Here is a 57,671-nt window from a genome sequence, read left to right as displayed (position 1 = left end):
AGGCGCTGCTACGTTCCCTTCGAAAGCCCGACACTGGCGGCCGGACTGAGGCGGGGAGGGGCTCGTGAGACGTATGACGGCACGACCCGCGAACGCCCACCAGGCCCGGCTGCTCAAGCTGTTGCGGGACGGCGGCCCCAACTCCCGTGCCCAACTGGGTGATCAGATCGACCTGTCGCGATCCAAGCTGGCCGTGGAGGTGGACCGACTCCTGGAGACGGGGCTGGTCGTGGCCGACGGACTCGCCGCCTCGCGCGGCGGCCGCCGCTCCCACAACGTCCGGCTCAACCCGGGGCTGCGCTTCCTCGGCGTCGACATCGGCGCGACCTCCGTCGACGTCGCCGTCACCAACGCCGAACTGGAGATCCTCGGGCATCTCAACCAGCCCCTCGACGTACGTGAGGGGCCGGTGGCGGTCTTCGAGCAAGTCCTGGCCATGGCAGCGAAGTTGAGAGCGACGGGACTGGCCGAGGGCTTCGACGGCGCCGGCATCGGCGTACCCGGACCGGTTCGTTTCCCCGAAGGCGTGCCGGTGGCACCGCCGATCATGCCCGGCTGGGACGGTTTCCCCGTACGGGAGGCGCTCAGCCAGGAACTGGGCTGCCCGGTGATGGTCGACAACGATGTGAATCTCATGGCGATGGGGGAGCAGCACGCGGGCGTCGCCCGCACCGTCGCCGACTACCTCTGCGTCAAGATCGGCACCGGGATCGGCTGCGGCATCGTCGTCGGCGGCCATGTGTACCGCGGTACGACCGGCAGCGCGGGCGACATCGGGCACATCCAGGCCGTGCCCGACGGCCGTCCGTGCGCCTGTGGCAACCGGGGTTGCCTGGAGGCCTACTTCAGTGGAGCGGCCCTGGCCCGAGACGCGCTGGAGGCGGCCCAGCAGGGCCGCTCGGCCGAACTCGCGGCACGGCTGGCGACGAACGGCGGCCTCACCGCCGTCGACGTCGCCGCCGCGGCGGCCGCGGGAGACGCCACCTCACTGGAGATGATCCGCGAGGGCGGCGACCGGGTCGGCCAGGTCATCGCCGGACTCGTCTCGTTCTTCAACCCCGGCCTGGTGGTGATCGGCGGCGGGGTCACCGGCCTCGGTCACACCCTGCTCGCCGCGATCCGCACCCAGGTGTACCGCCAGTCGCTGCCCCTGGCGACCGGCAACCTGCCCATCGTCCTGGGGGAGTTGGGCCCCACCGCCGGAGTCATCGGCGCGGCCCGGCTGATCAGCGACCACCTGTTCTCACCCGCGTAACCCGCTACCGACACGGCCCACCAGCACAGCGTGTGGCTCCGCCCTGCCCTGTTCCTTCCCGTTCCGCTCGGTCCTGCCCGTCCTGCTCTGCGCTGCCTCGTCCTGCTGTCCCGTCCTGCTGTCCCGTACTGCTCTGCCCTGAGAACAACGACTTGTTCTGCCCTGACTCCGGCCCGCACGTCCGCCGAGGGGAATCCACATGGCAACAGAACCACCCCTGCTCAGCATGTCCGGCATCACCAAGTCCTTCCCCGGAGTACGGGCGTTGGACGGAGTCGACCTCGCCGTCCAAGCGGGTGAGGTGCACTGCCTGCTCGGCCAGAACGGTGCCGGGAAGTCCACCCTGATCAAGGTCCTGGCCGGCGCCCAGGAGCCCGACGACGGTGTCATCCGCTGGCAGGGCGACCCCGTCACCCTGCGCTCCCCGATCGCCGCCATGCGCCTCGGCATCGCCACCATCTACCAGGAACTCGACCTCGTGGAGCACCTGTCGGTGGCCGAGAACGTCCACTTGGGGCATGAACCCACGGCCGCCGGATTCGTCGTACGGGGGAAAGCGGCGCGCGCGGCAACCAGTGCGCTGATGCGCCGACTTGGGCACCCGGAAATCGAACCTGCGCGCCTGGTCGGAGAGTTGTCGGCAGCGCAACAGCAGATCGTCTCCATGGCGCGGGCGCTCTCCCACGACGTGCGGCTCATCGTGATGGACGAACCGTCCGCCGCGCTCGACCCCGACGAGGTCGACAACCTCTTCCGGATCGTCGGCGATCTGACCGCAGACGGCGTGGCCGTCGTCTACATCTCGCACCGGCTGGAGGAGATCCGTCGCATCGGCGACCGTGTGACCGTACTGAAGGACGGCCGTGCGGTGGCGGGCGGACTCCCCGCGAAGTCGACGCCGACCCGCGAGATCGTCGCGTTGATGACGGGACGCAACGTCGAATACGTCTTCCCCCGGCGGCCGTCCCCCGATGCGCCCGGCGTCGACGCCGGGTCCGCGGACGGGACGCCGGTGCTGGAAGTGCGAGGGCTCGCCAGAGAGGGTGAGTTCGCGTCGCTCGACCTGGCCGTGCGGCCCGGAGAGATCGTCGGTATCGCCGGACTGGTCGGCTCGGGGCGATCGGAGATTTTGGAGACGATCTACGGAGCGCGGAAGCCGAGCTCCGGTCAAGTCCTGGTCGACGGACGGCCGTTGCGCCCCGGGAGCGTACGCGCCGCCGTCCGGGCAGGGCTCGGACTCGCCCCCGAGGAACGCAAGGCGCAGGCCCTGCTGATGCTGGAGTCCGTCACCCGCAACGTCTCCGTCTCCTCCATGTCCCGCTTCTCGCGCGGCGGTTGGATCGACCGGCGTGCCGAACGCGGCGCCGCACGGGCCGCGACGCGTGAGCTGTCACTGCGCCCCGACAATCCGGCCGTCCCTGTGCGCACGCTTTCCGGCGGCAACCAGCAGAAGGCGGTCCTGGCCCGCTGGCTGCTGCGCGGCTGCCGGGTCCTCCTCCTCGACGAGCCGACGCGCGGAGTCGACGTCGGTGCCCGCGCCGAACTGTATGCAGTCGTCCGTCGACTGGCTGACGAAGGCCTCGCCGTGCTCCTGGTCTCCAGCGAAGTGCCCGAGGTGCTCGGCCTCGCCGACCGCGTGCTGGTGCTCCGCGAAGGTCGCGTCGTCCACACGGCGCCGGCCCTGGAACTGGACGAACACCGCGTTCTCGATCTCGTCATGGAAGGAAGCCCGGCGTCATGACGCAGCCTGTCTCCCCACCGAGGGACACCACCGACAAGGTGCCGCAGGTCCCACTCCCCGCCTGGCGCACCGTGATGGCCCGCACCGACGTCCGCACCCTGTCCCTGCTCGGCGTGCTCGCCGCGCTCATCGTGATCGGCGGCATCACCAAACCGGACGAGTTCCTCGACACTCGCAACCTCCAGCTCGTCCTCACCCAGGGGTCCGTGATCGGCGTCGTCACCGTCGGTATGACCTTCGTCATCACCTCCGGGGGCATCGACCTCTCGGTCGGTGCGATCGTCGCGCTGGCCTCGGTGTGGGCGACCACGGTCGCCACCCAGGAATACGGTTTCGCGGGCATTCTCTTCACGGCCATGATCGTCGGAGTGGGCTGCGGCCTGGTCAACGGACTGCTCATCGCGTACGGCGGGATGGTGCCGTTCATCGCGACGCTGGCCATGCTGGCCTCCGCCCGCGGACTGGCCCTCCAGATCACGGACGGCCGGACGCAGATCGTGACCGTGGACGGCGTTCTCGACCTGGGGGAGCGCGACGCGTATGTGCTCGGTGTCCCGCCGCTCGTGATCGTCTTCGCGATCGTGACGGTCATCGGCTGGCTGGTGCTGAACCGCACCACGTTCGGTCGCCGCACGGTGGCCGTGGGCGGGAACGCGGAGGCCGCCCGGCTCGCCGGCATCGACGTGCGCCGCCAGCGGCTGTACCTCTACCTGCTGTCCGGACTGTGCTGCGGCATCGCCGCCTTCCTGTTGATCATCCTGTCCGGCTCGGGCCAGAACACCAACGGCAACCTCTACGAGCTCGACGCCATCGCGGCCGCGATCATCGGCGGCACGCTGCTCACCGGGGGCCGCGGCACCATTACCGGCTCCGTGCTCGGCGTACTGATCTTCACCACGATCACCAACATCTTCGCCCTGAACAACCTGCAGAGCGACGTCCAGCAGATCGCCAAGGGCGCGATCATCGTCGCCGCCGTACTGGTCCAGCGCCGTACCGCGAGCACGACCTGAGGAAAGGTTCACCGTCATGCCAGAGCCGACGCCGTTCACGAACCGCTTCACCAGTCGCAGAGGAATGCTCTTCGGGGCCGCCGCCGTCTCGGCCGGGACCCTCCTCATGGGTTGCACCAGCAACGACTCCAAGGACGAGGAACCGGCCGCGAACGACCAGCCGGCCGCAGACGACAAGCCCGGCAAGCAGGTCACCATAGGCTTCGCCGGGCCGCAGGCCGACCACGGCTGGCTCAATGCCATCAACGACAACGCGGAGAGCCGCGCGAAGAAGTACTCCGACGTGGCGCTGGAGATGACCGAGGGCTCGAACGACACCGCCCAGCAGATCGGCCAGATCGAGACCCTGATCAACAAGAAGGTCGACGTCCTGGTCGTGCTGCCCGCAGACGGCAAGGCCCTCACCCAGGTCGGCCTGAAGGCGATGCGCGCGGGCATCCCCGTCGTCAACCTCGACCGGATCTTCAACACGCCTCAGGCTTACCGGTGTTGGGTTGGGGGCGACAACTACGGGATGGGTCTCAACGCCGGGCACTACATCGGCGAGAAACTCAAGGGCAAGTCCGGTGCCCGCGTGATCGAGCTGGCCGGCCTGGACAACCTGGAACTCACCAAACAGCGCAGCCAGGGCTTCGACGACGCCCTCAAGAACTACCCCAACATCAAGAAGGTCGCCCGGCAGGCCGCCGAGTTCACGGTCGAGTCGGGGCAGGCCAAGATGGCCCAACTGCTCCAGGCGCAGCCCAAGTTCGACGCACTGTGGAACCACGACGACGACCAGGGTGTGGGTGCGCTGCGCGCCATCGAGCAGGCCGGCCGGGACGACTTCCTGATGGTCGGCGGCGCGGGTGCCCTTGCCGCCTTCCAGGCGATCAAGCAGGACAACGGTGTCCTGAAGGCAACCGTTCTCTACCCGCCGACCATGGCCGCCTCCGCCATCGATCTCGCCCGCGCGCTCGGCCAGGGCAAGGGTGTCGGCGGTCTCGCCGAGTTCGAGATCCCCGCCTCGATCACCCTCTACTCGGCAGTCGTCGACAAGACCAACGTCGACCAGTACATGTCCACCGGCTTCAAGTAGGGCGCGCTCGGTCTCCGCCGGGGACGGTCGCACGCCACCGCCGGGGAGGGCGGCAGGCCACCGGGTGGATATACCGCGGCTACGGGCTACGGGCTACGGGCTACGGGCTACGGGCTACGGGCTACGGGCTGTCGGCCATCGGCTACTGGATACGAAGTACGGGATACGAAGTGCGACATGCGGGATGCGCGGTGCGGGACACAGGCCCCGAGAACCGTAGGCGTGGTGCAGGAGCTACCGGCTTCCGTCCCCCTCGCCCCGGCCCGCATGGAGCTGTCGTACTCGTCGGCCTTCGCTTCAGGGGCCGCCGGTCCGGCCCCGGTGCCCTGCCTGACGGGTCGTATCCACTCCGGAGAACAGCGTCCCTCCGGCGACAGCGGCGACACCGGCGCCCTGAGCCTCCGCCGGACGACGAGGCCCTCGCACCCGAGAGCGTCCGCCCCCACCGTGCCACGACGACGAGGAGGACCACCGTATGGAACAGCCGCAGCAGTCAGCAGGACCGGAGGCGGGCAAGCAGCCGCTCCGTGTGGGGATGGTCGGTTACGCGTTCATGGGCGCCGCCCACTCCCAGGGCTGGCGCACCGCGGGCCGCGTCTTCGATCTTCCCCTCCGTCCGGTCCTCGCCGTGATCTGCGGCCGTGACCCCTCCGCGGTGCGGGCGGCGGCGGACCGGCACGGCTGGGCGGCGGCCGAGACCGACTGGCGTGCGCTGATCGCCCGGGACGACGTCGACCTCGTCGACATCTGCACTCCCGGCGATTCCCACGCGGAGATCGCCCTGGCGGCGCTGGCCGCCGGCAAACACGTCCTGTGTGAGAAGCCCCTCGCGAACACCGTCGAGGAGGCCGAGGCCATGGCGCGGGCGGCAGAGATCGCCCACGCGCGGGGTCAGTTGGCGATGGTCGGCTTCAACTACCGTCGTGTCCCGGCCACGGCACTGGCCCGGCGGATGGTCGCCGAGGGCCGGCTGGGCGCGCTGCGACACGTCCGCGTGACCTATCTTCAGGACTGGCTGGTGGACCGCGAGTTCCCGCTGACGTGGCGACTGCGCAGGGAGCTGGCCGGTTCGGGTTCGCTCGGTGACCTGGGCGCGCACATCGTCGACCTCGCACAACACCTGGCGGGGGAGCGGCTCGCAGGAGTTTCCGCGATCACCGAGACCTTCGTACGGGAACGGCCGCTGCCCGGTGGTCCGACGAGTGGCCTGAGCGCGGCCCCCGCCGGCGGCACCGGAACGGTCACCGTGGACGACGCCGCCCTGTTCACCGGGCGCTTCACCTCCGGCGCGCTCGCCTCCTTCGAAGCGACCCGGTTCGCCACCGGCCGCAAGAACGCCCTGCGCCTCGAACTCAACGGCGAGCGCGGTTCGTTGGCCTTCGACCTGGAGCGCCTCAACGAACTCTGGTTCCACGACGCCACCGAGCCCGGCACGCACGCGGGCTTCCGTCGCATCCTCGTCACCGAACCCGATCATCCCTACCTGAACGCGTGGTGGCCGCCGGGCCACGGGCTGGGCTACGAGCACACCTTCGTCCACCAGGTCCGCGACCTGGTGCACGCCGTCGCCGAGGGCCACGGACCCGAGCCCTCCTTCGCCGACGGGCTGCAGGTTCAGCGTGTCCTGGCGGCGGTCGAGGAGAGCGCAGAGAAGAACTCCGTCTACACCCCGATAGCGGACTGAGGACCAAGAAGGGCTGGAGCATGCCGCGTACGTTCACACTCTTCACCGGCCAGTGGGCCGACCTGCCCCTGGAGGAGGTCTGCCGCCTCGCCCGCGACTTCGGCTACGACGGACTGGAACTCGCCTGCTGGGGCGATCACTTCGAAGTCGACAAGGCGCTTGCGGACCCCGGGTACGTGAAGTCCCGTCACCAACTCCTCGACAGATACGGGCTGAAGTGCTGGGCCATCTCCAACCACCTGGTGGGGCAGGCGGTATGTGACGCGCTTATCGACGAGCGCCACCGGGCCATCCTGCCCGCCCGTATCTGGGGCGACGGCGAACCGGAGGGCGTCCGGCGGCGGGCCGCGGCCGAGATCGCCGACACCGCCAGGGCCGCGGCGGCCTTCGGCGTCGACACGGTGATCGGCTTCACCGGCTCCGCCATCTGGCATCTGGTCGCGATGTTCCCGCCCGCGCCGGAGTCGATGATCGAGCGGGGTTACGAGGACTTCGCCGAGCGCTGGAACCCCATCCTGGACGTCTTCGACGCGCAGGGCGTGCGGTTCGCGCACGAGGTCCACCCCAGCGAGATCGCCTACGACTACTGGACGACCGTACGCACGTTGGAGGCGGTCGACCGTCGACCGGCTTTCGGCCTCAACTTCGACCCGAGCCACTTCGTGTGGCAGGACCTCGACCCGGTCGGCTTCCTGTGGGACTTCCGCGACCGTATCTACCACGTGGACTGCAAGGAGGCCCGTAAGCGTCTGGACGGCCGTAACGGACGCCTCGGCTCCCATCTGCCGTGGGGCGACCCGCGACGCGGCTGGGACTTCGTCTCCGCCGGCCACGGCGACGTCCCCTGGGAGGACGTCTTCCGCATGCTGCGCTCCATCGACTACCAGGGCCCGATCTCCGTGGAGTGGGAGGACGCGGGAATGGACCGGCTCCAGGGCGCCCCCGAGGCCCTCATCCGCCTCCGGGCCTACGACTTCAAGCCCCCGTCCGCATCCTTCGACGCGGCGTTCGGCAACTGAACTCACCGCACTCGCCCGGCCTACGACCCCCGACCCGCTGATCGAGTGATCAGTGACCACTCACCACTGATCGCCGGTCCATTGATCACCGGCAACTGAGCGGACAAGGTGACCGGCTCCCCACAGCCGCACCGGGCCGCTCGTCCGTCGCCGGGATGACGGCGCATCCCGGCATTCGCGCCCGCCCGTACAACCAGCCCCACACTGGAGGCATCCGTGCACGGGAACGACCCCACCACCGGCACCCGCGAAACCGAGACGCACAGACGACGTCCGTCGTTGCGCAGAGCCATCGCCCTTCTGAGCGGCGCTCTGCTGGCCGGCGCGTCGCTCACCCTCACCGCGCCCCGGGTCGACGCAGCCGTCGCCGACCCGGCGGCAGCGGTGGCCGAGGACTTCCAGCAGGTCACCCTCGCCAAGGGCGAGGCCGAGGTCGGCGAGCCCATGTCGCTCGCCGTGCTGCCGGACCGCTCCGTCCTGCACACCTCACGCGACGGCGAACTCCGCCTCACCGATGCCGCCGGCAACACACGGCTGGCCGGCAAGCTCGACGTCTACTCCCAGGACGAAGAGGGTCTGCAAGGCATCGGAGTGGACCCGCAGTTCACGGCCAACCGCTTCATCTACCTCTACTACGCACCGCCGTTGAACACCCCGTCGGGTGACGCCCCCGAGACCGGAACGGCGGCCGACTTCGCCCCCTTCGACGGGGTCAACCGGCTTTCCCGCTTCGTGCTCGGGACGGACGGGACGCTCGACGTCTCGAGCGAGACGAAGATCCTCGACGTACCCGCGTCGCGCGGCCTGTGCTGCCATGTCGGCGGGGACATCGACTTCGACGCGGCAGGGAACCTCTACCTGTCCACCGGCGACGACAGCAACCCCTTCCAGTCGGACGGCTTCACGCCCATCGACGGGCGCGACAACCGCAACCCCGCCTTCGACGCCCGCCGTTCCGCCGGCAACACCAATGACCTGCGCGGCAAGATCCTGCGCGTCAAGGTGAACGCCGACGGCTCGTACGCCATCCCGGAGGGCAACCTCTTCGCGCCCGGTACGGACAGGACGCGGCCCGAGATCTACGCGATGGGTTTCCGCAACCCGTTCCGGTTCAGCGTCGACAAGGCCACCGGAATCCTCTACGTCGGCGACTACGGACCCGATGCCGGAGCTGCCGACCCGGCTCGCGGACCGGCCGGCCAGGTCGAGTTCGCCCGTGTCACCGGCCCGGGCAACTTCGGGTGGCCGTTCTGCACGGGCGACAATGATCCGTATATCGCATACGATTTTTCGACGGGTGTATCCGGTGCGCCCTTCGACTGCGCGGCCCCGAAGAACACCTCACCGCATAACACCGGCCTCATCGACCTGCCCCCGGCACAGCCTGCCTGGATCCCGTACGACGGCCCGTCGGTGCCCGAGTTCGGTGACGGCTCCGAATCCCCGATGGGCGGCCCCGTCTACCACTACGACGCCTCGCTCGACTCGCCGGTGAAGTTCCCGGAGGCGTATGACGGGAGCTTCTTCGCCGGAGAGTTCGGCCGGCGTTGGATCAAGCGCATCGCCGGAGACGCGAACGGCACCGTTCAGTCGATCAACGACGTCCCGTGGACCGGCACGCAGGTGATGGACATGGCGTTCGGGCCCGACGGGGCGCTGTACGTCCTCGACTACGGCACCGCCTGGTTCGGCGGTGACGAGCACTCCGCTCTGTACCGCATCGAGAACGCCACCGACGGCCACTCCCCGGTCGCCCAGGCCGCAGCCGACCGCACCTCGGGCCAGGCGCCTCTGAAGGTACGTTTCTCCTCCGCCGGAACGACCGACCAGGACGGCGACGCGCTCACCTACGACTGGGACTTCGGCGACGGCGGCACCTCGACGGGCGCCGACCCTGTTCACAAGTACCGGAAGAACGGCACGTACACCGCGACCCTGACCGCCAAGGACGGCTCCGGCCGTACCGGCAGTTCGAGCGTGCGGGTCGTGGTGGGGAACACAGCTCCGAAGGTGGTGCTGGAAACGCCGAAGGACGGTCAGCTGTTCAGTTTCGGTGACGCGATCCCGTTCCAGGTGAAGGTCACCGACCCGGAGGACGGGAGGGCGATCGACTGCTCCAAGGTCGAGGTCACATTCGTCCTCGGCCACGACAGCCACGGTCACCCCGTCACCTCGGCAACCGGTTGCACCGGCATCCTTCAGACGAGCGCCGACGGCGGCCACGACGAGGACGCCAACATCTTCGGAGTCCTCGACGCCGAATACACCGACGGCGGAGGCGGCGGCCAGGCCCCGCTCACCTCGCACGACCAGAACGTCCTCCAGCCCCGCCACCGGCAGGCCGAGCACTTCGGGAACTCGTCAGGCATCACGGTGATCGCCAAGGACGTCGCCCACGGCGGCAGGACGGTCGGCGACATCGACAACGGCGACTGGATCTCCTTCACGCCGTACGTCCTCGGCAACGCCAAGAAGATCACGGCACGGGTCTCCTCGGGCGGAGCGGGCGGAACGCTGGAGATCCGGGCCGGCTCACCGACCGGCACGCTGATCGGCAAGGCCACCGTCCCGGTGACCGGCGGTTGGGAAAGCTTCCAGGACGTCAGTGCCGACCTGTCCCGCGCCCCGCGTGGCACCACCACGCTCCACCTCGTTTTCAAGGGCGGCTCCGGCGCTCTCTTCGACGTGGACGACTTCACCTTCACGACCGGCTGAGCGGAGGAGACATGATGCACGCAACCCGCAGACTGGCCACCGTCGTCGTGGGCGCGGCGCTGCTCCTCGGCAGCGTCTCGGGCCCGGCCGCCGCGGACTCCGGGAACAGCGGCGGAGAGGGCGGCGGGAAGGGAAACAACGGGAAGGGAAACAGCGGGAAACAGATGCTGGTCTTCTCCAAGACGGCCGGCTTCCGGCACGACTCGATCCCGGACGGCGTCGCCGCGGTGCGCGAGCTCGGTGCGACGGCCGGCTTCGGGGTCGACGCCACCGAGGACGCGGGCGCGTTCACCGCGGGCAACCTTCGGCGCTATGACGCCGTCGTCTTCCTGTCGACGACCGGTGATGTCCTGGACGCCGCCCAACAGGTCGCCTTCGAGGGCTATATCCGGCACGGCGGCGGTTATGTGGGGGTCCACGCGGCTGCCGACACCGAGTACGACTGGGAGTTCTACGGCGGTCTCGCCGGCGCCTGGTTCCGGTCGCACCCGGCGATCCAGCCGGCGACGGTCGACGTCGAGGACCGGGCCCACCCGGCGACGTCGGGACTCGCCCGCACCTGGAACCGCACCGACGAGTGGTACGACTACCGTTCCAACCCGCGCGAGCGCGCCCACGTCCTGGCCTCGCTCGACGAGCGGTCCTACACGGGCGGCACCATGAACGGCGACCATCCGATCGCCTGGTGTCAGGAGTATCAGGGCGGCCGCGCCTTCTACACCGGGGGCGGCCACACGAAGGAGTCCTACGGGGATCCTGCATTCCGTAGACACCTCCTGGGCGGGATCCTGTATGCAGTCGCCGACCTGCAGGCCGACTGTCGACCGGAGAACGGATACCGTCCTCTCTTCGACGGCACCTCCCTGGACGGCTGGCAGCAGGCGGGTCCCGGCTCCTTCTCCCTCTCCGACGACGGCACCCTGACGTCGACGGGCGGGATGGGCCTGCTCTGGTACGCCGGTCGGAGCTTCGGGGCGTACTCCGTGAAACTCGACTGGAGGACCACGGCCGCCGGTCCGAACGACCCCGGCGACGACAACTCCGGTGTCTTCGTGGGCTTCCCGCCTTCGGACGACCCGTGGTCCGCCGTGAACAACGGCTACGAGATCCAGATCGACGCGACCGACGTCCCCGAACGGACCACCGGGTCGGTCTACGGCTTCCGGTCCGCCGACCTCCACAAGCGGGACCGCGCGCTGAACCCGCCGGGGGAGTGGAACACGTACGAGATCCGGGTGCAGGGCGAACGCCTGCGCGTCTGGCTCAACGGCGTGAAGATCAACGACTTCACCAACACCGACCCGGCGCGGAGTCTGCGCGACGGACACCTCGGCGTGCAGAACCACGGCACCGACGACCAGGTGTCCTTCCGCGACATCCGGATCAGGGAACTGCCCGGCCGGGGCGACTGAACGGCGGCGGGCGGGGGACGCCGGACCCCCGCCCCCCGTCCCCACCCCCTCCCCGCCGGCGGTCTCCATCCCCTCCCCCGCCCAGACCGGGCCGCGTTGCCACCTCGATCTCACGCCGCTCCGAACTCCTCTGCGACAGCGGCCCGTTCGTCCTCTTCTTCCCGCCCCTCGTTCTCCGGGGTTCGCGCACGACAAGGAGGCTGTCCATGCCCGCGTCCTCTTCCCGTCCCCCGCGCGTCGGCGTCTGGCTGATCGGGGCCCGCGGTTCCGTGGCCACCACCGTGGTGGCGGGGTGTGCCGCCCTCACGGCCGGCCTGCACCCGCCGACGGGTCTGGTCACCGAGACGCCCGCCTTCGCCGACAGCGGCCTGCCCCCTTTGTCCTCCCTCGTCTTCGGCGGACACGACACCACCGACTGCCCTCTGCCCAAACGCGCGGAGCAACTCGCCGCCGGAGGAGTCCTTCAGGCCGGTCTCCCCGCCGCGGTCGAGGCCGAAGTGGACGCCGCCGACCGGGAGATCAGACCCGGAGGCCCTGTTCCGGGCGACACCCGCAGCGACGAGCGGTTGATCGACGGGTTCGCCGCCGACATCCGCGACTTCATACGCCGACGCGGACTCGCGGGTGCGGTGGTGGTGAACGTGGCCTCGACCGAACCGGCGGCGACCGGAGCCGGCCTGCCACCGAGCTCGCTCTACGCCGCAGCCGCCCTGCGCGCCGGCTGCCCGTACGTCAATTTCACCCCGTCCACCGGATTGCACCACCCGACGCTGGCGTCCATGGCGGAGTCGAGCGGGCTGCCGTACGCCGGACGTGACGGCAAGACCGGGCAGACGCTGCTGCGTTCCGTACTGGGGCCGATGTTCGCCCAGCGCGCGCTGGCCGTCCGCGCCTGGTCCGGCACCAACCTGCTGGGCGGCGGTGACGGCGCCGCCCTCGCCGACCCGGCCGCCGCCGAGGCGAAGAACGCGGGCAAGGAACGCGTCCTCGCCGACACCCTCGGCACCACCCCGGAGGGCCAGGTCCATATCGACGACGTCCCGGTACTGGGTGACTGGAAGACCGCCTGGGATCACGTCGCCTTCGAGGGATTCCTGGGCACCCGCATGATCCTCCAGACCATCTGGCAGGGCTGCGACTCCGCGCTCGCCGCCCCCCTCGTCCTCGACCTGGCGCGCCTTACCGCCCGGGCCCACGAAGCCGGCCTGTCCGGCCCGCTCACCGAACTCGCCTTCTTCTTCAAGGACCCCGTGGGCGACGCACCGTCGGCCTTGGCGGAGCAGCACGCGCAACTCGAACGGTTCGCCGAACGGCTGAGGGGCGGCGTGGGCGTGGGTCTGGGTGCGGGGGTCGGCAGTGTCGAGACCACCGAACGGGAGACGCCCGGGGCACGGCACGATCGCGCGCCGAGGTCGGGCGAGGAGACGGGATGAGCGAGGGCGGGGTGGTGCGTGGGGTGGACCGTCATGCGGCTGGGGCGACCGGACCGGCCGGCGCGGCCACCATGCGCGACGAGTGGACGGCTACGGAAACCGGTTCGCCGGACGGTGGGGCGGCAGCGGAGCCTGGTACGTCGGCCGGGACGGTGGCGGGGGAGGCCGGTGTCTCGGACGGGCTGGTGGCCATGGTGGCCGGTATCCCGGGGAGGAACGGCGCTCGCGGGCCGGCCTGGGCCGAACTGCTGCGGCTGCCGGCCCTGTTCACGGTTCCCGGTGACGCGCTGGCGGGCGCGGCCGCACTCGGCGCCCCCGGCCGTCGGACTCTGCTCGCCATCGGCTCGTCCCTCTGCCTGTACGAGGCCGGCATGGTGCTCAACGACTGGGCGGACCGTGCGGAGGACGCCGCCGAACGCCCTCACCGCCCTCTCCCCTCCGGCCGGGTGAGCCCGACCGCCGCCTTCACGGCGGCCTGTGCCTTCACCGCCGCCGGTCTCGCCCTGGCCACCCGGGCAGGCCGCCCGGCGCTGACGATCGCGGTCCCGCTCGCGGCCGTCGTGTGGTCCTACGACCTTGCCTTGAAGCACACGCCCGCGGGCCCGTTCGCCATGGCCGCCGCTCGTGGCCTGGACCTTCTCCTCGGGGCCGCCACCGCAGGACGCGCCGGTCCGGCCCTTCCCTCCGCCGCACTCCTGGCCACGCACACGCTCGCGGTCACCACCCTGTCCCGCCAGGAGACGCGTGACGGCACGCCGACGGCAGCCCTGGCAGCCCTGGCCTCGACAGGTGCACTGACCTGGCTGTTGCAGCGCAGGCCGTCACCCGGCCGGCCATCCGAGCGACGGTCGTCCGACGGGTGGCGATCACACGGTCATGGGCGTGCGAGGCCGGGACCGGAGTCGAGGCCGGAGAGGCCAGGGCCGAGGCCAGGGCAGGCCTGTCGCCTGCCCGCGCCGCTGACCGCGGCGCTCGCCGCCCTCTACGCCGCCACCACGGCCCGCCCCTACCTGCACGCCTCCCTGAACCCGTCACCCCCTCTCACGCAGCAGGCCGTCGGCGCCGGCATCCGCGCCACCATTCCCCTCCAGGCCGCTCTCATCGCCCGCTCCGGAGCGACCGCCATCTCCGCCGGCACGGTGACCACCGCCACCACAGCCATCACCGCGCTGCTCACAGCCGCTCTGGCTCCGGCCGCCCGGAGGTTCGGGAAGCGGGTGAGCATCACGTGAGCCTCGGACGTACGAGCCGCGAGAGCGGTCCCGGGGAGGAGATCCCGAAGGCGATCACCCAGCCGCCCCCACCCCGGCCGTCGTCTCCACCGGCGCCCTCGGCTGTGCCCCCGACTCCGCCCCCGTCTTCGTCGCGGCTCCGCTTCGGATACGGCACCAACGGCCTCGCCGATCTCCGCCTCGACGACGCCCTCGCCGTCCTCGCCGACCTCGGTTACGACGGTGTCGGACTGACGCTCGACCACATGCACCTCGACCCGTTCGCGCCGGACCTCGTCGCCCGCTCCCGGCACCTCGCGCGCCGACTGGACGCTCTCGGGCTGGAGGTCACCATCGAGACCGGCGCCCGCTACGTCCTGGACGCGCGCCGCAAGCACGGCCCCTCGCTCCTGGACCCGGAGCCGGGCGATCGTGCCCGCCGCGTCGACCTGCTGCTCCGCGCCGTCCGGATCGCCGGCGACCTCGGTGCGCCCGCCGTCCACTGCTTCAGCGGAACCCTCCCGCCGGGCACGGCACCGGAGACCGCGTGGCAGCGCCTCGCCGAGACGCTCACCCCCGTCCTGGACGCCGCCGCGTCCGCCGGCGTCCCTCTCGCCATCGAACCCGAACCCGGTCACCTTCTGGCGACCCTCGCCGACTTCCACCGGCTCCGCCGAGCCCTGGACGACCCGGCGTTCCTCGGCCTCACGCTCGACATCGGCCACTGCCAGTGCCTCGAGCCACTCCCGCCCGCCGACTGCGTACGCGCCGCCGCCCCCTGGCTGCGCCACGTCCAGATCGAGGACATGCGCCGCGATGTCCACGAACACCTTCCCTTCGGGGACGGGGAGATCGACTTCCCGCCCGTCCTCACCGCTCTCGCGGACATCGGTTACGGCGGGCTGACGGTGGTCGAACTGCCCCGCCACTCCCACGCGGGCCCCCACTACGCCGAAGCCTCCCTTCCGTTCCTCCGCCGCGCGGCGGCATCCGCTCAAGTCCCCGGCACCGGCACCGGCACCGGCACCGACCACCACGATCCGCGTCCGCGGACACCCGTCGCTCCGGCCCCCAGCCGCCCGTCCCGGGCCGCGAACCCGCCCGCCGCGCCACCCGGCGAGCCCTCCGCCACCCCAGAAGGGAGCACTCCATGACCCATCTCCCTGACGCCCCGGCGACCCCGGAGGCAACCCCGGAAGCGGAACACGCGGACACCACCACGGCCGGTACTTCCCTCGACGCCCTGCACCGCCACCTGGACACCCACCTCGAGGCGGCCGCCCGCGTCTGGTTCCGCCGGGCTCTCGACGAGGCCGCCGCCCATCCGGGCACCCATGGGCCCATCTCGGTATGGGAGTTGCGCCTGGCCGAGGCCGGACGCCGTTGCGGCAGCCGTCACGCCGACGCCGCCCGCGTGCTCATCCTCCGTGCCGCCCGCGCCGACCAGGCGTCCCTGGCCCGCGTGTATTTCCAGGGCACCGCCGACGAGCGGCGCGCGGTCCTGCACGCGCTGCCCCATCTCGTGTCCGGGTCCGGCGCCCTCCCGCTGGTCGAGGACGCACTGCGCACCCATGACACCCGGCTCCTCGCGGCGGCCGTCGGCCCCTACGCCGCCCGTCACCTCGACGCGCACGCATGGCGTCACGCCATCCTGAAGTGCCTCTTCGCCGGGGTGCCCATCGACGAGGTGGCGGGCCTGGAACGGCGTGCGCGCGGCGACGCCGAACTCGCCCGCATGCTCGCCGACTACGCCACCGAACGTACCGCCGCGGGCCGGCCCGTCCCCCGCGATCTCCGACGCCTCCTCACTCTGACCCATCCGGCAGATCTGACCGGTCGAGCCGATCGAGCCGCTTCAATCGATCCGGCCGCTTCAACCGCTCCGGCCGATCCGACGGCTCCGGCCTCGACGGAATCGGGCCGAGCCGCTCCAGACCCCCATCGCACGGATCTTCCCGGCCCGGGCAGTCCCCGTCGCCCGGCCCACCTCCACGGCAAGGATTCCTGATGCGTATCTTCGACCCCCACATCCACATGACCTCGCGCACCACCGACGACTACGAGGCGATGCACGCGGCCGGTGTCCGTGCCGTCGTCGAGCCGTCCTTCTGGCTGGGGCAGCCACGTACCTCGGCCGTGTCGTTCCTCGACTACTTCGACTCCCTCCTCGGCTGGGAACCCTTCCGGGCCGCCCAGTACGGGATCGCCCATCACTGCGCGCTCGCGCTGAACCCCAAGGAGGCCAACGACCCGCGCTGCGCCCCCGTCCTGGAGGAGCTGCCGCGCTATCTCGTCAAGGACCACGTCGTGGCCGTCGGGGAGATCGGCTACGACTCGATGACCCCCGCCGAGGACGACGCCCTGGCCGCCCAGCTCCAGCTGGCCGCCGACCACGCCCTGCCGGTCCTCGTGCACACCCCGCACCGCGACAAGCTCGCCGGACTGCGCCGCACCCTCGACGTCGTCCGTGAATCCGCCGTGCCGCCTGACCGGGTCCTGCTCGACCACCTCAACGAGACCACCGTGAAGGAGGCGAAGGACGCCGACTGCTGGCTCGGTTTCTCCGTCTACCCCGACACCAAGATGGACGAGGCCCGCATGATCGGGATCCTCCGCCTGTACGGGCCGGAGAAGGTTCTGGTCAACTCCGCCGCGGACTGGGGCAGGAGCGACCCGCTCAAGACCCGAAGGGTCGCCGACCTCATGCTCGCGGAGGGCTTCACCGAGGACGACGTCGACCTCGTCCTGTGGCGCAATCCCGTCGCCTTCTACGGCCTCAGCGGTCGGCTCGCCCGCGAGGTGACCACCTCCGACCCCACCCACGAGGGCAATTCCATCCTGCGCGGCGGGGAGTGAGCGATGCGCTTCCGTCATCCCGACGGCACCACCGTTCACCTCGCCTATTGCACCAACGTCCACCCCGCCGAGACCCTCGACGGCGTCCTCACACAACTGCGCGACCACTGCGAGCCCGTCCGGCGCCGCCTCGGCCGCGATCGGCTCGGTGTCGGGCTGTGGCTCGCCAGGGATGCCGCCCGCGCCCTCGACACCGACCCCTCTGCCCTGCGGGAACTGCGCACCGCACTCGACCGGCGTGGCCTGGAAGTCGTCACCCTCAACGGCTTCCCCTACGAGGGCTTCGGCGCCGAAGAGGTCAAGTACCGGGTGTACAAACCTGATTGGGCCGACGCCGAGCGCCTCGAACACACCGTGGCGCTGGCTCGTGTCCTCGCCCAGCTCCTCCCCGACGACGTCACCGAGGGCACCATCTCCACCCTTCCGCTCGGCTGGCGCACCGCCTGGGACGAGGCTCGCGCCAGCACGGCCCACTCCGCGCTGCGCACTCTCGCCGAGCGTCTGGACGCACTGGAGGAGCTGACCGGCCGCTCCATCCGGGTCGGTCTGGAACCGGAACCCGGCTGCATCGTCGAGACCACCGCGGACGCCCTCGCCCCGCTCGCGGCCGTCGGTCACCCCCGTGTCGGCGTCTGTGTCGACACCTGTCATCTCGCCACCTCCTTCGAAGACCCGGACGCCGCCCTGGACGCACTCGCCGAAGCCCGCGTCCCCGTCGTCAAATCCCAGCTGTCGGCCGCCCTGCACGCCGAGCACCCGCGCCGGACCGCCGTACGCGAAGCCCTCGCCGCGTTCGACGAACCCCGCTTCCTGCACCAGACCCGCACCCTCAGCGCCGCCGGCCTGCACGGCACCGACGACCTCGGCGAGGCCCTCCGCGGCACCGTTCTGCCCGACACCGGACCCTGGCGCGCCCACTTCCACGTCCCGCTGCACGCGGCTCCCGCCGCGCCCCTCACCTCGACCGTCTCCGTGCTGAAGGCCACGCTGACCCGCCTGGTCGGGGGCCCGCACCCGCTGACCCGGCACCTCGAAGTCGAGACCTACACCTGGCAGGCCCTCCCACCCGAGCTGCGGCCCCGCGCCCGAGCCCAGCTCGCCGACGGCATCGCCGCCGAACTCGCCCTGGCGCGCGATCTCCTGACCGACCTCGGCCTCAAGGAGCTCCCATGAGCAGCCCGGCATCCGCCGCCCCAGGACCCCAGGACCGGCGGCCGGGGTTCGAGGACCGGCCGGCGTCGCAGGACCGGCCCGGCCCCCACCACTACGTCCCCGCCCCCGACACCGACCCCGAAGTTCCAGTACCGGCACCTACACCCGCGCATGCACCTGCACCTGCACCTGTATCCGCACCCGTACCCCTCCTCGTCCTCGACGTCGTCGGTCTCACCCCCCGTCTGCTCGATCACATGCCCCACCTCAAGACACTCGCCCGAACGGGCTCCCTCGCACCGCTCGGGACCGTCCTGCCGGCCGTCACCTGCGCGGCGCAGTCCACCTTCCTCACCGGCACACTCCCCGCGGAGCACGGCATCGTCGGCAACGGCTGGTACTTCCGCGAGCTCGGCGACGTACTGCTGTGGCGTCAGCACAACGCTCTCGTCGCCGGCGACAAGCTGTGGGACGCCGCCCGGCGGGCGTACCCCGGCTACACGGTCGCCAACATCTGCTGGTGGTACGCCATGGGCGCCGACACCGACTACATCGTCACCCCCCGTCCGGTCTACTACTCCGACGGCCGCAAGGAACCCGACTGCTACACCCGGCCCCCGGCCCTGCACGACGAACTCACCGAGGAACTCGGCACCTTCCCCCTCTTCCACTTCTGGGGGCCGGGCGCGGACCTGGTCTCCAGCCGCTGGATCATCGACGCGACCCGCCACCTCCTGCGCACCCGCGACCCCGACCTCGCCCTGTGCTACCTCCCTCACCTCGACTACGACCTCCAGCGTTTCGGCCCCGACGACCCGCGCTCCCTTCAGGCGGCCACCGCCCTGGACGCGGCCATGGCCCCGCTCCTGGCCGACGCCCGGGCCCAGGGCCGTACCGTCGTCGCGCTGTCCGAGTACGGCATCACCCGGGTGAGCAGGCCCGTCGACATCAACCGTGCCCTGCGTCGCGCGGGTCTGCTCGAGGTGCACACCCAGGACGGCATGGAGTACCTCGACCCGATGGCGTCCCGTGCCTTCGCGGTCGCCGATCACCAGCTCGCCCACGTCTATGTACGCCGCCCCGAGGACCTGGAGGCCGCGCGGGACGCACTCACCGGACTGCCCGGCGTCGAGCTGCTTCTCGACGACGAGGGCAAGAAGGCGCACCACCTCGACCACCCACGCTCCGGCGAACTGGTCGCCGTGGCGGAGCCGGACGCCTGGTTCACGTACTACTACTGGCTCGACGACGCCCGCGCGCCCGACTTCGCACGGCTCGTCGAGATCCACCGCAAACCCGGCTACGACCCGGTCGAGCTGTTCATGGATCCGCTCGACCCCTATGTGAAGGCCAAGGCGGCCGCCGCGCTGGCCCGCAAGAAGCTCGGCCTGCGCTACCGCATGGCGGTGGTGCCCCTCGATCCGTCACCTGTCCGCGGCAGCCACGGGCGTCTTCCCGCGTGCGACGACGACGGTCCGCTCCTCATCTGCTCCACCCCCCGTTCGCTCGGCGACCGCGTCGCGGCCACCGACGTGAAAGCGCTGCTGCTCCACCTGGCCGGTCTGTCCTGACCGGTTGCCGACTGGTCACCAGTGAAGCACTCACCACTGACAACGCCCGCCGATATCAAGGAGTTCCAGATATGAGCCGCATGTCCGACATCGACCCCGAACTCACCTGCCGTCTGACCAGACGCGGCATGCTCGGCGTCGCCGCGGGAGCCACCGCGGCCGCGCTGCTGGGGGCCGCCGCCCCGACCGCCGGCGCGGCGACCGCCACCGGCACCGATGCCGCCGCCGGTGGCCGCGGCCGTCCCGTCCTGCCCCCCGGCCGCCTCGGCATCCAGCTCTACAGCCTGCGCGACAAGGTCTCCACGCTGGGTTTCGCTCCCGTCTTCGCCGAATTGAGGAAGTACGGGTACGACGAGGTCGAGTTCGCCGGCTACACCCAGGGCTCCGCGGGCCCCATCACCCTCGCCCAGCTCAGGCGGCTGGCCCGCGACCACGGACTGACGCCGATCGGGAGCCACGTCGGCTACTACGCCGACGACCCGAACGCCTACACCTTCGCCGACAACCTCACCAAGGTCCTCGACGACGCCCAGGCCCTCGGTCTCAAGCACATCGGCACCGCCTCCGGGCCGTTCCGCTACGGCTCCACCGTCGACGCGTGGAAGCGCGCGGCCGAGGAATTCAACACCTACGGTGCGGCGGCGAAGGCCCGCGGCATGAAGTTCTACCAGCACAACCACTCCGACGAGTTCGGCTTCGCGTCCGACGATCCCCGCGTCCGTCTGTATGACGTCCTGCTCGCCGAGACCGACCCGGACCTGGTGTTCCTGGAGATGGACATCTTCTGGGCGTACGCGGGCCAGTTCCGTTTCTCGAAGCGGCCCGACGGATCGGCCGCGCCCTTCGAGCCGCTGGACTACGTATTGAGGCAGCCGCACCGCTATCCGCTGTTCCACGTGAAGGACGGCGTCAGCGATCCCTCGAACGAGTTCGGGTACCGGATGACCGACGTCGGGGACGGCGACATCGACTACCAGCGGTTCATCTCGGCCGTCACCCGGCTGCGCGGCGAGCGGCTGGCCCACCACTGGCAGGCCGAACACGACAACCCGGTCGAGTCGTTCGCCTTCGCCCGTAAGTCGAGCGCGCACCTGCACTCGTTGCGCGAGAAGTGCTGAGCGTGCCGCACACCCGGCGCCCCTTGCGCTGAGCGGGCGCACACGCGCGTGGAGGCCCACCCCCTCATCCGGCGGGGTGGGCCTCCACGCGCGCGTGCGTCGTCAGCCCGCGGGCCGGGGCCGAGCGCCCGACGCGAGCTCCCGGCTCCCTCCGGGCTGTCGCAGCAGCAGCGCGATGCCCGCCGCCACCATCGACACGCCGCCCGCCAGCGCGTACGCGCCGTCGTATCCCCAGGCGGCGACCACCAGGGAACCGAGGCCGCCGCCGAACAGGCCGCTGACCAGCTTGCCGCTGTACACCAGCCCGTAGTTGGTGGCGTTGTAGTTCTCGCCGAAGTAGTCCGGCGTCAGCGCCGCGAACAGAGGGTAGAACGCGCCGCCGCCGAAGCCGGACAGGAAGGCGAAGAACAGGAACAGCCCCTCGCTCCCGACGTCGCCCGCCCAGATCACGCCGAACTGCGCCAGCCCCAGGACGACGATGACGAACACGAGCGTGGGCTTGCGGCCCCAGCGGTCGGACAGGCAGCCCACGACGCCACGGCCGACACCGTTGACGACCGCCATGACCCCCATCGACGAGGCGGCCACCAGCGGGCCGAAGCCGACCTCCTTGGCGAAGTCGACCTGGAAGCTGATCCCGAAGATCGACACGCCGGCCGTCATCACGATCGAGAGCCACATCAGGGGCAGCATGCCGGTCCTGATGGCCTCCCTCGGGGTGTACTGCCGCGCGGCCGGAGGGTTCTTCGCCGTACCGGCCGCGTAGGCACGCCCGTCGGAGAGAGCCGGCGGATCGAGGTCGGCGGGCCACCAGTTCTTCGGCGGATCCTTGAAGAAGAACGCGCAGCCGAACACCACGATCATGATGTAGCAGCCGATCAGGTCGAGCACGCGGTGGTAGTTCGCGGTGTCGAAGCCGTAGTTGAAGATGAAGATGAACGGCAGCGACCCGTACGCGAACCCGCCGTTGACGAAGCCGGTCCTGGCGCCCCGCCGCTCGGGGAACCACTTGCCGACCATGTTGATGCAGGTCGCGTAGACCAGGCCGGCCCCGATGCCGCCGACCACCCCGAACCCCAGGATCGCCGCCCGGACGTCGTCCAGGTGCGACAGGGCGAGGAAGCCGACCAGACACATGCCGGAGCCGACGTACATGGCCGTACGGGCCGTCAGGACGCCCTTCTCGCGCAGCCAGCCCGCCGGGAAGGCGATGCCGGCCTGGAAGAACACCCAGACGCTGAGGATCCAGAAGGTGTTGCTCTGCGTCCAGCCGTGGGCGTGGGACAGGGTGTCCTCCGCCGAGCCGTACGCGTACTCGAAGACGCTGATCGCCATCATGGCGATCCACGGCAGGTAGATCATGAGCTTGCGCGAGTGGCCGAGGAGGTCGCGGTCGGTCTCGCCGATGCGGTAGACGCGACCCAGGGAGTCGGTCACCTCGCGGTAGGGACGGTCTGCGGCGTCGGTCGAAGAGTTGTCGGTCGCGAGGGGATCTGCCGTCATGTCAGGCCGTTTCCTCACCGAGCGGTTGGGGGTTGGGGACGATGCGACGACTGGCCGTCGGCCTGCCGGGTGCCTTGAGGAAGAGCGCCAGTACCGCGGAGGCGAGACCGATGCCGCCCGCCAGGACGAAGGCCCCCTCGTAGTCCCACGCGCCGACCACGATCGAGCCGACTCCGGAGCCCACGAGGCCCGAGATGAGCTTGGAGCTGTAGACCATGCCGTAGTTGCTGGCGTTGTTGTTCTCACCGAAGTAGTCCGCGGTCATCGCGGCGAACAGCGGGAAGATCGCTCCGCCGCCGAAGCCGGAGACCATGGAGCAGAACAGGAAGAACGGCATGCTGCCCATCTGGCCGGAGACCAGCACACCGAACTGCGCGGTGCCGAGGACGAGGCAGACGATGATCAGGGTGTGGCGTCGTCCGCACCGGTCGGAGATCCAGCCGATGATGCCGCGCCCGGTGCCGTTGACGATCGCCTTCAGGGACATGGCCGTGGCCACGATCCCGCCGGCGAAGCCCATGTCCTTCCCGAACGGCACCTGGAAGGCGATGCCGAAGATGTTGATCCCGGCCGTGCACAGCAGACAGAACCACATCATCCACAGGACGGGGGTACGCGCGGCCTCCCTGGGGGTGTACTGCTTCACCGCCGGCGGGTTCTTCTGCAGTGCGCGGCGGATCTTCGGGTCGTCGGTGAGCCGGAGCGGGTCGACGTGCGCGGGCCACCAGTTCTTCGGCGGATCCTTGAAGAACCAGCCCGCGAACGCCACGACGGTGCAGCAGACGAGCCCCACCGTCACCAGGACGGTCTCGTAGTTGCTCAGGTCCATGTACGAGGTGAACAGGAACACGAAGGGCACCGAGCCGTAGGCGAAACCGCCGTTGACCATGCCGGTCTTGCCGCCCTTGCGCTCCGGGTACCACTTGCCGACCATGTTCACGCAGGTCGCGTAGACGAGGCCGGCGCCGATACCGCTGCACATGCCGAAGCCGAGATAGGCGACGACGACGTGCGGCGCGTACGCGAGGGACAGATACCCGAGGACCGTGCCCAGCGCGCCGATCATCATCGCGTACCGCGCGGGCAGCCTGCCGCTCTCCCGCAGCCGGCCGGCCGGGAAGGCCACGGCCGCCTGGAAGAACACCCAGACGCCCATCAGCCAGAAGATGTGCCCACTGCTCCACAGGTGGGCGTCGTGCAGTGTGTCCTCGGCCGACGTGAACGCGTACTCCGAGGAGCTGATGCCCAGCATGCCCATCCAGGGGAAGAGCACCATGGTCCAGCGTGGTCGCCCCATGATGTCCCGGTCGCTCTCGCCGATCCGGTACACACGGCCGTTGTGGTCGGTCACCTCCCGGTAGGGGAGGGACGTCGAGTAGTCGGTGGTTGTCATGTCGCTCAGCACCCCTTGCGTCGAAAGTTCTGGCCAGCGCCCCCTGTCCAATGCCTTTCGTGTGCGCTCGGGTCCCGGGGCCGGCCGACGCGCACCGTCGGCCGGCCCCGCGCCGGGGTCACGTCATGAACCGCCCCCCAACAGCCCCGCCGCACGCGCCCACCGGTACTTGGCGCCGAGCACCGCCACCGGCTTCTCGGTCGTGTACGGGTAGGCCACGACGCCCCGTTCGTAGAGGTACTGGCAGGCCTCCTCGACCTCCACGTCACCGGCGAGCGACGCCACGACGGGTTTCTCGATGCCGCGTTCACGGAATTCGCCCACCACGCGCGCGGTGAGTTCCGCGAAGACCATCGGGGGAGTGACGATCGTGTGCCAGTAGCCGAGCACCAGCGCGTGGATGCGCGGGTCCTCGAGCCCCAGCCGGATCGTCGCCTCGTACGTCGACGGCGGCTCGCCCCCGGTGATGTCGACGGGGTTCCCGGCCGCCCCGAAGGGCGGGATGAACGCGCGGAACGCCGTGTCCAGGTCCGGCGGGATGTCCATCAGGGTGAGGCCGTTGTCGGTCACGGCGTCCGACAGCAGCACCCCGCTGCCGCCCGCGCCCGTGATGATGACGATGTTGTCGCCCTGGGGGGTGGGCAGCACCGGCAAGCCGCGCGCGTACTCCAGCATGTCGTTCAGCCCCGGCGCCCTGATGACGCCCGCCTGCCGCAGGATGTCGTCGTAGACGGCGTCGTCGCCCGCCAGCGCCCCGGTGTGCGAACCGGCCGCCTTCGCGCCCGCGGCCGTACGGCCCGCCTTCAGGACGACGACCGGCTTCTTCGGCACGGTCGCCCGCGCGGCCTCCACGAAGGCGCGGCCGTCCTTGAGGTCCTCCAGGTGCATAGCGATGCAGTCGGTGTGCGGGTCCTCGCCGAACCAGGTCAGCAGGTCGTCCTCGTCCAGGTCCGACTTGTTGCCGAGCCCCACGATCGCCGACACGCCCGTCTTCGTGGTGCGCGCGAAGCCCAGGATGGCCATCCCGATGCCCCCGGACTGCGAGGTCAGCGCGACCCCGCCCTTGACGTCGTACGGCGTGCAGAACGTGGCGCACAGGTCCTGCCAGGTCGAGTAGTAGCCGTAGATGTTCGGCCCGAGCAGCCGGACGCCGTACCGCTCCGCGATCGCCACGATCTCGTCCTGGAGCGCGTGTTCCCCGGTCTCCGCGAACCCGGAGGGGATCAGCACGGCGTTCGGGATGTTCTTGCGTCCCACCTCCTCCAGGGCCGAGGCCACGAACCTGGCGGGTATCGCGAAGACCGCCACATCCACCTCTCCGGGAACGTCGGTGACACTCTTGTACGCCTTGCGGCCCAAGATGTCATCGGCCCGGGGGTTCACCGGATGGATCTCCCCGGCGAAGCCCCCGTCGACGAGGTTGCGCATCACCGAGTTGCCGATCTTGCCCTGCTCGTTGGAGGCGCCGATCACGGCGACGGATGCCGGCTGCATCAGACGGCGCATCGAGGTGAGGATCTCCGCGCGCGTGTAGCGTCGACGCTCCTTCACCGGTGTGTCGGACAGCAGCACGCGGATGTCCGCGGCGATGGCGCCCTCGGCCGTGGCGATCACCGGGTTGAGGTCCACCTCGGCGATCTCCGGGAAGTCCGCGACCAGTCGGGACACCCGGCGGATCTGCTCGGCGACCGCCCACCGGTCCACCGCCGCCTGTCCGCGCACGCCGCGCAGGATCTCCGCCGACCGGATCGAGTCCAGCATGGACAGCGCCTCGTCGGCGTCCACCGGAGCCAGCCGGAAGGTGACGTCCTTGAGCACCTCGACGAGCACGCCGCCGAGCCCGAACGCCACGACCTTGCCGAACGTCGGATCGGTGACCGCCCCGACGATGACCTCCTGGCCCTTCGGGACCAGTTCCTGGATCTGCACGCCCTCGACCCGGGCGCCGGCGTCGTAGGCGCGCGCGTTCTCGACGATCCGGTGGAACGCGGCCCGTACGTCCGACGCCCCCTCCACTGCGACGATCACTCCGCCGGCGTCCGTCTTGTGCAGGATGTCCGGCGAGACGATCTTCATCACGACGGGGCCCCCGAAGCGCGCCGCGTACGCGACGGCCTCCTCGACGTCCCTCGCCAGCTCCTCGCGGGGTACGGCGATCCCGTACGCGTCGGCGATCACCTTGCCCTCGGGCGCGGTCAGCGCGGTCCGCCCGTCGGCCCGCACCGCGTCGAGCAGCGCACGCACCCTGAGCATCCGGTCCTCGGCCATCACGTCAGATCACCCCGTTCGACTTGAGCAGGCGCAGTTCCTCGTCCCCGAGGCCGAGTTCGCCGACGTACACCTCTTCGTTGTGCTCGCCGAGCAGGGGTGAGCCGGTCACCTCGACGGGGGAGTCGGACAGCTTGAGGGGGCTGCCCACGGTCACGAACTCGCCGCGCCGCGGGTGCGGCACGCGGACCACCATCTCGTTGGCGACCAGCGACTCGTCCTCGATGATCTCCTTGGTGGACAGGATCGGCCCGCAGGGGATGTTGTGGGCGTTGAGCCGCTCCAGCACCTCCCACTTGGGCAGCGTCGAGGACCACTCCTCGATCAGCTGGAACATCTTGCCGAGCTTGGGCAGCCGGGCCTCGGGTGTCGCCCATTCGGAGTCGCCGGCCAGCTCGGGGCGGCCGATCAGCTCACTGAGCGGCTGCCAGCCGACCGGCTGCACGATGACGTACACGTAGTCGTTGGGTCCGCCCGGCGCGCACTTGACCGCCCAGCCGGGCTGGCCGCCGCCGGACGCGTTTCCGGACCGGGGAACCTCGTCGCCGAAGTCGTCGTTGGGATATTCGGCGAGCGGTCCGTGTGCCAGGCGTTGCTGGTCCCGCAGTTTCACCCGGCACAGGTTGAGTACGGCGTGCTGCATGGCCACGTTGACCCGTTGCCCGCGCCCGGTGTTCTCCCGCTGGTACAGCGCCGCGAGAATCCCCGCCACGGCGTGCACACCCGTACCCGAGTCCCCGATCTGGGCTCCCGTCGCCAGCGGCGGCCCGTCCTCGAAACCGGTGGTCGCCATCGACCCGCCCATGGCCTGCGCGACGACCTCGTACGCCTTGAAGTTGGTGTACGGACCGTCCCCGAACCCCTTGATGGAGGCATAGACGATCCGCGGATTGATCTCCTGGATGCGGTCCCAGGTGAAGCCCATGCGGTCGACCGCGCCCGGACCGAAGTTCTCGACCATGACGTCGGAGCGCCGGATCAGCTCGGTGAGGATCTCCTTGCCGCGTTCGGTCTTGGTGTTGAGGGTGATGCTCCGCTTGTTGCAGTTGAGCATCGTGAAATAGAGGGAGTCGACGTCGGGGAGATCGCGCAACTGCTTGCGCGTGATGTCACCCGACGGCGCCTCCAGCTTGACGACGTCCGCGCCGAGCCAGGCGAGCAACTGGGTCGCGGACGGGCCCGACTGGACATGCGTCATGTCGAGCACGCGGACGCCTTCGAGGGCCTTGGCCGTTGTTCCGGACAGGGGGGTCATGGGGGTCATCGGGGGCACCTCACTTGTACATCGTCTGGTTCATCGTTCCGGGGGCGTAGGCGTCGGGGTCGACCCAGACGTTGATCAGCGAGGGCTTCCCGGACTCGCGGGCGCGTCGCAGCGCGGGGCCGATGTCGGCGGGGTCGCGCACCTCCTCGCCGTAACCGCCCAGCATCTGCGCGAACTTGTCGTAGTGCACGTCGCCGAGGGTGTTGCCGATCCGCTCGCGCTCCGGGCCGTACTTGGCGGCCTGGCCGTAACGGATCTGGTTCATGGAGGAGTTGTTGCCGACGATGCCGACGAAGGGGAGGTCGTAGCGCACGAGCGTCTCGAAGTCCCAGCCGGTGAGCGAGAACGCGCCGTCGCCGAAGAGGGCCACGACCTCCTTGTCGGGCCGTGCCTGCTTGGCGGCCAGCACGAAGGGGACCCCGACGCCCAGGGTGCCCAGCGGACCCGGGTCCATCCAGTGGCCCGGTGACTTGGGCTGTACGACCTGACCGGAGAAGGTGACGATGTCACCGCCGTCCCCGATGTAGATCGAGTCCTCGGTGAGGAAGTCGTTGATCTCGCTGACCAGGCGGTACGGGTGGATGGGGGAGGCGTCGGACCGCAGGTGCGGCAGCCGTTTGCCGAGGGCGCTCTGCTCGGCCGCGCGCAGTTCGTCGAGCCACTCCTTGCGCTTCGAAGCGCCCCCGTTGATCCGTCCGGAGGCGGCCTCGGTCACCGACTTCAGCACCAGCCCGGCGTCGCCGACGATCCCGAGATCGATGTCGCGGTTCTTGCCGACGGTGCGGTAGTCGAGGTCGATCTGGACGACCGTCGCGTCCGGCGACAGCCGCTTGCCGTACCCCATGCGGAAGTCGAAGGGCGTGCCGACGATCACGATGACGTCGGCGTTCGAGAAGGCGTAGCGGCGGGACAGCTGGAAGTGGTGCGGGTCGCCGGGTGGCAGGGTGCCGCGGCCGGCGCCGTTCATGTAGGCGGGGATGTCCAGGGTGCGCACCAGCTCGATGGCGGCGTCGGTGCCCCGGGTCGTCCACACCTGGCTGCCCAGCAGGATCGCGGGCTTCTCGGCGTGCACGAGCAGGTCGGCGAGCTTCTCGATCGCCTCGGGGTCGCCGGCCGAGCGGGTGGAGGCACGGTAGGCGCCGGCCCGCGGAACCCGGGCCTTGGACGCCGGCACCTTGGCGTCGAGGACGTCGCGCGGGATCTCCAGGAAGGCGGGGCCGGGCGCGCCGTGGTAGCACTCACGGAACGCCATGGACACCATGTCCGCCGCGCGTGCCGTGTCCGGGACCGCCGCAGCGAACTTGGTGATCGGCGTCATCATGTCGACGTGTGGCAGGTCCTGGAGCGACCCCATCTTGTGCTGGGTGAGCGCCCCCTGACCACCGATCAGCAGCATCGGGGACTCCGCGCGGAAGGCGTTGGCGACACCGGTGACGGCGTCGGTGGTGCCGGGCCCGGCCGTGACGACCGCGCAGCCGGGCTTGCCGGTGAGGCGCGCGTAGCCGTCGGCGGCGTGGGCGGCGACCTGTTCGTGGCGTACGTCGACGACTTCTATGCCCTCGTCGACGCAGCCGTCGTAGATGTCGATGATGTGGCCGCCGCACAGGGTGTAGATGCGGTCGACCCCCTCTGCCTTCAGTGCCTTGGCAACGAGATGACCACCGGAAATCATGTCCTGGGTGTCGTCGGGCATGGCGAAGTCCCGTCCCTTCATAGGGGGGTGGAAGGCGCTCGCGGTACATTGCATACAGTCGACGAATACTGTATGAAGCTTGTTATCCCGCATCCGGTGGGTGGTGTCCAGGGGGCGTGCGGCACTTTCGGTCATCGGAGTTCGGCCTCGCGGACGGCTCGGCGGGCTTCGGGTTCGACTTCACAGACAGGAGCCGAGATGGACCTGTACGAACACCAGGCAAGGGAACTCTTCGCGGAACACGGCATCCCGGTCCCCAGGGCCGAGGTCACCGACTCGCCCGGAAAAGCGCGTGAGATCGCTCGTCGGCTCGGTGGGCGAGTGGTGGTGAAGGCCCAGGTCAAGACGGGTGGTCGGGGCAAGGCGGGCGGCGTCGGACTCGCCGCCGATCCGGCCGCGGCCGAACTGACGGCACGCCAGATCCTCGGCATGGACATCAAGGGGCACACGGTCGGCACGGTGATGCTGGCCCAATCCGTCGACATCGAGAGCGAGTTCTACGTCTCGTACGTCCTGGACCGCGCGGCCGGCCGGTTCCTCGCGATCGCCTCCGCCGAGGGGGGCATGGACATCGAGGAGGTCGCGGCCACCCGGCCCGCGGCGGTCGCCCGTATCCCCGTCGACCCCACCAAGGGCGTCACCTCGGCGAAGGCCGGCGAGATCGCCACTGCGGCCGGACTGCCCGCGCAGACCGCGGACGTACTCGTCCGGCTCTGGCAGGTGCTGATCCGGGAGGACGCCCTCCTCGTCGAGGTCAACCCGCTCGTCCGCACCCGCCAGGGACAGATCCTCGCCCTCGACGGCAAGGTCACCCTCGACGACAACGCGTCCTTCCGGCAGTCACGTTGGGGCGCGGAGCACGCCGAGCAAGGCGACCCGCTGGAGGCGGCGGCCGCGGCGAAGGGCCTCAACTACGTGAAACTCGACGGTGAGGTCGGCATCATCGGCAACGGCGCCGGCCTCGTCATGTCGACCCTCGACGTCGTCGCGGCCTGCGGTGCCCGGCCCGCCAACTTCCTCGACATCGGTGGCGGCGCGTCCGCCGAGGTCATGGCCGACGGACTCTCGGTCATCCTCTCCGACCCGGCCGTGAAGTCGGTCTTCGTCAATGTCTTCGGCGGCATCACCGCATGCGACGCCGTCGCCGAGGGCATCGTGCGCGCCCTGGACACCGTACGGCTGACCAAGCCGCTCGTCGTCCGGCTCGACGGGAACAACGCGGCCCGGGGGCGGGCGGTCCTCGACGCCCACCGGCACCCGCTGGTCGAGCAGGCCGGCACCATGGACGGCGCCGCCCGCCGCGCCGCCGAACTCGCCACCGCCGCCTGAGGAGACGACGCCATGGCCATCTATCTCACCAAGGAAAGCAAGGTCCTCGTCCAGGGCATGACCGGCGCCGAGGGCATGAAGCACACCCGGCGCATGCTCGGGGCCGGCACGAACATCGTCGGCGGCGTCAATCCGCGCAAGGCGGGCCGGAGCATCGATCTCGACGAGCGTGCCGTACCCGTCTTCGGGTCGGTCGTCGACGGTATGCAGTCGACCGGCGCCGATGTCACGGTCGTCTTCGTGCCACCCGCCTTCGCCAAGGCCGCGGTCGTCGAGGCGGCCGACGCCGGGATCGGCCTGACGGTCGTCATCACCGAGGGCATCCCCGTCCACGACTCCGTCGCCTTCACCACCCACGCCGCGGCACGCGGAACGCGCGTCATCGGCCCCAACTGCCCCGGCCTGATCACCCCCGGCCAGTCCAACGCGGGCATCATCCCGGCCGACATCACCAAGCCGGGCCGCATCGGCCTGGTCTCCAAGTCCGGCACGCTCACCTATCAACTCATGTACGAGCTGCGCGACATCGGCTTCTCGACCTGCGTCGGAATCGGCGGCGACCCGGTCGTCGGCACCAGCCACATCGACTGCCTGGCCGCCTTCGAGGAGGACCCCGACACCGAACTGGTCGTCCTCATCGGCGAGATCGGCGGCGACGCGGAGGAACGAGCGGCCGCCTACATCCGCGAGCACGTCACCAAGCCCGTCGTCGGCTACATCGCCGGCTTCACCGCGCCCGAGGGCAAGACCATGGGGCATGCGGGCGCGATCGTCTCCGGTTCCTCGGGCACCGCGCAGGCGAAGAAGGAGGCGCTGGAAGCGGCGGGGGTCCGGGTGGGCGCCACACCGACCGAGACCGCCCGTCTCGCACTCGCCGTACTGGACGAAGGGGCGCGGCCGCACTGAACGACGACGCGTCCCCGCCCACCGGAGCCGCCGCGCCTCACCGGTGCGTTCCACAGCCACGCACCACCCCGCCATCGACCGTGCACCGAGAGCGGAGCAGACCGCATGACCACCACCCTCACCCTGAAAGCCGGCACCTCCTGGTCCGACACCTGGCGGCGCTGTCTCGCCGTCGCCCCCGAGGCCTTCCGGGACGACCGCGTCCTCAACCTCTGGAACGCCTGCTGGCAGGCCGACGGCCGGACGCTGCCGGCGACCAGCCCGGTCGACGGCAGCCCGATCGCCGGCCCGCCCCGGCTGGACGGGGACACCGCCCACCGCGCCGTCCGCGCCGGGCTGGACCAGCACCGCGCCTGGCGGCACGTCCCGATCGAGGAGCGCCGCGCCCGCATCGCCGCCACCCTCGACGCCCTGGCCGAACACCGCGAACTCCTCGCCCTCCTCCTGGTCTGGGAGATCGGCAAGCCCTGGCGGCTGGCCCAGGCCGATGTCGACCGGGCCGTCGACGGCGTGCGCTGGTACGTCGACGGCATCGAACCCATGCTGGACGGACGGGTGCCGCTGGACGGCCCGGTGTCCAACATCGCGAGCTGGAACTACCCGATGAGCGTGCTCGTTCACGCATTGCTGGTACAGGCACTGGCAGGCAACGCGGTCATCGCCAAGGCCCCGACCGACGGCGGCGTCGCCTGTCTGACGCTGGCCTGCGCGCTCGCCGCACGCGAAGGGGTCCCGATCACCCTCGTCAGCGGCAGCGGGAGCGAGCTGTCCCGGGCGCTGGTCCGGGCGCCCGAGATCGGCTGCGTCTCGTTCGTCGGCGGCCGCGACACGGGCGCCGCGGTGGCCACGGCCGTCGCCGACCTCGGCAAGCGTCATGTACTCGAACAGGAGGGACTCAACACCTGGGGCATCTGGAACTACTCGGACTGGGACACCCTGTCCGCCGTCGTACCGAAGCTCTTCGACTACGGCAAACAACGCTGCACGGCCTACCCGCGTTTCGTCGTCCAGCGCACCCTGTTCGACGAGTTCCTGACGGCGTACCTTCCCGCGGTGCGCACGCTGACCCTCGGGCACCCGCTGGCCGTGGAGAAGCGTGACGATCCGTATCCCCGGCTCGACTTCGGACCGGTGATCAACGCGGCCAAGGCCAAGGAACTGCACGACCAGATCGCCGAGGCCATCGACCGGGGCGCGGTCCCGCTGCACCGCGGCAGACCGGCCGACGCCCGCTTCCTGCCCGGCCAGGACACCTCGGCTTACGTCCAGCCCGTCACGCTCCTCGGACCACCGCCGTCCTCCCCGCTGCACCACGCGGAGCCGTTCGGACCGGTCGACACGATAGTGCTGGTCGACACCGAGGCGGAGCTGCTGGCCGCCATGAACGCGTCCAACGGCGCACTGGTCGCCACGCTGTCCACGGACGACCGGAGCACCTACGACCGGCTCGCCCCGCAGATCCGCGCGTTCAAGGTCGGCCACGGCGCAGCCCGCTCCCGCGGCGACCGCGACGAGCTCTTCGGCGGGTTCGGCGCCTCCTGGCGGGGCGCGTTCGTCGGCGGGGAGCTGCTGGTGCGGGCGGTGACCCAGGGGCCGACGGGGGAGCGGCTGCCCGGGAACTTCCCGGACTACCAGCTGATGCCCTGAGCGCACGACGGCCGGACCATCTGCCGGACGACCGGTCGGATCGCCGGCCGAGGCCGCGACGGTGCCTCGGCCGGCACACGATCAGGGGTCGGTACGGCCGCTACTCTCGGCGCATGGCGAGTGACCGAGAAGCGCAGTCCCGGCCCCTGGAGTACCGGCTCGGCCACCTGCTCCAGCACGCTCAGGCCGAACTGGCCAGGAAGTCCGCGGAGGCGCTCGTGCCGTGCGGCGTGGACGGCCGCGAGCTGGCGGTGCTGGTCGTGCTCGCCGATGAAGAAACGTTGTCGCAGGCCGAGGCGGCGGGGCGGATCGGCGTCGACCGCACCACGATGGTGGCGCTCGTCGACGGCCTGGAGGACCACGGCCTGGTGGAACGGCGGCGCAGTCCCCGGGACCGCCGCAGGAACATCGTCCGGCTCACGGACGCGGGCCTGGTCTGCCTGGAGCGGGCCGAGGAGGCGCACCGGGCCGCGGAGCGCCGTTTCCTCGCCCCGCTGGACGAGCAGGCGGCGGCCGCGTTGCTGCGGGCGCTGCGGATGCTCGTCGTCGGGGAGACGCCGGCGAAGTGATCACCGGGTCACCCGGCGCGAGGTGCTCGTGCGGCGGCCCCGTCACCCGTGCGGCCAGCGGATATGCAGGTGAGAGGCACTCCGAAAGCTTGGTATTGTTGTGTCTGTCGCCGCGGGAAGACCTCACGCAGCGGCAACACCTGGTCCGGGTGGCGGAATGGCAGACGCGCTAGCTTGAGGTGCTAGTGCCCTTTATCGGGCGTGGGGGTTCAAGTCCCCCCTCGGACACTTTCACCCTCCGTATCGAGCTGCTTCCGCTCGGTGAGCAGTCAATTTCCCGTATTCGGCGTCACGCCGGATGCGGGTTTTGTTGTTTCCGGATCCCTTGCTCCCGAATGTCGCGGAAGCCCGTTTATCGGTTGTCCTGTCGGGCTGTGTGTCATCCCGCTCGCGGAAGCACTTCCCGGTCACTCCACCGTTGCCCGCCGGAGATGCTGACGATCCGTCAATGTTCACGTCAGTACCCATATTGACGGTCTGTGACGTCATCTTGTGGTGATACGATCACGCTCGCTTGTAGAGCGGGCGGATGGGTGCAAGACGACATCTCCGACTACGGGGACAGTCCGGGCGGTCACCCGTCAATGCGGACGGTCCGCCGGTCCACCCGCGTTGACGGGAATTCAGCAACTGGCCGTCAGTCGCCTGAAGAGAGTCTTATGACGCATTACATACAGAACCCGGTACTCTGGGCTCTCCTCGCGGCCGTACTCGTCGCAGTCGCCCTCATTGTTCGCCAGCGCAGGGCGGCGCGTGCCTTAAGGCAGGAGATCGCGGGGCTCAAGTCTCACTACTCCGCGTTGGAAAACGAGTACGCGCAATCCGTCGAGGCAGCTCGGGAACGAGCCGAAGAGGCTACGAAAACGGTCCTCAAGTCCGCGATGCGGACCCTTCAGGGCCTTGCCGCGGAACAGCAGTTGATTGTTTCCCGACTGCAGAACAAATATGGCGAGTCGGTTATTCTCCAGGACCTCCTGGAGATCGACCACACCAATTCGCAGTTCGGTCGACGAGCCCAGTCCATCGCCGTTCTCTGTGACGGCTGGCTGGGACGCGCGCGCGATGTCGCGTCCGTCTACGACGTGGTACGCAGCGCGCAGGGCAGGGTCCGCCATTACCGGCGGGTGGAAATCCTCTCGCAGGTCGACTTCGGCATCACGAGCCGAGCGGTCGAACCGGTCGCGCTGGCCCTCGCCGAACTGCTCGACAACGCGACCAGCTATTCCAGCCCGGACACGGTCGTCGAAATCAACATCCGCACGGTGCCCAAGGGTATTTGCATCGTCGTCGACGACGCCGGTGTCGGTATGAACGACGAAGAGCGCGCCCGTGCCGACAAGCTCCTGTCGAGCCAGCGGGTCTCGGGTGTCTCCGCGCTCGGCAATCCGCCGCAGTTCGGCTTCGCGGTCATCGGTGTGCTCAGCGAGCGCTTCGGCTTCGAGGTCTCGGTGGACTCCACCTCCCCCTACGGAGGCGTCCGGGCGGTTCTCCTCCTGCCGCACGACCTGCTCACCAACGCACCCGAGCAGAAGGAGCCGGCTCCGGTCGCTTCCGGCGTCGGCGCCCCGGCTCGCAGTGGGCCCGAAAGCGGGAATCCCGCCACCGGCACCACCGCCGACGGCCTGCCGAAGCGGCGTCGCAAGCGGCCCATGGCCATCGTGCCCGGCAGTGCGTCCGCGGCCACTCCCGCCCGCACGGGCGCCGAGACGGCGGCGATCATGGGTGCCTTCCAGCGGGGCACCCAGTCGGGCCGGGCCACGCCTGCGAGTCCCGCGGAAAAGTCGAGCAGCACCCGTGGTGCTGGCAGCGAAGGGCATGAGATCTCGTGAACGACGATCTGTCATGGATGCTTGACAGCGCCTTGGAGATACCCGGGGCCCTGCATGCGGTCCTCATCTCCGCGGACGGCCTGCTGATGGCGCGGACGCAGGACTTCGACAAGGACGACGCGGACCGGGTGGCCGCCGCGATGAGCGGGGTGCAGTCGCTCAGCCGCTCGCTCGCGTTCTTCTGCGAGGACCCGCAAATGGGGTGGCGGCAGACACTGGTCGAGTTCGACGGGGGATGGGTCTTCCTGATCTCCGCCGGCGAGGGCGCCTACCTGGGCGTCTCCGCCTCGCCGGACGTCGACATGGCGGACATCACCTTCCGGATGCAGCAGCTCGTCGGCCAGCTCGGCAAGGCGCTGACGACTCCGCCGCGCGAGAACCTTGGCGCGCGGTCATGAACGGCTTCGACGAACTGGAGCCGCAGACGCCGGAGTTAGTGCGTCCGTACGTCATCACCAAGGGGCGCGGGCTGCCCGACGAAGGACAGCTGTCCCTCATCACCCTGGTCACGGCGGCCGCCGATCACGAGCAGCGGCCGACCCGGCTGTCCCCCGAGGAACAGAACCTGTTGGACCTGTGCTCGGCCGGCTACCTGTCGGTCGCCGAGATCGCCGGGCACACCCAACTGCCCCTGGGTGTGGTGAAGATCCTCCTCGCCGCCCTCACCGAAGGCGGCTACCTCGTCACCCGCCCGCCGGTGCAGCGGGCCCCGCTCGCCGACCGGGACATCCTGGAGGAGGTGCTGAATGGTCTCAGGGCCAAGTTTGGATGAGCAGGCCTACGTCCGTGACGGGGCGACGCAGACGGCGGTGAAGATCCTCGTCGTGGGTCACTTCGCGGTCGGCAAGACGACGTTCATCGGAGCGATCTCCGAGATCGAGCCGTTGACCACCGAGGAGACGATGACGCGGGCAGCCGAGTCGGTCGACGACCTCAAGGGAGTCCAGGGCAAGACCACCACCACGGTCGCCATGGACTTCGGGCGCCTCACCATCAGCGAACGTGTCGTGCTCTACCTGTTCGGCACGCCGGGCCAGCAGCGTTTCGTGCAGATGTGGGAGGACATGGCGCGCGGCGCCCTCGGCGCCCTGGTGCTCGTGGACCCCGAGCGGCTCGCGGACTCCTTCGCCGTGATCGACCTGATCGAGCAGTACGGACTCGACTACGCCATCGCCGTCAACCACTTCGACGGCACGCCTCTGCGGGACGAGATGGCCCTGCGCGACGCACTGGACCTGCTCGACGACACCCCCGTCGTCACCTGTGACGCGCGAGACGAGCGGTCTTCGGCCGACGCGCTGATCACCCTCGTCCGCCACCTCCAGGACCGTGCACACTAGGAGCAGACATGGACCAACCCACCGCACCCGTGCCCCCGCCCGGGTGCCCGGCGCACCAGGCCGGCGGCAGAGTGCCGTTGTACGGGCCGGAGTTCGCAGCCGATCCGCAGGCCTACTACACGTACCTGCGGCACTACGGGCCCACCGCACCCGTGGAGATCACCCCCGGAGTCGAGGCCACCCTCGTCACCGACTACGCCAGCGCCCTGCAACTCCTGCAGGACTCCGGCTCCTTCCGCAAGGACGCGCGCCGCTGGCGGGACTTCAACGAGGGTCGGATCGCCCCCGACAGTCCCGTCCTGCCCGTGCTCGCTCACCGGCCCAACTGCATGTACACCGACGGCGCCGAGCACCTGAGGCTGCGTCAGTCCATCACGGACAGCATGGCGCGCGTCGACCCGATGCAGCTGAGCCAGAGTGTCGAGAAGATCTCCGACTTCCTCATCTCCCAGTTCTCCGAGCGGGGTTCGGCCGACCTGATCGGCTCCTACGCCAAGCAGCTTCCGCTGTTCGTGTTCAACGAGCTCTTCGGCTGCACCGCCGACATCGGCGACCGCGTCTTCTTCGGCATCTCCGGCATGTTCGACGGAGTCAACGCCGACAAGGCCATCGAGGTGCTCTTCCAGGCCGTCGGCGAGCTGGTCGCCCTCAAGCGGCGCAAGCCCGGCGAGGACGTCACGTCCTGGCTGCTGCAGCATCACACGAACCTCACCGACGAGGAAATGCTGCACCAAGTCGCCCTGTTGCTGGGCGCGGGGGCCGAGGCGCTGGTCAATCTCATCGGCAACACCCTGCACCGGCTGCTCACCGACGATCGGTACGCCCACGAGGGCGGGCTGATCGACGAGGCGATGGACGACACGTTGTGGGAGAACCCGCCCATGACGAACTTCGCCGCCCACTACCCGGTCGCCGACATGGAGTTCGCCGGCCAGAAGCTCACCGCCGGCGACCTGATGCTGGTCAGCATCGCCGCAGCCAACACCGGCCCCGCGCTGTCGGCGGCGCGCAAGGCCGGCAGCAACCGGGCGCATCTCGCCTGGAGCGCCGGTCCGCACGCCTGTCCGTCGAAGGAGCCCGCCCGGCAGATCGCCGTGTCGGCCATCGAGACCCTCCTCAACCGGCTGCCCGACGTCACACTCAGCGTCCCCGAGGAGAGCCTGACGTGGCGTCCGGGACCCTTCAGCCGTGGTCTCGTCACGCTCCCCGCCCGGTTCACCGCGGTCAAGCCGGTGAGCCGGCCGGCCCGGCAGACGCCCGCCCGGCCCTCGGCTCGTGAGGGTGCCGCGGCGACCCGCCAGGCCGAACAGACAGGTGTGTGGAGCAAGTTCCTCAACTGGCTGACCAAGTGATGCGCCGGAATCTCGCAGTCCTCACGTCGATCGGGTGAACGTTCCGCCACGCGAAGGGTGAGCGCGCGGCACCGGGACTGCTCGCTAGCGACGACGAGAGGCCGTGTACCGCATCGCCCTCGACGCAGCCTCCGCCGCGCGACCCTCCGGACGATGTCCGGACCCGCCCTCCCCGGAATGCGCGTGCGCAGGCACGAAGGCCAGGTACCCGCCCCCAAGGGCGGGTACCTGCTGGTCCGAGGTGTTTCGGGAGCGTTCGCCGCGGGTGGGCCGGCGTTCCTCGCCGGTCCCGTGCCCGCCACATCTCACGCCGCGCGCAGTTGCTCCAGATACGGCGCCACGTCGACCTGGATCGATGCGCCCTCCCGCTGCCCGTACTGACCTGCGATCCCGCTCAGATACGTCGCAATCTCCTTGCGCATGATCTCCTCGTCCGGCAGCACCGCCTCGCCGGTGACGAGCCGCGCCACCCACTGTGTCTGTGCCTCCACCATCCGGGTGATCGAACCGACGGGGCGGACCAGACCGATGAAGAAGATCCCGGGACGGTCAGGGGCGACGACCCGCTTGTAGAGCTCGACCGTGCCCTGCGCGCCGACGGGACTGCCGGGCTCCAGGAAGGGGAAACCCATCTGGTAGCCGGTGCAGTACACCATCGCGTCCGCCTGCACCGATGTGCCGTCGGTGAAGGAGACCCGGTCGCCGTCGAGGGCGTCGATCGCGGGTTTCGGCGTGACCGCGCCGTGGCGGATACGGCTGAGGATCTCGTCGGAGATGGTGATCGCCGACGCGAAGATCGGATGGTCCGGCTCGGGCAGACCGTAGTCGCCGAGCTTGCCGCGGGCCACGAGCAGAGCCTGTTCGACGAAACGGCGCTGCTCGGACAGCGACATACCGATCCACCACGGCGCGTCGGCGATCGTGTCGAGGGCCATGCCGAACAACTGCTTGGGCACGATGTGCAGCCCCCGGCGCACCGAGAGGACCGTCTGTTCCGCGTATCTGGAGAGGTCCGAGGCGATGTCCACGGCCGAGGCGCCGAGCCCCACCACGACGACGCGCTGTCCGGCGTAGTCGCTGCCGTCTCGGTAGTCGAAGGAATGCTGAATCGTTCCTGTGAACGTCTCGGCGCCCCTCGGCAGAGCGGGCATCGACGGCTCCGAGTTGTGTCCGGAGGCGACGATCACGTGCGTGAAGCGCCGGGACGAGAGCGTGCCGTCGGCATCCCGGCTGACGACCGTCCACCCACCGTCGGCCTCCTGGCGCACGGACTCCACGGTCGTCCCCAGCTCGATGCGGTCCAGCACGCCGGCCCACTCGGCGAACGAACGCAGATAGTCGGCGATCTGGCTGTGCCGGGGGTAGAGCGGGTAGGAGGCGGGCATCGGGTAGGCGGAGTAACCCGTCAGCTGCTTCGCGGTGTTGAGATGCAGTGACAGATAGCCGGGGCCACTCTCGCCCGCCTGCGGCCGACGCCAGATCCCGCCGACGTCGCTCGCCTGCTCCAGACAGACGAAGTCGAGCCCCTCGGACTTCAGGGCGTGTGCCGTCGCCAGCCCGGACAGACCCGCACCGATCAGACACAGGCTCACGCGTTCCCCCACAGTTCTCACATCGCCCTTTCGCGCACGGGCAGTTGAATGCCCATCCGGCACTCTCTCCACGCTTCCCACACCAGCGACAAGGATCACAGCGGAGAAGATCGTGCCGAGGTGGCGGGAGAAAGGGGGACGGGTAGACGGGACGTCGTGGGGTGAGACGCCCACACCGGGGCGATTCGCTACTCGCGGGCGGAAGCCCACAGTCCTCGCACATGCCCGAGATGGCGTGTCATGACCGTGCGCACGGCACGTTCGTCGCGGGACAGCAGGGCGTCCAGCAGCTCCAGGTGTTCCTCGGCGGAGGCCAGCAGACGCCCCGACGCGGAGAGGGCGGTCAGGCCGTACAGGCGGGCGCGACCGCGCAGTTCGCGGACCACCTCGACGAGGTGGGTGTTGCCGGCCAGCGCGAGCAGCCCCAGGTGGAACCGGGTGTCCGCCTCGACGTAGGCGATGAGGTCACCCGCCACCGCCGCGGTGACGATCTCCCGGGCGGCCGGCCGCAGCGCCTCCAGCGACACCGGGTCGGCGGTCTTCGCCAGCGCCACCACCGTGGGGATCTCGATGAGCGCGCGGACGTGGGTGTACTCGTCCAGTTGCCGGTCGGAGACCTCGGTGACCCGGAACCCCTTGTTCGGGACGGCATCGACCAGGCCCTCCTTCGCCAGGTCGAGCATCGCCTCGCGCACGGGGGTCGCCGAGACGCCGAAGCGTGCGGCCAGGCCCGGCGCCGAGTACACCTCGCCGGGCAGCAGTTCACCCGCGATCAGCGCGGCCCGCAGGGCGTCGGCGACCCGCTCGCGGTAGCTGCTGCGCCGGCCGCCGAGCGAAGGAAGGGAGGGCACGGCGGCTGCCGGGCTGCTGTCGTGCGGGGCGGCCATGGGGATCTCCTGCAAACGGGGACATGGAAACGGCTGTGCCATGTCACGTATCTCTGTGCACCGTCAGTATCCATCGAGCCACGGCCGCCGCGGTGGGCGTCACAGCACGAAGCCCGCCGGGAACGGGTCCGTCGGGTCGAGCAGGTACTGGGCCGTGCCGGTGATCCAGGCTCGGCCCGTGAAGCTGGGCAACACGGCCGGACGGCCCGCCACTTCGGTGGTGCCGAGCAGTCGGCCGGTGAACCTGGTGCCGATGAACGACTCGTTCACGAACTCGGTGTGCAAAGGCAGTTCACCCCGGGCGTGCAGTTGCGCCATGCGGGCGCTCGTCCCCGTACCGCAGGGCGAGCGGTCGAACCAGCCGGGGTGGATGGCCATCGCGTGCCGGGAATGACGGGCGGTGGCACCGGGCGCGTACAGGTGGACGTGGTGACAGCCGCGGATGGAGGGGTCTTCGGGGTGTACCGGCTCCAGCTCGGAGTTGATCACCTCCATGAGGGACAGGCCGGCGCGCAGGATGTCGTCCTTGCGTGCGCGGTCGAAGGGCAGCCCGAACTCCTCCAGTGGCAGGATCGCGTAGAAGTTGCCCCCGTACGCCAGGTCGTACGTCACGGTACGGCCGTCGGGCAGTGTCGCCTCGCGATCCAGCGCGACGGCGAAGGAGGGGACGTTCCGCAAGGTCACGGACGTGGCCGCGCCGTCCTCGACCGTCACCTCGGCGACGACGGGACCGGCCGGCGTGTCCAGGCGGATGGTGGTGACCGGTTCGACCACCTCGACCATGCCCGTCTCCACGAGTACCGTCGCCACCCCGATCGTCCCGTGCCCGCACATCGGCAGATAGCCCGAGACCTCGATGTACAGGACGCCCCAGTCGCAGTCCGGCCGGGTGGACGGCTGGAGGATCGCGCCGCTCATGGCGGAGTGACCCCGCGGCTCGTTCATCAGCAACTGCTTGACGTCGTCGCGGTGTTCGCGGAAATGGAGCCGCCGTTCGTTCATCGTCGCGCCGGGGACGGTGCCGATCCCGCCGGTGATCACCCGGGTGGGCATGCCCTCGGTGTGCGAGTCGACGGCGTGCAGGACGAGCTTGCTGCGCACGAAGTCGCCTTCTCTCTCTCGAAGTCGAATGGCCGGGTGCTTACGCCAGACCGGCCGCGACGGCCTTCTCGGTCGCCGCGCGGACGGCCGCCTCGTGCTCCGGTGACAGCGGGACCCGTGGCGGGCGGCAGCCCCCGCCGTGGCGCCCCACGACGTCCATCGAGAGTTTGATCGCCTGGACGAATTCGACCCGCGAGTCCCAGCGCAGCAACGGGTGAAGCCGACGGTACAAGGGAAGCGCGGTGCTGAGATCACCGGCTGCCGCCGCCCGGTACAACTCCACCGAGGACTTCGGCAGCGCGTTGGGGTAACCGGCCACCCAGCCCTTGGCGCCCGCCACGGCCAGTTCCAGCAGCACATCGTCGGCACCGATCAACAGGTCCAGTTCCGGGACGAGTTCGGCGATCCGGTAGGCGCGGCGGACGTCGCCCGAGAACTCCTTGACGCCGTGGATGTGCCCCTCGCCGTGCAGTCGGGCCAGCAGTTCGGGGACGAGGTCGACCTTCGTGTCGATCGGGTTGTTGTACGCCACGACCGGCAGGCCCGCCGCGGCGACCTCCGCGTAGTGGGCCACGACGGCACGCTCGTCCGCGCGGTAGGCGTTGGGCGGGAGCAGCATCACCGCCGAGCAGCCCGCGGCGGCGGCCTGCTCGGTCCAACGGCGGGCCTCCGCCGAGCCGTACGCGGCGACGCCGGGCATCACCCGCTCGCCGCCGATCGCGGCCACCGCGGTCTCCACCACCCTGGCGCGTTCCTCGGGGGTGAGCACCTGGTACTCGCCGAGAGAGCCGTTGGGTACGACACCGTCACAGCCGTTCGCCACCAGCCAGGCGCAGTGCTCGGCGTACCGGTCGTAGTCGACGGAGAGGTCGTCGCGGAGCGGAAGCGCGGTGGCGACGAGGACGCCACGCCAGGGGCGGTGCGGCGAGGTCACGGGAGCAGGGGGAGAGGCGGGGGCGGTGGAGTCGGGCATACGGTGGGTCATCCCTTCCGAAGGTGCCGTGTGACATATCACTGGGGGGTCGGGGGATCGGCCGGAGCGGCCAGCACACCCAGGGGCACGGGGCGGGCCAGCAACCGCCGTGCCGGAGTGAGTGCACAGCCGGCGACTGCGGCCACTCCGGGCTCGCACACGCGGCCCTGGCACCATCCCATGCCGGCCCGGGTCAGCAGTTTCACGGTGCGCAGGTCACCCGCGCCGAGCGTGTCGACGGCCTCGCGGACGGCGCCGGCGGTGACCTCCTCGCAGCGGCACACGACCGTCTCGTCCGTGACCTGCTCCGTCCACCGGGCAGGCCGGGCGGCATACGCGGCGTCCAAGGCCGCGAAGAACGACCGCAGCCTGGTACGCGCCCGCGCGGCCGGGGCCCACTCCCGCGGGTCGGGGGCCGTGCCCGTCAGTCTTGCCGCCGCCGACCGTCCGGCGATGTGCCCCTCGGCGAGCGACAGCGCCGAGCCGCCGACCCCCGTGGTCTCGCCGGCGGCCCAGACGCCGGGGACGTCGGTGCGCTGTTCGTCGTCGACCCACACGCCCGGCCCGTCGACACGGCAGCCGAGCCCGTCCGCGAGGTCGGTGTGCGGAAGGAGGCCGTGGCCCACGGCGAGGGTGTCGCAGACGACGCGTCGTTCCGAGCCGGGCACCGGTCGGCCTTCCGAGTCCAGCGCGGCTACGGTGACTGCCTCCAGCCGCTCCGTCCCGTGCGCCTCCAGCACGACATGACGGGTCATCACCGACACGCGTTGACGCAGGAGTCGGGTCGCGTACGAGGCTCCCTCGGCGAGCTTCGCGGGAGCACCCACCCAGGTCCGCGCCCGACGGGTGAAATCCCTCGGTCCGGCCGACTCCACCAGGGCGACGACCCGGGCTCCCGCGGCCGCGAGGCCGGTGGCGACGGGAAGCAGCAGGGGACCCGTGCCGGCCACGACCGTCGTACGGCCGGGCACGACGAGCCCGCCCTTCAGCAGTGCCTGGGCACCGCCCGCGGTGACCACGCCGGGCAGTGTCCAGCCGGGGAACGGCAGGACCTTCTCGTAGCCGCCGGTCGCCAGCAACACCCCGTCGGCGCGGACCGCGACGGACTCCTCCTGCTCCGGACCGATCAGTGCGTGCACGGTCAGGTCGCCCGATCGCCCCTGCACGCACCACACATGATGATCGCTCAGGTGAGTGATGCGGTCGGCGGCGAGGTGGGCGCCGAGCCCGTCCCGCAGTCGCTCCCAGGTGCGCCACTGGTGATGGAGGGCCTGTGGGCGTAGCGCGCCGAGTCCCCGTGCGGGCTGCCGGTAGAACTGCCCGCCCGGCTCGGCGGCGGAGTCGATCAGGACCACGCGTACGCCACGGGCGGCGGCGGCCAGGGCGGCGGCGAGTCCGGCCGGGCCCGCTCCGATCACCGCCAGTACCGGGCGGAGCGTGGTCATCGCGGCCCCGCTTCCTCGTGACCCGCTTCCTCATGGCCCGTCCCCACCTGCGTACGGACGTCCGCGCCCGGAACCGCCGTCACCAGGCAGGCCCGTCGGCCGGGCCGGCCGTCGACGGTCACCAGGCAGTCGAAGCACACGCCGATCCCGCAGAAGACCCCGCGCGCACGCCCCTCGCCGCGCGTGGTGCGCCAGGCCGTGATGCCGGACGCCCACAGGGCGGCGGCGATCGTCTGACCGGGCAACGCCTCGATCTGCCGGCCGTCGAACGTCACGGTGAACGGAGCGCCGGGACGGGCGCGGGCCAGTTTCAGGGGATCCACGGCGCGGCCTCCTCGGCGAAACGGTCACGGTGGTCGGGACGGTCGAAGCGGTCGGGGCGGAACGGCGTCAGGTCCAGCTCCGGGCGTCGGCCGGTGAGTGTCCGCGCGATCAGGTGACCGGTGCCGGTCGCGAGGCCGATGCCCGCGCCTTCGTGACCGCAGGCGTGGAACAGTCCGGGCACACGTGGGTCGGGCCCGACGGCGGGCAGATGGTCGGGCAGGTAGGGGCGGAAGCCGAGGTAGGCGCGCATCGCCCGTACGTGTTCCAGGAACGGGAACAGGCGCGTCGCGCCCGCCGCCAGGGCGCGTACGACCGGCAGCGAGAACGACCGGTCGAAACCCACCCGTTCACGGCTCGCGCCGATCAGCACGGGCCCGGCGGCGGTCCCCTCGACGACCGGCGAGGTCTGCAGGGCGGCGGAGTCGCTCGCCACGTCGGCCACGTAGTCGGCGGCGTAGACCTTGTGCCGTACCCGGCGCGGCAACGGCTCGGTGACCAGGACGAATCCGCGGCGGGGGAGCACGGGCAGCGTGACCCCCGCCAGTGCGGCGACCTCGGACCCCCAGGTCCCGGCCGCGTTCACCACGGCCGGCGCCAGGATGTCGCCCCGGTCGGTACGTACGCCCCGCACCGCACCGGTGGTGTCGCGCAGGACCCGCGTCACCGTGCGACCGGTCTCCAGACGCGCGCCCGAGGCCCGTACGAGGTGGGCCGCGGCCAGGGTGGGCATCACCTGGGCGTCCTGCGGGTACAGCACCCCACCCGCGAGGCCGCGTGCCAAATACGGTTCCAGGTCGTGGAGTTGATCCGCCCGGACACGATCCGCCGACACCCCGGCCGCGCGCTGGCCGGCCGCCAGGTCCGTCAGGGCGTCAAGCGATGTGGGGGAGGAGGCGACGACGAGACCGCCCTTGGGTTCGTACTCGAAGGCGGCGCCCCGCTCTTGTGCGAGCTCATCCCACAACCGAGCCGACAGCAGCGCCAGTTGGAGTTCGGGCCCGGGCTCCTTGTCGGAGACGAGGAGATTGCCCTCGCCCGCGCCCGTCGTGCCGCCGGCCACCGGACCCCGGTCGACCAGGATCACGTCCAGTCCGGCACGGGCCGCGTACAGCGCGCAGGCGGCGCCCACCATCCCGGCGCCGACGACCACGACGTCACCGCTCGGTCGCTTGGTCACGCCGGTAATATGTCACATGGTGCAGAGGTGGGGAAGAAGGCCGGAGCGGCGGGGGATCGCCCGCCCGAGCCGCCGCGCTCAGTCGAACTCGCTGGGCTCCGACGCCGGTGAACGGCCTTCCTGCACGTCCTTGAGCCGGTTCGTGCCCTGGCTGACGGCGGTCTCGGTGCTGTCGTGGTCCGCTCCGTCGGTACCGCCGTTGGTCACCGTGATGGCGTCGTCCCCGACCCGTACGACGGCGACGTCTATGGTGAGGGTGACCGGGGTGCCGCCGGAGGGGCCCGCCACCGTGACGGTGAGACCCTGCCGGGTGTCGCCCGACTTGGGCAGGGAGGCCTCGACGACCTGCACGGTGCGGGTGGACCCGTCCGAGCCGACCGCGTTGAACTGGTCACAGGCGGTCGGAAGGCTCTTGAGCCAGTCGAACGACTGGTCCAGGCTTGCCGGTTGGTAGGCGGCGACCTGGTAGAGCAGCCGGGAGTTCCCCTCGGTGAAGCCGGTGAGCGCCGACGGGCCGGGCGGCGGCCCCAGGAGGTCCTCGTCGTACAGCCCGTCGAGCAGACGCTGGCAGTCGGCGGCCTGCGTCTTGCCGGTGAGGAACTGCGCGGCGTCGACCGTGCCGATCAGCAACTGGTTCCGCCAGCTGGCCGCGGTCTGCACCTGCGTCCAGTTGTCCTCGAGGTCTCCCGCGGTGATCAGCGCCGTCTGCGCGCCGGCCGAGGTGAGCGGCGTGGGGGTGGGGGACGCGGTGGCGGTCCCCTGGCCGGCGGACGAGGTCGCGCCGGCGCTCGCGTCGGTCGACGCGCTGTCGTCCCCGTCGTCGGAGCAGGCCGCCGTGGCCAGTAGCGTTCCGACGGCCAGGGCGACGGCCAGCACACGGACCGGACGGCCGGGACGCGTCGGCCCGGCCGGACCGGACGGCCCGGCGGGACGGGGTGGGGTGGACGGGCGGGACGACAGGCGAGGACTGGTCACGAATACCTCCTGAGGACGGTTCGGGGGCGGGGCGGGGCGGGCCGGTCCCGCGTGGGCGCGCCCCGGGCGGGTTCCCGAGGGATTCCTCTCGTCGACCTGGGTGCTTGCCAGGCACCCTGTGGGCTCTGCTGCTACCTCTGCACCTACACGGCACCACCGGCCGGGCCGCTCGACCAGCGCACTGATCCGTACGGGTGAAGCGGCCGGCGAGGTGGGTCACGGGACGGAGCGCGGGCGGAGCAGGCCGTCCGGCCGGAAAATACGAGGTGGGCCACGCTGGAGCCGGGGCATGATGGCGGTGCTGCCGCCCGGCCGTTACGGGGGCGGGTGATCACCACCAGGGAACGACCGGGGGCTCCTGTGACCGTCACCAACCTCCTGCTGTCCGGCATCGTGGGCTCGACCGCCTACGGGCTCGCCCACGAAGGCTCCGACGTGGACCGCCTCGGCATGTTCGCCGCCCCCACCGAAGACCTGCACGGCCTGCGCCAGCCGAAGGAGTCGCACGTCAGCACGGCGCCCGACCGCACCCTGCACGAGGCCGCGAAGTGGTGCCGGCTCGCCCTCGGCGGCAACCCGACGGTGATGGAACTCGTCTGGCTGCCGGACGAGTTGTACGAGGTGCGGACCGCCCTCGGTGACGAACTCATCGGCCTCCGTGCGACGTTGCTCAGCGCCGGCCGGGTCCGCGACGCCTATCTCGGCTACGCCACACAGCAGTTCCGGAAACTGCAGAACCGCAGCCGGGGTTCCCTCCTCGCGGAGACCCGCAAACGGACCGCCAAGCACGCCCGTCACCTCAAGCGACTGTGCACCCAGGGCCACGAGCTGTATGCCACCGGCCGGTTGACGATCCGCGTCGAGGATCCCGAGAGCTATCACGCGTTCGGAGAGCAGGTCGCGGCCGATCCCGAGGCCGCGCTGCCGCTGCTGCGCGGCTTCGAGGAGGCGTTCGCCGAGACGCGCAGCGTGCTGCCCGAGCAGCCTGACGAAAGGGCGGCCGACGCGTGGCTGCGCCGGGTGCGCAGGCAGTTCTACACGGCGACGCAGGCCACGCACGAGTGACCGGCGGACGCGCGTGTGCCGCGCGGCAGAGCGAAGCCGCACGGCGTCCGCCGTGGGACGGGGGCGGTAAATCGCGTGCGCGGCGCGCCCGTTCGCTCCTACACTCCCCAGAACCGAGCGCGGCCCACGACACGGGCAGCGCCGTACCGAGACGAACGAGGGGAGCCCGGCCATGCGTGACCACACCGCTGTCGTCGCTCCCCGCTCCCGCTACGAGGTGATCCTCGTGTCTCCGTCCGTCCGGTGCTCGCTGCGCGGCCGGCACCGGATGTCCTGACGGACGCCCTGAAGACCCCGATACATCGCTGATGTGCCCCGTTCCGAGGGCACGTCAGCGCGTCGGCACGTAGCTCCGGCTCACCTGCCTCGGCGTACGTCCGGAAATCGCGCTGCCCGTTCTCGGAGACATCCCGAAAGGCCAAGGGCCGTGCGCAACCACCTCGACCGTCATCTGTCCGCCGTGCGCAACCTGGGCATCCTCGCCCACGTCGACGCCGGGAAGACCACCGTCACGGAGCGGATCCTGTATGCCACCGGGACCACGCACAAGCGCGGCGAGGTCCACGACGGCACGACCATCACGGACTTCGACCCCCAGGAGCGCGACCGTGGCATCACCATCTTCGCCGCGGCCGTCAGCTGCGACTGGGACGGTCACCGCATCAACCTGATCGACACCCCCGGGCACGTCGACTTCGCCGACGAGGTCGAACGATCCTTGCGGGTGCTCGACGGGGCGGTGGCGGTGTTCGACGCCGTCGCGGGGGTGGAACCGCAGAGCGAGTCCGTGTGGCGGCAGGCCGACCGCCACGGCGTACCGAGGATCGCGTTCGTCAACAAGCTGGACCGGGTGGGCGCCGATCTCGACGCGGCGGTGACGTCGATCCGGGAACGGCTCCATCCGGTCCCGCTGGTCGTGCAACTGCCCATCGGGACGGAGGACGGCTTCACGGGCGTCGTCGACCTGCTGCGCATGCGGGCGCTGACCTGGAGCGACGGCGGCGAGACGACGGTCGACGACGTCGTGCCGGAGGGCCTTCGACAGGAGGCGCTGCGCCGGCGCCGGCTGCTGGAGGAAGCCGTGGCGGAGCGGCACCCGGCCGCGTTGGAGGAGTTCTGCGACCGGGAGACACTCTCCGCGCAGACCCTCTCCGGTGCCCTGCGCGAGCTGACCCGGACGGGCGACGCTGTGGTCGTCCTGTGCGGCTCGGCCTACCGCAACCGCGGCATCGAACCGCTGCTCGACGCCGTCGTCGCCTATCTGCCGTCGCCCTCGGACGTGCCGCCGGTACGCGGTGTGCCCGGTGGCGCAGCCGGTATGCGAAATACCGAGGGCGGTATGCGTGACACTGCCGACGGTATGCACGGTGGGGTCCACGGTGTGCAGGGCGGTGTCCACGGTATGCACCGAACCGTCGACCGTGGGCGCGAGAGTGTCGACGGTATGCAGGATGCCGTAGGCGAGGAACGGCCCGCCGACCCCGCCGCACCGTTCGCGGCGCTCGCGTTCAAGGTCGCCGCGACCCCCACGGGCCGGCTCACCTATCTGCGGGTGTACTCGGGCACGATCGAGAAAGGAGACGCGGTATGGGAGTCCGGCACGCGGCGCGTCGAGCGGATCGGCCGGATCCTGCGCGTGCAGGCCGACCGGCACGCACAGCTGGAACGCGCGGTCGCGGGGGACATCGTGGCGGTGATCGGGCTGAAGTCGGCCCGGGCGGGTTCGACGCTGAGCGCGCCGGGGGCGCCGGTCGTGCTCGAACCGCCGGGGGTCGCCGACCCGGTCGTCTCCGTGGCGGTCGAGGCGCGCACGAGCACCGACGCCGACCGGCTGGCCACGGCGCTGGCCCGGCTGGCCGAGGAGGACCCCTCGCTGGTCGTCCGGACCGATCCGGAGACCGGCCAGACGGTGCTGTCGGGCATGGGTGAACTGCACCTGGAGGTGGCGGTGGAGAAGGTCCGCCGCAGTCTGGGTCTCGAGGTCAACGTGGGTCGTCCGAGGGTGACCTACCGCGAGACGGTCGCCCGCGGGGTGTCCGGCCTGGTCTTCCGGCATGTCAAACAGGACGGTGGGGCCGGTCAGTTCGCGCACATCGTGCTCGACGTCGAGCCACTCGACGCGGACGGGACCGGAGGCGTTGCTGAAACCGGTTTCACGTTCCGTTCCGCGGTCGTCGGCGGACGGGTGCCGCAGGAGTACGTCCGCGCGGTCGAGGCCGGCTGCCGGGACGCCCTTGCCGAAGGGCCCCTGGGCGGGCACCCGGTCACCGGGCTGCGCGTCACCCTGACCGACGGGGCGACGCACGTGAAGGACTCCTCCGAGATGGCCTTCCGCACGGCCGGCCGGCTCGGGCTGCGGGAGGCGCTGCGCGGCTGCGCGATGGTCGTGCTGGAACCGGTGGTCGAGGTCGGGGTCACCGTTCCCGAGGACGCCGTCGGCGGCGTCCTGGGCGACCTCGCGGCACGGCGCGGGCGCATCACCGACTCCGCCGTGCGCGGCGGATCGGCGGTGGTCACCGCCACCGTGCCGCTGGCCGAACTGTTCGGCTACGCGACCCGGTTGCGCAGCCGGACGCAGGGCCGGGGCACCTTCTCGGCCCGGCCGACGGGGTACGCCCCGACGCCCGCGGCGGTGACGACGCGGTAGGCCCACGCTTCCCGCGAGGTCGCAGGCCGCAGGTCACCTTGTCGGTTCGTGCCACGAACGCCTGACATATTCGTGGCACGAACCGGAGGCCAGGCATCCCCTGGTGCTTCTGGTGCTTCTGGTGCTCCTGGTGCGCACGGCGCGGGCCGGCTGCTCAGGAGCTCGGTGCCGCCCAGGTGGGTCAGGGATACGACACCACGGTCGACGGCACCGTCGACGTGCCGGAAGTCGGCGCCCCGAGGTCGTTGATGACGTGCTCGTACTGGCCTTGGCCGCCCAGGGAGACCACCAGCAGGTCGTGGAACTTCACGCCCGGTACGTCGGGCGCGGCGAAGCCGTGGTGCTGGACGATCGTCGGGTCGACGTTGTAGAAGCAGTAGCTGCCCAGGCCCCAGCCCTCGTGCCGGGTGACGTGGTTGCCGACCTTGTAGGCGGCGTAACCGTTTACCGAGCCGTTCTGGATCGCCGCCTGGTTCGGCGCGTCGTAGGCCTTCTCGTTCTGGAAGAAGATCGTGCGGCCGCGCTGGCCGTTCCACTGCACGTCGTACTTGTTGAAGTGCTCCACGAACAGGCCCGTGGCCAGCACGTCGTGTCCGTTGACGACGACGCCGTAGTCGGCGCGGTTGGCCTCCCAGCCGACGCCCTCGCCGTGGTCCGCGCGCCAGACCCAGGTGTGGTCGACGATCGTGTGGCGGTTGTTGATCACCATGCTGGTGGTGGCCTTGCCCGGGCCCGCCCCGCCGATCCGGACGAACACGTCCTGGACGGTGGTGGGGTTGGCGGAGTGGTCGCGCGACGCGCCGGTCGGACCGACCTCCAGCAGGACCCGGGAGTTGACGGGACCGGCGTCGATGAGGAAGCCCGCCAGCCGGACCCCGTCGACGTCGGCCACCTTCAGCGCGGTGACGCCGTTGTCCGGGATCAGGGTGGCGTACCCCAGGCCCAGCACGACGGTGTTCGCGCGGTTCACCCGGATCGGCCGGTCGAGGTGGTAGATCCCCGGGGTCAGCAGCAGGTTCAGGCCCTGTGCGAGGGCCTGGTCGAGTGTGGCGGCGGTGACGCCCGGCTTGGCGACGTAGAACCGTGACAGGGGCAGCGAGCTGCCGCGCGGTGTGCCGTTGCCCCAGCTGACCCCGCGCGCGTCGGTGCGCTTGGCGGGCAGGAAGACGCGGAACGCCCCGGCGCCGTCGACGTACAGGAACGGCTTCTCCCGGGACACCGGGGTCGTGTGGAGCGTCGTGTACGGCGGGTTCGGGAAGCTCTGGGCGGGAGCGCCCTCCACCCCCGAGAACACCATGTTCCACACGCCGTTGAGCCAGCTGCCGATCGCGCTGTCGCGGGTGTACCACTGCTGCTGCGAGTACGGGCCGATCTCGCCCTCGATGCGGCTGTCGGCGATGTAGCCGCCACTGGCCCAACCGTAGCCGGACGGGGCGAGGTTGAGACCGCCGCGTATGTGCATCCGGCGGAACGGGGCCGCCTGGGCGACCGCCCACCGGTTGGTGCCGCCGACCGGGACGAGCGCGAGGTTCTCCGCCGAACGCCAGAAGTTCTGCGTGGCGTTGCCGCCGAACCAGCCCGCGTCGACGGTCACGTCCCCGTTGATGGTCGTGTCGTCGGGGGACAGGCCGAGGCCGGCGATCGAGGTGTAGAAGCCGAGTTGGGCGTTGAGACCGTGGTAGGTACCGGGGCGGAACAGCAACGCGTAGCGTCCGGTGCCGAACTGGGCCGCTTCCTGCTGCCGGAACACGGCGTCCAGCCGGCCCTGGATGTCCGGGGTCGACGGGTCGAAGACGAGGACGTTCGGGCCGAGGTCGCCCCCGCCCGGGAGCGCGCGCACACGCTTTGCGCTTGGGGCGGCGGAGGCCGGCGCGGAGGCGAGTCCCGCGAGGGCGGGGGCCGCCGCGGCGGTGGCGGCTGCGGCGAGGACCGCTCTGCGGCGCACGGCGGGCGTCTCCGACGACGGAGTGTGGGGCATGGGCGGCTCTCCTCGGTCCAGGCCGCTCGAAGTGAACGGCTGATTTAAGGAAGTGAACGATCGCTTGCTTGAGAGCGCTCTCTCAGCGCTGAATGCTTCAACTACCCGAACGTGCGCGTCAAGTACTGGGAGCCGAGTTCCCCCGACTGTGCCGTAACTCTTGACGCAGGCCGCTTCCGAGGTTTAACTCACGTCCTAAATTAAGTCCTGATGACACCGGGAGCCGACCCATGCGCACCATCCGAGCCGCGGCCACAGGCGCCGTCGTCATGTCCCTCGCCCTCGCGGCAACGGCCTGTGGAGGCGGCACCTCGACGGACGGCGAGGGTTCCAACAAGTCGCCCAAGACCCTGACGTACTGGGCCTCGAACCAGGGCGCGAGCATCGAGGTGGACAAGAAGGTCCTCCAGCCCGAACTCGACAAGTTCGAGAAGCAGACCGGGATCAAGGTGAAGCTGGAGGTCGTCCCCTGGTCGGACCTGCTCAACCGGATCCTCACGGCGACCACGTCCGGCCAGGGCCCCGACGTCCTGAACATCGGCAACACCTGGTCGGCCTCGCTCCAGGCCACCGGCGCGCTGCTGCCCTGGGACGAGGCGAACCTCGCGAAGATCGGAGGCAGAAACCGTTTCGTCGAATCCGCGCTCGGTTCGACCGGAGCGCAGGGCAAGGACCCGGCCGCGGTGCCGCTGTACTCGATGGCCTACGCCCTGTACTACAACAAGCAGATCTTCGCCGACGCCGGCATAGCCCAACCGCCCGCCACCTGGGCCGAGTTGGTGGCCGACGGCAAGAAGATCCAGGCGAAGGGCAAGCAGGTCCTGGGCGCCGAGGGCGCGAACGTCTCGGAAAACGTCCATCACGTCTTCGTCTTCGCCAAGCAGCACGGGGCCGACTTCTTCACCGCCGAGGGAAAGCCCGACTTCACGTCCGACGGGGCGGTCGCCGCGGTCAAGCAGTACGTCGACCTCATGGCGAAGGACAAGGCCATCCCGCAGGGCAACGCCGAGTACGCGCAGAACCAGTCCGTGAGCGACTTCGCCAAGGGGAAGACGGCGATGCTGCTGTGGCAGACGGCGTCCGCCAACCTCAAGTCCCAGGGCATGAGCGAGGACAAGTACGGCATCGCGCCGGTGCCCGTGCAGTCCAGCACCCCCGGCACCGGCACGCAGGTCAACTCGATGGTCGCGGGCATCAACCTGGCGGTCTTCAAGAACACCGACAACCTCGACGGCGCCACCGAGTTCGTGAAGTTCATGACCGGCGGCGAGGAGCAGAAGATCCTCAACAAGGCCTACAGCACCATTCCGCCCGTCGCCTCCGCCCAGGCGGACGCCGGCTTCAACTCCGCCGCGAACGCCGTCCTGAAGGACACCCTCGCCAAGAGCGCCGCCGCGCTGCCGCAGGTCGCCGACGAGTCGCAGTTCGAGACGGTGATCGGTACGGCCGTCAAGGAGCTGTTCGCCGACGCGGCCGCCGGGCGCCCGGTGACCACCGAGTCGGTGAAGGCCAAGCTCGCCAAGGCCCAGCAGCAGATGCCGACGAAGTGAGCACGATGACCACCACAGCCGAGGTCGAAAAGCCTCGCGCAGACCCCGGATCCGGCCGGGCCCCGCGTCCGCGTCCCGGCCGGATCCGCCGCATCGGACTGCCCTACCTGCTGCTCCTGCCCGCCCTCGTCCTCGAACTCCTCGTGCACCTCGTGCCGATGGTGATCGGCATCGTGATGAGCTTCAAGGAGCTCACCCAGTTCTACATCCGTGACTGGGGAACGGCCCCCTGGTCAGGCTTCGACAACTACCGGGTGTCGGTCGACTTCGACGCCCCCGTCGGCGAGGCACTGCTGCACTCCTTCCTCGTCACCGTGGGCTTCACGCTGCTCTCGGTGGGCCTGTGCTGGCTCATCGGCACCGCGGCGGCGATCTTCATGCAGGACGGCTTCCGCGGAAGGGGCCTGCTGAGGGCGCTGTTCCTGGTGCCGTACGCCCTGCCGGTCTACGCGGCCGTGATCACCTGGGTCTTCATGTTCCAGCACGACAACGGCCTGGTGAACCACGTCCTGCACGACCAGCTGCAGCTCACCGACAAGCCGTCCTTCTGGCTGATCGGCGACAACAGTTTCTACGCGTTGCTCACCGTGTCGGTGTGGAAGGGCTGGCCGTTCGCCTTCCTCATCGTCATGGCCGGGCTGCAGAACATCCCGGGCGAGCTGTACGAGGCCGCCGCACTGGACGGGGCGGGCGTCTGGCAGCAGATCCGCCGCATCACCCTGCCGTCCCTGGGCCCGGTCAACCAGGTCCTGATCCTGGTCCTGTTCCTCTGGACGTTCAACGACTTCAACACGCCGTTCGTCCTGTTCGGGCGGGCCGCGCCGGAGGCCGCGGACCTCATCTCGGTCCACATCTACCAAGCCTCCTTCGTGACCTGGAACTTCGGCACGGGCTCGGCGATGTCGGTCCTGCTGCTGCTCTTCCTGCTGGCCGTGACGGGCGTCTACCTGGCCGTCACCTCGCGCGGACGGAGGGCTTCCCGTGCGTCGTAACTCCCCGATGGCACCACCGGGTTCGTTCCTCTGGTCCCGGCGGATCTTCCTCACCCTGCTCACCGGCTTCGTGCTGCTGCCCGTGTACGTGATGGTCTCCAGTTCCCTGAAGCCCCTCGCGGACGTCACGGGCAAGTTCCGCTGGCTGCCCAGCGGCCTGACGATCCGCCCCTACATCGACATCTGGTCGACGATCCCGCTCGCCAGGTACTTCGTGAACTCGCTGGTCGTGGCCGGCGCGGCGACGGTCTGCTCGGTGGTGATCGCCGTGTTCAGCGCGTACGCGGTGAGCCGTTACGACTTCCGTGGGAAACGGGTTTTCACGGTCACCGTGCTGTCCACGCAGATGTTCCCCGGCATCCTCTTCCTCCTCCCGCTGTTCCTGCTCTACGTCAACATCGGCGACGCCACCGGCATCGCGCTGTTCGGCTCGCGCGGCGGCCTGATCCTGACCTATCTGACGTTCTCCCTCCCCTTCTCCATCTGGATGCTGATCGGCTACTTCGACTCGGTGCCACGCGACCTCGACGAGGCGGCGCTGGTGGACGGCTGCGGTCCGCTCGGCGCGCTCTTCCGGATCGTCGTACCGGCCGCGATCCCCGGCATCGTGGCGGTCGCCGTCTACGCGTTCATGACCGCCTGGGGAGAGGTGCTGTTCGCCTCCGTCATGACCAACGACACCACCCGCACGCTCGCCGTCGGACTCCAGGGCTACTCCACCCTGAACAACGTCTACTGGAACCAGATCATGGCCGCCTCGCTGGTCGTCAGCGTGCCGGTGGTGGCCGGCTTCCTGCTGCTGCAGCGCTATCTCGTCGCCGGGCTGACCGCCGGAGCCGTGAAGTGAGCAACCACCCCGATTCCGAAGGGACTTCAGTGACCATCGACTTTGCCGCCCTGCCCCGGGACTTCCTGTGGGGGACCGCCACCTCGGCTTACCAGATCGAGGGAGCCGTGGCGGAGGACGGCCGATCGCCCTCGATCTGGGACACGTTCTCGCACACTCCCGGGAAGATCGCGGGCGACGACCACGGTGACGTCGCCTGCGACCACTACCACCGCTGGCGCGAGGACATCGGCCTGATGCGGCAACTCGGCGCGAACGCCTACCGGTTGTCGGTCTCCTGGCCCCGGGTGGTGCCGGGCGGCGACGGCCCGGCGAACGCCAAGGGCCTCGGCTTCTACGACCGGTTGATCGACGGCCTGCTGGAGGCGGGCATCACCCCGTCCGTCACCCTGTACCACTGGGACCTTCCGCAGGCACTCCAGGACCGCGGGGGCTGGCCCGAGCGGGAGACCGCCGAGCACTTCGCCGCGTACGCGGCGGTCGTCGCCGACCGGCTGGGCGACCGCGTCACCCACTGGGCCACCCTGAACGAACCTCTGTGCTCGGCCTGGATCGGCCACCTCGAGGGCAAGATGGCCCCCGGTCTCACGGACCTGACGGCGGCCGTCCGCGCCTCCTATCATCTGCTCCTCGGCCACGGACTCGCCGTCCAGGCCATCCGGGCGGCGGTCCCGCGCGCCGAGATCGGCATCGTCAACAACCTCTCCACCGTCCACCCCGCCACCGGCCGCCCCGAGGACATCGCCGCCGCCCGCCGTATGGACGGCCACACCAACCGCTGGTGGCTCGACCCCGTGCACGGCCGGGGCTTCCCGGCCGACATGCGGGAGGTGTACGGCGTCGAACTCCCCGAACAGCCGGGCGACCTGGCGACGATCGCCGCCCCGCTGGACTGGCTGGGCCTGAACTACTACTTCCCGGCGACGGTGAGCGACGACCCCGACGGCCCCGCCCCGCACGCCCGGTCCGTCCGCCGGGACGGGGTCCCGCGCACCGGCATGGACTGGGAGGTAGACCCGAGCGGCATCGAGACACTGCTGCTGCGCCTGACCGACGAGTACGGCGCACGTCGGCTGTACGTCACGGAAAACGGTTCCTCGTACCCCGACACCGTCCGCCCCGACGGCACCGTCGACGACCCCGAGCGCCAGGCCTATCTGACCGGCCACCTCGCCGCCTGCGCCTCCGCCGCCCGCAAGGGCGCGCCCCTGGCCGGCTACTTCGCCTGGTCCCTGCTGGACAACTTCGAGTGGGCGTACGGCTACGACAAGCGCTTCGGCCTCGTCCATGTCGACTACGGCACCCAGACCCGCACGATCAAGGGCACCGGACGCCACTACGCGGACATCATCCGTCGCCACCGGGAGGGGGCGGTGAAGGCCGCCTGAGGGGGGCGGGGCACGGGCGGGCACGGGTATCGACAAGGGGACCCCGTGCCCGCCGTGCTCCCCGATGGGGCGGCGTCGGTCGTCCGCGCGGAGGTGGGGGAAGGCCGTCGAAACCGCTTGTTCCGTTTCCGCCGCCCTGAAACGCTCAGGCGCATGATCACCTTCACCGCCCACGACGGAACCCGCCTCGCCTGCCACGAGTCCGGAGACGGGCCGCCCCTGGTCTGTCTGCCCGGTGGGCCCATGCAGTCCGCCGCATACCTGGGCGACCTGGGCGGGCTCACCGCTCACCACCGGCTCATCGGGCTGGACCCGAGAGGCACGGGGGAGTCGGCGATTCCGCGGGACACGTCGTCGTACCGGTGCGATCGCCTCGTCG

Annotated in this window: 46 protein-coding genes and 1 tRNA gene (1 of these 47 only partly in view); 33 read left to right on the top strand and 14 right to left on the bottom strand. The window is 70.4% G+C overall.

Annotated elements, in window-relative coordinates; genetic code table 11:
• The first annotated feature begins 73 nt into the window (after positions 1–73).
• The 16 genes from OG440_RS06435 to OG440_RS06360 all read left to right on the top strand — a co-directional run bounded on the left by OG440_RS06435 (position 74) and on the right by OG440_RS06360 (position 21,258).
• Positions 74–1,255, top strand: a complete 1,182-nt coding sequence (locus OG440_RS06435; RefSeq protein ID WP_406011274.1) for an ROK family protein — start codon at positions 74–76, stop codon at positions 1,253–1,255.
• 199 nt (positions 1,256–1,454) lie between these two features.
• Positions 1,455–2,996, top strand: coding sequence for a sugar ABC transporter ATP-binding protein (locus OG440_RS06430; RefSeq protein WP_406005854.1), 1,542 nt, complete (start codon positions 1,455–1,457; stop codon positions 2,994–2,996).
• Positions 2,993–4,009, top strand: a complete 1,017-nt coding sequence (locus tag OG440_RS06425) for an ABC transporter permease (RefSeq protein ID WP_406005853.1) — start codon at positions 2,993–2,995, stop codon at positions 4,007–4,009. The genes OG440_RS06430 and OG440_RS06425 overlap by 4 nt, the downstream gene beginning before the upstream one ends.
• A gap of 16 nt (positions 4,010–4,025) precedes the next feature.
• The gene (locus OG440_RS06420) at positions 4,026–5,087 is read left to right on the top strand and encodes a substrate-binding domain-containing protein (RefSeq protein ID WP_406005852.1); all 1,062 of its coding nucleotides are present in this window, start codon (positions 4,026–4,028) and stop codon (positions 5,085–5,087) included.
• A 475-nt stretch (positions 5,088–5,562) separates the two neighbouring features.
• Positions 5,563–6,771 carry a Gfo/Idh/MocA family protein gene (locus OG440_RS06415; RefSeq protein ID WP_406005851.1) on the top strand — a complete coding sequence of 403 codons (1,209 nt, stop codon included), beginning with the start codon at positions 5,563–5,565 and terminating at the stop codon, positions 6,769–6,771.
• 20 nt (positions 6,772–6,791) lie between these two features.
• A complete protein-coding gene (locus OG440_RS06410; RefSeq protein WP_406005850.1) occupies positions 6,792–7,790 on the top strand; it encodes a sugar phosphate isomerase/epimerase family protein in 999 nt (332 codons plus the stop codon).
• A 216-nt stretch (positions 7,791–8,006) separates the two neighbouring features.
• On the top strand, positions 8,007–10,505 hold the full coding sequence (locus tag OG440_RS06405) for a PQQ-dependent sugar dehydrogenase (protein ID WP_406005849.1): 2,499 nt from the start codon (positions 8,007–8,009) through the stop codon (positions 10,503–10,505).
• Positions 10,506–10,519: 14 nt separating this feature from the next.
• Positions 10,520–11,917, top strand: a complete 1,398-nt coding sequence (locus OG440_RS06400) for a ThuA domain-containing protein (RefSeq protein ID WP_406011273.1) — start codon at positions 10,520–10,522, stop codon at positions 11,915–11,917.
• A 206-nt stretch (positions 11,918–12,123) separates the two neighbouring features.
• The gene (locus OG440_RS06395; protein ID WP_406005848.1) at positions 12,124–13,350 is read left to right on the top strand and encodes an inositol-3-phosphate synthase; all 1,227 of its coding nucleotides are present in this window, start codon (positions 12,124–12,126) and stop codon (positions 13,348–13,350) included.
• Between the two features lie 191 nt (positions 13,351–13,541).
• A complete protein-coding gene (locus OG440_RS06390; protein WP_406011272.1) occupies positions 13,542–14,582 on the top strand; it encodes an SCO3242 family prenyltransferase in 1,041 nt (346 codons plus the stop codon).
• 104 nt (positions 14,583–14,686) lie between these two features.
• Positions 14,687–15,715: a sugar phosphate isomerase/epimerase family protein gene (locus OG440_RS06385; RefSeq protein ID WP_406011271.1), complete on the top strand. Its 1,029-nt coding sequence runs from the start codon at positions 14,687–14,689 to the stop codon at positions 15,713–15,715.
• A complete protein-coding gene (locus OG440_RS06380) occupies positions 15,712–16,569 on the top strand; it encodes an EboA domain-containing protein (protein ID WP_406005847.1) in 858 nt (285 codons plus the stop codon). Before OG440_RS06385 ends, OG440_RS06380 begins: the two co-directional genes overlap by 4 nt.
• On the top strand, positions 16,569–17,417 hold the full coding sequence (locus OG440_RS06375) for a TatD family hydrolase (protein ID WP_406005846.1): 849 nt from the start codon (positions 16,569–16,571) through the stop codon (positions 17,415–17,417). Before OG440_RS06380 ends, OG440_RS06375 begins: the two co-directional genes overlap by 1 nt.
• A 3-nt stretch (positions 17,418–17,420) precedes the next feature.
• Positions 17,421–18,590 (top strand): metabolite traffic protein EboE, encoded by a 1,170-nt coding sequence (gene eboE, locus OG440_RS06370; protein WP_406005845.1) that lies wholly within the window; start codon positions 17,421–17,423, stop codon positions 18,588–18,590.
• 236 nt (positions 18,591–18,826) lie between these two features.
• Positions 18,827–20,140, top strand: coding sequence for a nucleotide pyrophosphatase/phosphodiesterase family protein (locus OG440_RS06365; RefSeq protein ID WP_406005844.1), 1,314 nt, complete (start codon positions 18,827–18,829; stop codon positions 20,138–20,140).
• Positions 20,141–20,211: 71 nt separating this feature from the next.
• Positions 20,212–21,258: a sugar phosphate isomerase/epimerase family protein gene (locus OG440_RS06360; RefSeq protein ID WP_406005843.1), complete on the top strand. Its 1,047-nt coding sequence runs from the start codon at positions 20,212–20,214 to the stop codon at positions 21,256–21,258.
• Positions 21,259–21,360: 102 nt separating this feature from the next.
• Here OG440_RS06360 and OG440_RS06355 read toward each other — a convergent pair whose 3' ends face one another.
• The 5 genes from OG440_RS06355 to OG440_RS06335 all read right to left on the bottom strand — a co-directional run bounded on the left by OG440_RS06355 (position 21,361) and on the right by OG440_RS06335 (position 29,379).
• Positions 21,361–22,761, bottom strand: a complete 1,401-nt coding sequence (locus tag OG440_RS06355; RefSeq protein ID WP_406005842.1) for an OFA family MFS transporter — start codon at positions 22,759–22,761, stop codon at positions 21,361–21,363.
• A 1-nt stretch (position 22,762) separates the two neighbouring features.
• Positions 22,763–24,154, bottom strand: a complete 1,392-nt coding sequence (locus OG440_RS06350; protein ID WP_406005841.1) for an OFA family MFS transporter — start codon at positions 24,152–24,154, stop codon at positions 22,763–22,765.
• Between the two features lie 123 nt (positions 24,155–24,277).
• Positions 24,278–26,422, bottom strand: coding sequence for an acetate--CoA ligase family protein (locus OG440_RS06345; RefSeq protein ID WP_406005840.1), 2,145 nt, complete (start codon positions 26,420–26,422; stop codon positions 24,278–24,280).
• 4 nt (positions 26,423–26,426) lie between these two features.
• Entirely contained in the window at positions 26,427–27,677 is a 1,251-nt protein-coding gene (gene frc, locus OG440_RS06340; protein ID WP_406011270.1) for a formyl-CoA transferase, read from the bottom strand.
• Between the two features lie 19 nt (positions 27,678–27,696).
• Positions 27,697–29,379, bottom strand: a complete 1,683-nt coding sequence (locus tag OG440_RS06335) for a thiamine pyrophosphate-binding protein (protein ID WP_406005839.1) — start codon at positions 29,377–29,379, stop codon at positions 27,697–27,699.
• A 198-nt stretch (positions 29,380–29,577) separates the two neighbouring features.
• On the opposite strand from OG440_RS06335, the gene sucC reads away from it, so the two are divergent.
• From sucC to OG440_RS06285, 10 genes are all read left to right on the top strand, one after another.
• The gene (gene sucC, locus OG440_RS06330; RefSeq protein WP_406005838.1) at positions 29,578–30,708 is read left to right on the top strand and encodes an ADP-forming succinate--CoA ligase subunit beta; all 1,131 of its coding nucleotides are present in this window, start codon (positions 29,578–29,580) and stop codon (positions 30,706–30,708) included.
• Positions 30,709–30,720: 12 nt separating this feature from the next.
• The gene (gene sucD / locus OG440_RS06325) at positions 30,721–31,614 is read left to right on the top strand and encodes a succinate--CoA ligase subunit alpha (protein ID WP_406005837.1); all 894 of its coding nucleotides are present in this window, start codon (positions 30,721–30,723) and stop codon (positions 31,612–31,614) included.
• Positions 31,615–31,719: 105 nt separating this feature from the next.
• Positions 31,720–33,261: an aldehyde dehydrogenase family protein gene (locus OG440_RS06320; protein ID WP_406005836.1), complete on the top strand. Its 1,542-nt coding sequence runs from the start codon at positions 31,720–31,722 to the stop codon at positions 33,259–33,261.
• A gap of 113 nt (positions 33,262–33,374) precedes the next feature.
• The gene (locus OG440_RS06315; protein ID WP_406005835.1) at positions 33,375–33,830 is read left to right on the top strand and encodes a MarR family winged helix-turn-helix transcriptional regulator; all 456 of its coding nucleotides are present in this window, start codon (positions 33,375–33,377) and stop codon (positions 33,828–33,830) included.
• A 143-nt stretch (positions 33,831–33,973) separates the two neighbouring features.
• A tRNA-Leu gene (locus OG440_RS06310) sits at positions 33,974–34,058 on the top strand.
• Positions 34,059–34,489: 431 nt separating this feature from the next.
• A complete protein-coding gene (locus tag OG440_RS06305) occupies positions 34,490–35,659 on the top strand; it encodes an ATP-binding protein (protein ID WP_406005834.1) in 1,170 nt (389 codons plus the stop codon).
• Positions 35,656–36,057, top strand: a complete 402-nt coding sequence (locus OG440_RS06300; protein WP_020125671.1) for a roadblock/LC7 domain-containing protein — start codon at positions 35,656–35,658, stop codon at positions 36,055–36,057. Before OG440_RS06305 ends, OG440_RS06300 begins: the two co-directional genes overlap by 4 nt.
• Positions 36,054–36,431: a DUF742 domain-containing protein gene (locus OG440_RS06295; protein ID WP_355707309.1), complete on the top strand. Its 378-nt coding sequence runs from the start codon at positions 36,054–36,056 to the stop codon at positions 36,429–36,431. The genes OG440_RS06300 and OG440_RS06295 overlap by 4 nt, the downstream gene beginning before the upstream one ends.
• Positions 36,406–36,999 (top strand): ATP/GTP-binding protein, encoded by a 594-nt coding sequence (locus OG440_RS06290; protein ID WP_355707308.1) that lies wholly within the window; start codon positions 36,406–36,408, stop codon positions 36,997–36,999. The genes OG440_RS06295 and OG440_RS06290 overlap by 26 nt, the downstream gene beginning before the upstream one ends.
• 8 nt (positions 37,000–37,007) lie before the next feature.
• Complete coding sequence (locus OG440_RS06285) at positions 37,008–38,351, top strand: cytochrome P450 (RefSeq protein WP_406005833.1); 1,344 nt, start codon at positions 37,008–37,010, stop codon at positions 38,349–38,351.
• A 305-nt stretch (positions 38,352–38,656) separates the two neighbouring features.
• Here OG440_RS06285 and OG440_RS06280 read toward each other — a convergent pair whose 3' ends face one another.
• The 8 genes from OG440_RS06280 to OG440_RS06245 all read right to left on the bottom strand — a co-directional run bounded on the left by OG440_RS06280 (position 38,657) and on the right by OG440_RS06245 (position 46,726).
• Positions 38,657–39,943 (bottom strand): flavin-containing monooxygenase, encoded by a 1,287-nt coding sequence (locus OG440_RS06280; RefSeq protein WP_406005832.1) that lies wholly within the window; start codon positions 39,941–39,943, stop codon positions 38,657–38,659.
• 188 nt (positions 39,944–40,131) lie between these two features.
• Positions 40,132–40,830, bottom strand: coding sequence for a GntR family transcriptional regulator (locus OG440_RS06275; RefSeq protein WP_406005831.1), 699 nt, complete (start codon positions 40,828–40,830; stop codon positions 40,132–40,134).
• A 99-nt stretch (positions 40,831–40,929) separates the two neighbouring features.
• Entirely contained in the window at positions 40,930–41,931 is a 1,002-nt protein-coding gene (locus OG440_RS06270; protein WP_406005830.1) for a proline racemase family protein, read from the bottom strand.
• Between the two features lie 40 nt (positions 41,932–41,971).
• Complete coding sequence (locus tag OG440_RS06265; RefSeq protein ID WP_406011269.1) at positions 41,972–42,904, bottom strand: dihydrodipicolinate synthase family protein; 933 nt, start codon at positions 42,902–42,904, stop codon at positions 41,972–41,974.
• Positions 42,905–42,942: 38 nt separating this feature from the next.
• Positions 42,943–44,349 (bottom strand): NAD(P)/FAD-dependent oxidoreductase, encoded by a 1,407-nt coding sequence (locus OG440_RS06260; RefSeq protein ID WP_406005829.1) that lies wholly within the window; start codon positions 44,347–44,349, stop codon positions 42,943–42,945.
• Positions 44,346–44,672: a (2Fe-2S)-binding protein gene (locus OG440_RS06255; RefSeq protein ID WP_406005828.1), complete on the bottom strand. Its 327-nt coding sequence runs from the start codon at positions 44,670–44,672 to the stop codon at positions 44,346–44,348. Before OG440_RS06255 ends, OG440_RS06260 begins: the two co-directional genes overlap by 4 nt.
• Positions 44,660–45,850, bottom strand: a complete 1,191-nt coding sequence (locus tag OG440_RS06250) for an NAD(P)/FAD-dependent oxidoreductase (protein WP_406005827.1) — start codon at positions 45,848–45,850, stop codon at positions 44,660–44,662. Before OG440_RS06250 ends, OG440_RS06255 begins: the two co-directional genes overlap by 13 nt.
• A 78-nt stretch (positions 45,851–45,928) precedes the next feature.
• On the bottom strand, positions 45,929–46,726 hold the full coding sequence (locus OG440_RS06245) for a hypothetical protein (RefSeq protein ID WP_406011268.1): 798 nt from the start codon (positions 46,724–46,726) through the stop codon (positions 45,929–45,931).
• A gap of 459 nt (positions 46,727–47,185) precedes the next feature.
• Here OG440_RS06245 and OG440_RS06240 point away from each other — a divergent pair, with 459 nt between their 5' ends.
• The gene (locus tag OG440_RS06240) at positions 47,186–47,890 is read left to right on the top strand and encodes a DNA polymerase beta superfamily protein (protein ID WP_406005826.1); all 705 of its coding nucleotides are present in this window, start codon (positions 47,186–47,188) and stop codon (positions 47,888–47,890) included.
• A 427-nt stretch (positions 47,891–48,317) separates the two neighbouring features.
• On the top strand, positions 48,318–50,537 hold the full coding sequence (locus OG440_RS06235; RefSeq protein ID WP_406005825.1) for an elongation factor G: 2,220 nt from the start codon (positions 48,318–48,320) through the stop codon (positions 50,535–50,537).
• Between the two features lie 181 nt (positions 50,538–50,718).
• Here the strand turns inward: OG440_RS06235 and OG440_RS06230 are convergent, their stop codons facing one another.
• Positions 50,719–52,515 carry a coagulation factor 5/8 type domain-containing protein gene (locus tag OG440_RS06230; protein WP_406005824.1) on the bottom strand — a complete coding sequence of 599 codons (1,797 nt, stop codon included), beginning with the start codon at positions 52,513–52,515 and terminating at the stop codon, positions 50,719–50,721.
• A 230-nt stretch (positions 52,516–52,745) separates the two neighbouring features.
• On the opposite strand from OG440_RS06230, the gene OG440_RS06225 reads away from it, so the two are divergent.
• From OG440_RS06225 to OG440_RS06205, 5 genes are all read left to right on the top strand, one after another.
• Positions 52,746–54,065: an ABC transporter substrate-binding protein gene (locus OG440_RS06225; protein ID WP_406005823.1), complete on the top strand. Its 1,320-nt coding sequence runs from the start codon at positions 52,746–52,748 to the stop codon at positions 54,063–54,065.
• Between the two features lie 5 nt (positions 54,066–54,070).
• The gene (locus tag OG440_RS06220) at positions 54,071–55,057 is read left to right on the top strand and encodes a carbohydrate ABC transporter permease (RefSeq protein WP_406005822.1); all 987 of its coding nucleotides are present in this window, start codon (positions 54,071–54,073) and stop codon (positions 55,055–55,057) included.
• A gap of 7 nt (positions 55,058–55,064) precedes the next feature.
• The gene (locus OG440_RS06215) at positions 55,065–55,904 is read left to right on the top strand and encodes a carbohydrate ABC transporter permease (RefSeq protein ID WP_406011267.1); all 840 of its coding nucleotides are present in this window, start codon (positions 55,065–55,067) and stop codon (positions 55,902–55,904) included.
• Positions 55,905–55,933: 29 nt separating this feature from the next.
• Complete coding sequence (locus OG440_RS06210) at positions 55,934–57,292, top strand: GH1 family beta-glucosidase (RefSeq protein ID WP_406005821.1); 1,359 nt, start codon at positions 55,934–55,936, stop codon at positions 57,290–57,292.
• A gap of 153 nt (positions 57,293–57,445) precedes the next feature.
• Positions 57,446–57,671, top strand: the 5' end (the start) of a protein-coding gene (locus tag OG440_RS06205) for an alpha/beta fold hydrolase (protein WP_406005820.1). The gene runs 632 nt beyond the window's last position; only the first 226 of its 858 coding nucleotides appear in the window; its start codon is at positions 57,446–57,448; its stop codon lies off the right edge, out of view.

Origin of the sequence: Streptomyces sp. NBC_00637, assembly GCF_045161545.1 — a bacterium.
Taxonomy (GTDB): domain Bacteria; phylum Actinomycetota; class Actinomycetes; order Streptomycetales; family Streptomycetaceae; genus Streptomyces.
The sequence above is the reverse complement of the archived record's forward strand: the minus strand, read 5'-3'. Positions and strand labels throughout refer to the sequence as shown.

Excerpts from the sequence above, each read along its gene's own strand:
- OG440_RS06425 (WP_406005853.1), top strand. The coding sequence starts at position 2,993 with ATGACGCAGCCTGTCTCCCCACCGAGGGACACCACCGACAAGGTGCCG.
- OG440_RS06375 (WP_406005846.1), top strand. The coding sequence starts at position 16,569 with ATGCGTATCTTCGACCCCCACATCCACATGACCTCGCGCACCACCGAC.
- OG440_RS06395 (WP_406005848.1), top strand. The coding sequence starts at position 12,124 with ATGCCCGCGTCCTCTTCCCGTCCCCCGCGCGTCGGCGTCTGGCTGATC.
- OG440_RS06410 (WP_406005850.1), top strand. The coding sequence starts at position 6,792 with ATGCCGCGTACGTTCACACTCTTCACCGGCCAGTGGGCCGACCTGCCC.
- OG440_RS06230 (WP_406005824.1), bottom strand. The coding sequence starts at position 52,515 with ATGCCCCACACTCCGTCGTCGGAGACGCCCGCCGTGCGCCGCAGAGCG.
- eboE (WP_406005845.1), top strand. The coding sequence starts at position 17,421 with ATGCGCTTCCGTCATCCCGACGGCACCACCGTTCACCTCGCCTATTGC.
- OG440_RS06415 (WP_406005851.1), top strand. The coding sequence starts at position 5,563 with ATGGAACAGCCGCAGCAGTCAGCAGGACCGGAGGCGGGCAAGCAGCCG.
- OG440_RS06365 (WP_406005844.1), top strand. The coding sequence starts at position 18,827 with ATGCCCCACCTCAAGACACTCGCCCGAACGGGCTCCCTCGCACCGCTC.
- OG440_RS06335 (WP_406005839.1), bottom strand. The coding sequence starts at position 29,379 with ATGCCCGACGACACCCAGGACATGATTTCCGGTGGTCATCTCGTTGCC.
- OG440_RS06360 (WP_406005843.1), top strand. The coding sequence starts at position 20,212 with ATGAGCCGCATGTCCGACATCGACCCCGAACTCACCTGCCGTCTGACC.
- sucD (WP_406005837.1), top strand. The coding sequence starts at position 30,721 with ATGGCCATCTATCTCACCAAGGAAAGCAAGGTCCTCGTCCAGGGCATG.
- OG440_RS06290 (WP_355707308.1), top strand. The coding sequence starts at position 36,406 with ATGGTCTCAGGGCCAAGTTTGGATGAGCAGGCCTACGTCCGTGACGGG.
- OG440_RS06345 (WP_406005840.1), bottom strand. The coding sequence starts at position 26,422 with ATGGCCGAGGACCGGATGCTCAGGGTGCGTGCGCTGCTCGACGCGGTG.
- OG440_RS06390 (WP_406011272.1), top strand. The coding sequence starts at position 13,542 with ATGGTGGCCGGTATCCCGGGGAGGAACGGCGCTCGCGGGCCGGCCTGG.
- OG440_RS06430 (WP_406005854.1), top strand. The coding sequence starts at position 1,455 with ATGGCAACAGAACCACCCCTGCTCAGCATGTCCGGCATCACCAAGTCC.
- OG440_RS06355 (WP_406005842.1), bottom strand. The coding sequence starts at position 22,761 with ATGACGGCAGATCCCCTCGCGACCGACAACTCTTCGACCGACGCCGCA.
- OG440_RS06225 (WP_406005823.1), top strand. The coding sequence starts at position 52,746 with ATGCGCACCATCCGAGCCGCGGCCACAGGCGCCGTCGTCATGTCCCTC.
- OG440_RS06295 (WP_355707309.1), top strand. The coding sequence starts at position 36,054 with ATGAACGGCTTCGACGAACTGGAGCCGCAGACGCCGGAGTTAGTGCGT.
- OG440_RS06320 (WP_406005836.1), top strand. The coding sequence starts at position 31,720 with ATGACCACCACCCTCACCCTGAAAGCCGGCACCTCCTGGTCCGACACC.
- OG440_RS06260 (WP_406005829.1), bottom strand. The coding sequence starts at position 44,349 with ATGACCACGCTCCGCCCGGTACTGGCGGTGATCGGAGCGGGCCCGGCC.
- OG440_RS06380 (WP_406005847.1), top strand. The coding sequence starts at position 15,712 with ATGACCCATCTCCCTGACGCCCCGGCGACCCCGGAGGCAACCCCGGAA.
- OG440_RS06265 (WP_406011269.1), bottom strand. The coding sequence starts at position 42,904 with ATGCCCGACTCCACCGCCCCCGCCTCTCCCCCTGCTCCCGTGACCTCG.
- sucC (WP_406005838.1), top strand. The coding sequence starts at position 29,578 with ATGGACCTGTACGAACACCAGGCAAGGGAACTCTTCGCGGAACACGGC.
- frc (WP_406011270.1), bottom strand. The coding sequence starts at position 27,677 with ATGACCCCCCTGTCCGGAACAACGGCCAAGGCCCTCGAAGGCGTCCGC.
- OG440_RS06435 (WP_406011274.1), top strand. The coding sequence starts at position 74 with ATGACGGCACGACCCGCGAACGCCCACCAGGCCCGGCTGCTCAAGCTG.
- OG440_RS06275 (WP_406005831.1), bottom strand. The coding sequence starts at position 40,830 with ATGGCCGCCCCGCACGACAGCAGCCCGGCAGCCGCCGTGCCCTCCCTT.
- OG440_RS06350 (WP_406005841.1), bottom strand. The coding sequence starts at position 24,154 with ATGACAACCACCGACTACTCGACGTCCCTCCCCTACCGGGAGGTGACC.
- OG440_RS06220 (WP_406005822.1), top strand. The coding sequence starts at position 54,071 with ATGACCACCACAGCCGAGGTCGAAAAGCCTCGCGCAGACCCCGGATCC.
- OG440_RS06285 (WP_406005833.1), top strand. The coding sequence starts at position 37,008 with ATGGACCAACCCACCGCACCCGTGCCCCCGCCCGGGTGCCCGGCGCAC.
- OG440_RS06400 (WP_406011273.1), top strand. The coding sequence starts at position 10,520 with ATGCACGCAACCCGCAGACTGGCCACCGTCGTCGTGGGCGCGGCGCTG.
- OG440_RS06315 (WP_406005835.1), top strand. The coding sequence starts at position 33,375 with ATGGCGAGTGACCGAGAAGCGCAGTCCCGGCCCCTGGAGTACCGGCTC.
- OG440_RS06305 (WP_406005834.1), top strand. The coding sequence starts at position 34,490 with ATGACGCATTACATACAGAACCCGGTACTCTGGGCTCTCCTCGCGGCC.
- OG440_RS06420 (WP_406005852.1), top strand. The coding sequence starts at position 4,026 with ATGCCAGAGCCGACGCCGTTCACGAACCGCTTCACCAGTCGCAGAGGA.
- OG440_RS06215 (WP_406011267.1), top strand. The coding sequence starts at position 55,065 with ATGGCACCACCGGGTTCGTTCCTCTGGTCCCGGCGGATCTTCCTCACC.